Consider the following 57,671-nt stretch of genomic DNA (forward strand, 5'->3'; position numbering starts at 1 on the left):
GGGCACCAAATTCGTTCTTTCTGAACAAGCAAAAAGCCCACCTAGCGTGGGCTTTTTTGTGTCTGCGTTTCTGGAAAGTACCTTAAATAGCATCATTCTTGTCTACCTCCCCGTTGAATAATTATTGGATGGGCTAAGTGACTCATATCTCTCAAACTCGATTTGTGACCGCGTGGTGACCATGCTGTGACAACCTTCTAAGCATCTACAGTTGGGAGTAACAGAACATTTAAGAAATAGTCATCAGCACATTTTTAAAAAGAATGCTCTCGTTAATCTGAGTCTGGTGCGGTTTGAAGGGTCCAGCACTACGGTTAATGCAAAACTACTATAGAACTTAGGCTCAAGTTATCAACGTTAACTTTGTGCGGCCAGTGAAGTGGGTGTGCAACAAATTATAGTGTTCTTGTTAACGGGTGATGGCTGATGAGTTATTTCAAGGTGAACTAGGCGCCAGTTGTAGGTGAGGGTAGATTCAAGCAGAGTATAGAAATGTTCAAAAATGGGAAATAGAAAAGAGCCAAATAAACATGGGTTCATTTGGCTCTTTTTTGAGTAGCTCTCATTAATGCAATTGCTTCAAAGAAAAACTGATCCGTGATTGCATTGCAATCAACAGCCAACTGGCATCTCGATTATTTGGTTTGTCTTTACATAGATGTAGTGCTTTTAGTACACCGCGCGTGACTGAATCAATAAAGACATGTTCATGATGGAATTTATCTGGCCACAGTTCAGTACGTTGCTTGATAAGTTCGTAAATTTCATCGTATAGCCAATCAATATCTTGATGAGAGATTTTCTGAAAACGCTGAGCCTGAAGAATGTCACAGCACAAACTGGTGCAGTGAATAGCTAGAGGTGAATAAGCCATTTACTTTCCTCCATTTAAATTAGCATCTAATAACTTTTCAAAAGCACTGCCGTCTTGCCTGGTTAGGTTTGGTATATATCGGCTGTAAACTGTGAACAGCATTTTTGTAGTGGTATGGCCCATTTGGCGAGCTATCCACTCAGGTGCTTCTCCGGCTGCTAACCATAATGTTGCAGCCGTATGTCGAGTCTCATAAGGGCGGCGATATTCCATTCCCAAGTTTTTAAGTGTCGGCTTCCAGATTCGGTCTCTGACGTTACCTTTATCTAAAGGGTTTCCAGCTGCATTGCAGAACACATACTCCTTAGTACCAGTCACTTTGTATTGGGATTTTATAGCTTTAAGTACAACAGATGACATTTGAATGTCTCTTGTTGAACCCACCGTTTTCGTTGTGTCTGAACGGCCGTGTACAAACGTTTCTCGAACTGAAATTAAACCACGCTAAAAATCTACGTACTTCCATTTCAGACCATCGATCTCTGAGGTGCGCATTCCGGTGAAGAAACGAACGGTGAAGTAATCTTTAAAATCGGAACGTACCGATGATAAAAACAAGTTCACTTCGTTAAAATCAAACGGGTTTACATTAGTGCGTTCAACACGTAGTGGTTTGATGTTTTCAAACGTCGAACGAAAATCGTAGCGATCTCCGGCTTCGCTCAAAATCATGCGCAGTGGTGTCATGACATGATTAATGAACTCGGCAGATAATTTTTTGCCGTTGTTACGCGGTTTCACTAAAGAAGCACGGTACTTTAAGATGTCAGGTCGAGAGATCTTCGCGACGTCTAAATGCCCGAAGTGAGGTACAAGGTACGACCATAAGTAGATCTTCATACTGCCCTTATAGCTTTCTTTCCAACGCACTTCGTTTTCGTCGTACCACTCCTGTGCGAAGCTTTCGAACAAGACAGTTTCAATTCCTTGTAGCCCTTGTACTGCCGTTTTGTAATTACCAAGTAATTCCTGTTTGCGTTTTTGAGCTTGGATGTCTTGTTTCAAAAATGTTTGAGCTTTCTTAGACTCAGGGAAGTACTCACTATATACAAAACAACTCAGGCGAATGTCCGCTTCAATTTGATTTAGCAGTTTCTGTAGCTTGCGTTGGTTTACTTGAGTTGCAGGCAGTGCAGTTTGCTCACGGCAACGCATACCTTCATATCGGAAGTCGAGATAGAGCTTACCGCTACGTGAATTGATACTACCCATGACACACCCTCCCGCCAGCCATTGGAATATACTGAAGGTTACGTGATGCAGATTGGTATAATTCTGCCTCTACCTCTTCCCAAATGTAGAGAATTTTTCTACCATTGAATGGTCGAATGTAGTGTTTACCTTCGATGAAAATTGAATCTCGCAGAGTCGAATTGATATAGTTGGCGCTAAATTTGATACGACCTGCAAGCTCTTTTGCTGTAAGTAATAATTGGTCCATTTGACCTCCATTGTTTGTGTTTTATCAAGATACATTATTATATCTTTTAGGAATTGATGTGTGATTAGATATAACTTAAAGGAACTTATAGATAAAAAATCAGCGGAAGAGGGACGGAAGATCTCTGGAGCTCAAATTGCTGCCGAAATAGGTATTCAGCGTTCGGCCATGGCGAAAATGATCCGAGATGAAGGGTACACTACAACCACAAAAACTCTTGATGCCTTGTGTCAGTACTTTGATTGTGATGTGTCAGAGGTTATTTGGTATCAGAAAAGGAATATTAGCTAAAAACTTATCGAGTGAAATGTAGGGTGTTTTTAGTCGTCACTTTACAATAGGTGTAGGCTGCTGTTTTAAAGCATTCAGCAAGGAGCGTTTATTCATGGATCTTTACACCATAAATACAGTCAGCCCTAGTTTCGAGTAGACAGATAATGTTCCATCTAGAACATCACCAATCTTATCGGGTTGTCTCGAACGAACCTTGATTTATCTAGGTAGACTTTCGTCAAAGTGAGCAGTCAATTGATAGGCTTCTGGTTGTTCTTTTAGCAGCTTTTGGTCTTGTATGACGCCCATACGTCGCAAGTAATAACTGACTAAAGCTCCACGAGTTACTATTTCCATCTTCTTGTTTTTCATAGCGTAGTCGTCAGCAACAACAACTTGTTGTTGCTCAGACAAGTAAGGATTAGGTGTAATCGTTAACTTAACTTGATGGTTCCAGTTGTCATCATGTTCTCGCATTTTTGGTGACTTATCCATTAAGTCAGGTTCGTTCCTAAAGCGACTTAACACGAAATCTCGAAATTCATTTTTCTCTTCACAATATGCTCTTACATGCCACCTGATCCCATCATAGACTAAGCTGTGAGGCGCAATAATTCGACCTCGAACCTCGGGTGTAGAGAGTGATACATAGTCAATATCGACTCGAAGGTTAGCCCTTGCTGCCGCAATTAATCCTCGAACAATGCTTGGTGATATAGCCCTTTCAGGAACGTTCAATACGGTCGATTGAGCTTCCCCCCAATTAAAGAACTCGAAGGTCTCTTCTTGGTTATATTGCTGATGAAGCATAAGTAGATACTCATGAGCAGTGCCTTGAGTAAATAAAGGCTTAAAGTTGTCTGCTGGCCTATAGCCTTTAATTGTTCTATCCAGTATCAATTGACCTTGGTCAGTTAAGCTAATGTACTTGTTGATATCCCTAGAAGCTTGTTGTCTCCCTATGTGAAAAGCATCACATAGGTGATTTGTCGTCAGTCGACCCTCCCAAAGAGCAATGATCTCAATTAGTCGAAATCGTACTTGTTGGTCCCATTTGATATCTGCTTGACTCATGTTCGTGCTCATAAATGTTACATGTTGATGTATACAGTATATACATGTAGTGAAAAAGTACATATATTTATTGTGGATATTGGCAAGGGCAAGAAAAGTCAGGAATCTTTACTGTGAGAGAGTCGATGGTATTGAAAGCTGTAACCTGATTTAGTGGCCACAAATTCAAACTGGTTGATTTTCAGTCAAGAAAAACAACATAACTCGAGATAGATACGATGATGTATGCCGGATTGACCAAAGTTATCGCAATAAATTCTTATCAGAAAAACAAGATGTTTTCTGAGTATTCTTTTGACGCTCCCACTCAGATCACTGGCGGTAACGGAGAAGGCAAAACATCACTTTTAAGGCTCATTCCGTTCTTTTATGGAGCGACTGGCACGCAGATCGTCAGGAAATCGAATGTCAATAAGCCCTTTGCAGAATGGTATTTACCACACAACAACAGTTATATTGTTTTCGAGTACATTACTGCTCGTGGTCAAATTGCTCATGTCATTTGTTATCGAAACCTTAGTACTAAAGGTGGCATTGTTTACCTTTTCGTTAAAGGTCAGTTTGAGCAGTCAGTGATCATTAAACAAGACAGCGAAGATAAGCCTTACGCTATCGGCTGTACAAAGCTGGCCGCGGAGCTGAACGCTAACGGCTTAGAATACGAGTCGCGTATTACTAGCGTCAAAGAGTACCGCGAAATTATCCAAAATATTAATGCAGGGAATTTGAGCAATCAGTTCCTGAGCTACTCTTTGTGCTCTGGTCGTCATGATGTCCGTCACATTGAAAAAATCACAGCGGCGTTGATTCAAGGTGAATTCAATATGGCCGACACAAAGGCGCTTTTCCTGGATATCCTCGAGCAAGGAAATAGCACATTAGAGTTTGGTGTGGATGCAAACAGAATTGAACAATGGTGTGATGACTACAACGGCCTAACAGCGTTCCTAGCCAAAAAAGAAGCGTTCATTGAAGCTATTGCGAACAATAAGCAGATTGCCTATCTAACCACTCAGCTCGCCAATGCCTTAACAATCATTCGTGAAGCCTCTGAAAGCCTTGATGAATCTCTTAAGAAAACCGAAATCGAGCGCTCAGATTTTCTTGAAAACAGTGACAAGCAGATTGGCGAAATTAATCAAGATAAGCTTGATAAAGAGGTTCAAAAGAGCGCTCTTCAACGCTCTATCACAAGTATTAACTCTGAGATCGAAGTACATCACAGCAAGCTTATAACATACGAAAATAGTGGTTATCCAGAACTGTCCGTTAAGCTAAAGCAATTGCCAGAAATGGAAGACAGGGTGGCACAACAAAGACAAAGTTACGCCGATCTTGAAACTAAGGTAAATGATGCGAAAGCAAAGTATGAGAAAGACAAACAAAACCTTGTTAGTAAGTTCAATAAAGAAAAGTCTGACCTAACAGAGCAAAAACTTGATGCCGAGAAAGAGTGCAAGGTTAAAAAAGACAAGATAGACGATGTATATCAGCCACAGTTAAAGGAACTGACCCAAACCCATACGATTTTTACAGCGGATAAATCTCAGGCTCTTATGGAGCATAGGGCTGAACTCGCTACTCAAAAGCAGCGACTAAAGAACCCAGATATTGATGAGTTTCTCATTGAGCAGAGAGAGCAGTTGGAGTCTGAGAAGGACAGATTACAAGAACAAGTAGACACGTTAAAACACACGACAACTTTGAGTGAGAAGGAAGGAGTCAACTTACAAACTAAACGTGAAAAGCTACTCGAAAGATTAGAGGCCACTCGTCGAAATATGCGCGATGCCGAAACCAGGCTAAAAGTAGTCAGTAACCGATTAGACCCAGATTCAGGAACCTTGTTCTCGTTCCTGGAGGCTAATCGACAGGGGTGGCAAAGCTCTCCACATGGTCGTGTTCTCACCGATGAGCTTTTGATGGACACGACACTCACACCATCAATGACTGAAGATTCAGGTTCAATGTACGATTTATATATCGATACGAGCAACCTAGCAGATTGTAGTGTCACCAACAAAGCTGATGTGGAAGAGCAGGCTCACTTGATGGACCGTATCGTTGAGCTTGAAGACGCAGAGGCTGATTTCAATAAGCAAATTTTGAAAAATGATTTTGCTGTTAAGCAGTCAACGCTTGAGTTATCACGATTACGCAATGAACTGCGAAACGCTGAGGGTGACCTATCACAAACTAAGGTTAACCTTAAAAACAAGAAAATAGAGATTGCCCGTGCAAAAGAGGGCTTAGTCGAAAAAATTAATATAAACATCAAATCGATTGAGAAAGCTATAGCCCTGATTGATAGGGAAATCTCAGTAACGCTTGAACGTTTTGAAGAAGCAAAATTAGAGCTAAACAACGACAGGCTTACTCAAATTAGCAATGTTGAATCATCACTTGATCTCACGATCGGAGCTATAGATGAACTACTGGAAAAAAGTACTCTGACGTTGGGCGAGAACAAACAGCGCATCAAAACGGAGTATGAACAGCGGTTGAGTGATCAAGGTATTAGCGGTGAAATCTATCAACGCTACAAAGAAGAAATTGAATTGCTTGATAATGAGATCAAAAACTTAAAAGTGAAGTCTCATAAAATCAAAGAATACGAGATATGGCTTGCTGTTTATGAAGTGGATGATCCTAAGAGACGTGACGATCGAAATACTAAGGTCAAAGAACTTGAAACGGTGCATCAAGAGTTTGAATCTTTTGAAACTAAACTGAAAGAGTTGAGAGCCAAAGCTCATCGAACCAAAAAAGAGTTTGATGAGAAGCTCTCTATCTTGAGAAACCACAAACAGCGAGTTGACAGTGCAATCTCTCGCCTAACTAACTATGTGATGTTTGAGGGCGAAGAAGGCAGCCAAGAAGCGCTCGATTATAACGGCGATTTAAATTCACTCTTGAGCTATGTAGAGAGCAAACTCCCGGAGTTAGAGAGGCTTACTAAGCTACGTAAAAAAGATATACAACAGATGGAAACTATCACTCTCAACCTTGGTGACGGGGAGCTGTATCGTTTCTGGAATGAAAGCAGCCGAAACGCCATTACAGAGGATATTGTTGCTAGTGACTCTAAGCGAATAGATATTCTAGAAATCATCATGAATGACATTATTCCTCAGGTGACCAGCATAACAATTGAAAGCGCGGTCAACATGGGGCGTATGCTCGTTGACTTCAAGCATCGGCTACTCGGCTTCGACCGTGACATTAAGAAACTTGGTCGTAATATCTCTGAACAAGTAAAGCTCAATAACACGTTCTCTGTGGTTGGTTCTATTGACATTAACGTTGAAAGTTCACTTTCCAAACTACAAGGTTGGCAAGATATTATTAACTTCTCTGAGATTTACGAAGAGTGGGATAAAACGGGATCTGCTGAGCTACCAACCAAAGAGTTTTTCAACGCTTTAAGCACACTGACATACCATATTAGTGCCGAGAAAGTTAAAAAGCCTACTGAGCTGTTTGACATCAAATTTGAAGTCATCGAGAACAACCAGCGTAAAACGGCCAAAACAGATAAAGATATGCGTGATTTGGCCAGTAATGGTACGAACTTGCTCATTCAATCCATGTTGTATTTAGCACTTCTGACACAACAACGTGGAGCAAGTCGACTATCAATAACTTACCCAACCGATGAGATTGGTAAGCTGACGGCAGAAAACCAAGCCAAACTGCTCAAAATGATGGGGGCACACAACTTCAATGTTATCGCGGCTCAACCCGATGGCAATAATCGTACGGCCAACTTATTTAAGTATCTGTATCACTTAACGCCTTACAAGAACATTTTCAACAAACCTAAAGTAAGCAAACTTGCGTTAGCTAAAGCCGCTGAAACTAGCACAGGAGTAGAAGCATGAAGCCAGTATCACAAGTCTTAGAATCTCTACTTAGTGGTAGCTTTATCTGCCCGGCAACGGATCGTGAAGCTTACAAGACGCTTAAAGAGGATCGTACACGCCGAGAAATCAATCAAGCGTTGACTCTTATGGGGCGCGAGCTCCAATGTACGAGCAGAACCAGCGCCTATTATGTTACCTATAAAAGTATCGACGACCACAATCGTCGTCAGGTGACCGCGTTGATGAGTAATGTACACGGTATCATTCGACCTGTGGTTAAGTTCGTAGCGACAGTCAGTGAGGCTGCTCAAGTTGAAGCAGTGATGGTTGGTGGTGATGAGTTAAATGTGCCTATGCTGAGTGCGCAAATCCAATCGTCTCCTAGCTTGATGGAGAAACTCGATAGTATTTATCGACTTCCAAAAGTGAGTCGAAAAAAAGTGCGTGACAGTGCAGCGGATAAACTCAATGTAGTTGTCGAATTTCTGGTTAAAGAAGGGGTGGCTCATTTAGTAAACAAAGAGCGCCAACTCTATGTGATGACGGGAAAATTAGACTTTGTCTACGAGGTGCTCGATTTCATCGATACGCATGAAAAGATCGTTGAGACAGTTAACAAAGCAAACGAGAACCAAGGGGAGTTCGACTTTTGATGAGCCCTCAAAACAATGGGAAACATGGTGGTGTTAACCACATGCTTCGCTTAATCAGCCAAGCAAAGGACACACTAACGCATGTTTTTGAAAATGGCACGATACGTGAAACTCATGAAAACGCCAATGACCTACGTAAATTAAAAGAAGCCCGTGTTGTTATCGTGACAAGCCGCGGCTACCGCGTGCACCCTAAGATGGAAGCATTGATGAACTACTTCCTTGAAACGGAAGCGAGTTCATTTCTTGGGACTCAACATGCTGAGCGCATTCCAGAAATTCAGAGCTTAGCGCAAGAATACCTGGAAGCTAAATTAAATGGCAAAAGAGAACAAGAGGCGGATAGGTTTAATAGCCTTGAAGGTGTCGTTTATGAAATCACAATGGACTTGCAAGAGTCTTGTCGTCGTCTAAGAAACCGTATCAGTTATGACTTTGGCTATGGCCATACGCTCGCTCAAAAACAAAAAGAGAACCAAGTTGCTATAGAGCAAGGTGAAAAGCTTGTTAGTGGCATGAAAGCTTTCTCTTTTAAGTTGTTGAGTGAAATGGCTGGAGATAACTCCGAGCTCAACACCTTGTTTTGTGCTGAAATGCACAGTGCGATTCGTAGTTGCCAACAAGAGCTCGGGTCTATTCTAATTCAACTTCGAGCCTTGATGCTGAAGTATCGTAACCGCGAACGCGATAAGGACCTGATCAATGCCTTTGATCGGTTTATTGATCAAGAGCCACACTGGACACCAAGTGACGATTTAATTCTGCCTGATGAGGTAGCAAAGCACGACGGCATTCCGATGTTTTGGCTTTCAGAACCTATTCAATTTGCACATCACCCAAATCCTGATGATATGGACCAAGAACCGGAATTGGCTGATATTGTTGAAAAAATTACGGCACAGCCCGCCGAACAAGAAGAGCTTCCGGTTGTTGAAGAAGCTGAGCGCCGAGAGTTGACTCTTGATGTTGAAATACAAGAGCTGATTGAAGCGGACATTGATTCTCATTGCGATACCTTTTTTGCTGAAGCCTTTATTGGTAAGGGAAAAACCAGCATTTCCGCTTTGGAGTATTACGAGCAAATCAATAGTGACTTACCGGAAGACCTTGATCAGCTCACTTGCGCTAAAGACGTGTGGCTATTTAGCGTGCTTAATTTCCATAGTTCAATGCTTCCCGAAGATAGCAAAGGCTTTACCGTTGAGCCTATCGGGTCTTATACCTATTTAGCAAAAGGTAGCAATATAGGTTACGGCAACCTTCACTTAGAAGATGTGTCTATAGCGAGGAAACTGTGAGTAAAATCATTGATGATATAACGGGTAGTGATTTAAATCGGCTAAAGCAACTCTTCTCTCCTGCGAAGGTTAATGCAGGCGCCAGTGTAGCGCTGAGTGGCGTGTTTGATACTTTTCATCGCGACTTTAGTGTTGGGAGCGCCAGAGGAGAACATTTGCAGCTGACGCCTAGAGATATACGTCAAATTAGGAAGGTGATTAAAGAGCAATCTGGTTTTGATCTTTTAACTGATCCCATCCCTAATTCTCGAACGGATATGGCTCAGTTCTTTCCTAACGAGAAGTTAAGCTCAAGTCCTGTCAAAGACAAGGTCATTAAAGTTTATGGGATTTTGTCCACGAACATAAATGGTAAATCATATGACTTACAAGAGGGCATGAACATTGAGGTAGCTCTAAGTCATTTGACGAGCATTGAGCACAGCCAAGTTGTGATTGTTGAAAACTATGAAGCATTTTCTAAGTTTAGATTAGTACAAACCGACATAGGGCCTAACCCTCTTATCGTTTACCGGGGGGATAAGGACACGGGAGTAATCTCAAAAGAAATTGCGTTGGCTTTTCCAGACGTAGAGCTTATAGCTTGGTTTGATACCGATCCTAAAGGTATTTCTTTAGCTTTATCATCGGGAGCGACTTATATGCTGCTACCTAATTTATCAACAGATACTCTCAAAGAACATGGTCGCTCAGACTTGTTTGCAGACCAATACCAAAACTGGGATCGTGTCTCAAAACTTATCCCCCCTAAGTTAGAGTCCATAATGTCTGAACTGGAAAAAGGGATAACCCAAGAGTCAATCATGGCAAATCAAATAGCCGTAAGGTTACACCAAATTTAGTCACCTTTACCTTGGGGTAATCAATCAAATGCTTTGAAGCTAACGCAGAATGCCTACAAGACAGTTAGGTACTACTAATCTAGCCACTGAATTGTTTATAAAGATGAAACGAATTTTGTGGCTTTTTTTAAAATGCTCGATCATTTGGATATTTCCTTACCTTAAGGCACGTAAAAAGCGCCTAAAATCGGAGCTTTATCAATTCAACTCATTCAATTTTATATATAATCGCCCTCAATAGTCTGCGCTTGAAAGCAGAGTCCTACATTATTCGAGTAATTAACAACATGGCAAAAGCACCCGCTAACAAGAAACCCGCCTCAAAAGCTAAGCCCGTATCAAAAGCTAAGAAAGCGACCAAAGGCTTTGAAGAGACCCTTTGGGATACAGCTAACCAACTGCGTGGCAGTGTTGAGTCATCTGAATACAAACACGTGGTGTTAAGCCTTGTGTTCTTAAAGTTCATCAGCGACAAGTTTGAAGCACGCCGTCAGAAGATGATAGACGACGGGCAAGACGCTTTTGTTGAGATGAAAGAGTTCTACCAACAAGACAACATCTTCTTTTTACCAGAAGATGCGCGTTGGTCATTTGTTAAAGCGCGCGCTAAGCAAGATGATATCGCTATCATCATCGATACCGCTTTATCGACTATCGAAAAAAACAACCCTAGCTTAAAAGACGCCCTGCCAGACAACTACTTCTCGCGCCAAGGTTTGGAAGTGAAAAAGCTGGCGTCACTTATCGACAGCATTGAAAACATCGACACGCTGGCGAACGAATGCGACATGAGCGAAGAAGATTTAGTCGGTCGTGTTTATGAATACTTCCTAGGCAAGTTTGCAGCAACCGAAGGCAAAGGTGGTGGCGAGTTCTATACGCCTAAGTCAGTGGTAACACTGTTAGCTGAAATGCTAGAACCTTTCCAAGGTAAGATCTACGACCCGGCTTGTGGCTCCGGCGGTATGTTTGTTCAGTCTTTAAAGTTCATTAAAGAGCATGAAGGACGCACCAAAGACATCGCTATTTATGGTCAAGAGCTGACCTCGACCACTTATAAACTGGCGAAGATGAACTTAGCCATTCGCGGCTTATCAGGCAATTTGGGTGAGCGTGCAGCCGATACCTTTTTTGCTGACCAGCATAAAGACTTAAAAGCCGATTACATCATGGCCAACCCACCGTTTAACCTTAAAGGTTGGCGTAATGAAGCAGAGCTAACCGATGATGCGCGCTTTGCTGGCTATCGTACACCACCAACAGGCAACGCCAACTACGGTTGGATTTTGCACATGCTCTCTAAGCTAAGCGAAACAGGCACCGCAGGCTTTGTATTGGCGAATGGCTCAATGAGTTCAAATACTTCCGGTGAAGGTGAGATCCGCCAGCAGCTTATCGAGAACGATCGCGTTGAATGTATGATTGCTCTGCCGGGGCAGCTGTTCTTTACTACGCAAATTCCTGTGTGTATCTGGTTTATTACAAAAGACAAAACCGAGAACACCACCAAAGGTTTCCGTAACCGCCAAAACGAGACTTTGTTTATTGATGCTCGTGAAATGGGCACGATGATTAGCCGCACCAATAAAGAGCTGACTAAAGGCGACATCGCTCTAATTGCCGACACTTACCACGCTTGGCGCTGTGATGACGCAGAACTCAAAGCGCGTATTGAGCGAGGTGATGGCAAAGTAGATAAGTACCAAGACCAAGCAGGCTTTAGCAAATCAGCGACGATTGCTGATATCAAGGCTAATGATTTTGTACTGACGCCGGGGCGCTATGTTGGCGCAGCTGACGTGGAAGATGATGGCATTCCGTTTGAAGCCAAGATGAGTGAACTTTCACAAACTCTATATAGCCAAATGAATCAATCCAAAGAGTTAGACAAAACCATTCGCCGTAATTTGGAGGCGTTGGGTTATGGGGAGTAACTGGAAGAATATTCCTTTAGGAAATCTAATTACTCTTCAAAGAGGGCACGACCTACCATCACAAGACCGAACTGAAGGTTGTGTACCTATAATGGGTTCATCTGGGCTTACCGGGTGGCATAATGAGGTTAAGATGACTGGTCCGGGTGTGGTTGTTGGCAGAAGCGGCAACTCTATGGGAGTAGTTAGCTATAGCGATAGCGATTTTTGGCCTTTAAATACGTGTTTGTATGTGACTGATTTTAAAGGTAATGATGTTAGGTATATATATTACCTTTTACAGCAAATTGACTTTGATCAGTTTAATTCTGGAAGTGCTCAAAAATCTTTAAATCGGAATGCGGTTTACCCATTTGAAGTATATTCTACTGAGGATAAAGACGAGCAGCGCGCGATAGCTAAGTTACTCTCTGATTTTGAAGAGAAGGTAGCTCTCAACAACCAAATCAACCAAACCCTAGAGCAAATGGCACAAGCAATCTTCAAGTCATGGTTTGTCGACTTCGACCCTGTAAAGGCCAAAATGAATGGTGAACAACCAAAAGGGATGGATGCGCCTTTTCTTTCAAAAACAGTTGCCTCGCTTTTCCCAGAAAAGCTCGTTGAGTCTGAGCTGGGGTTGATTCCTGATGGATGGGAAGCAGGTACTGTGGGAAGTGTGACTACAGCAAAAGGTGGTTACGCTTTTAAAAGTAAGCAATTTGTTGATGAAGGTAATCCAGTAATCAAAATCAAAAACATTTCGTCTTCAGGAACAGTTAATACACTGGACTGTCAGTGCATCGATGATGATATCGCAAGTACAGCTTCACGTTTTAAACTATCGAATGGTGACTTGTTGATGGCGATGACAGGTGCAACTGTGGGTAAGAGTGGTGTCTATGTGTCAGATGGTAGAGATGGCTATTTAAATCAACGTGTTGCAAGGTTTGAATCTAAAGTTGATAGCTCAAAGCCGTGTTGGTTTACATACAATTTAGTGACAAAAGACAGCATATTTGAACAGATTGTTGGTGCAGCTCAAGGTAGTGCTCAGCCTAATATTAGCTCTAAAGGGATTGAGCAAGTAAAAGCAGTTATTCCAACACATGATCTTATTGGTAAATACCAAGAGCTGGTCGCTCCGTTATACGCAAAGTGGATCTCAAATTTTCAAGAGAGTAGTCAATTAGCTGAGCTTCGCGACACCTTACTTCCTAAATTGCTTTCCGGCGAAATCGACTTAGAAAACGTGCAAGTAGAACAAGCTAAAGCACTAGCAGAGTAACCTTTCGTCATTCCAGAAAGTGAGGGACGAACTTATCAGGAATCTCGTTTTTGACGGTGGTGAAAAGCGAGATCTCAGATACCTCGCGCCTCGGTTCTGAGATAACGAAGGTGGGAATTAGATGAATCCGAAATAGAACAAAGCAAAGCGTAGGTGGAACCATAATATAATGAACGCAACTAATACTCGTGAAATCGACATTTCTGAATTGACGACACTGTGTGAAACAAGCACTTTGCAAAAAGGCATCTTGCTTTCACGCAGTGGTGCAGTACGCAAGCTTAACCTTGTTGGCAACACCGCGACCGCACAGGTCAAAGGCAGCCTCAATTATCAAGTGAGCCTCGATTTCACTGGCGATCTGGTTGGCACTTGTACTTGCCCTGCGGCGCAATATCAAATGTTGTGCAAGCACGGCGTGGCGGTTGCCCTTTGCCTACAAGACCAAGAACAAGCTTTAAACCAAAGTAGTGAACGAGATACCATAAAAAATCACCTGCAAAGCCTTGGTGAAGAGGCCATGGTAGAGATGCTACTCGAATACCTAGAAGAAGATGAGTACACATGGAATGCACTGCTGACAAAAATTGAAATACGCGAAAAGCCAGCCGTATATGGCGAGCTGAAAAAGTTGGTTACCCAAGCCTTACCGCGAGAACAGCTCTGGGATTGGCGAGAAAGCCATGATTATTTCAACTCAGCAGAAATTCAATTGAACATGATCATTGAATCAATGCAAAGCCTTAACGCCGATCATCAATGGAAATTAATAAACTACCTTGTTGAACGGTTGAATAAGGTGCTAGAGCAAATTGATGACTCCAATGGCGATCGTTATGGCATTGAAAGCATGATTAACGAACACATGCCAAAGACGCTGGCAAAGCTTAATTGGAGTGAGCAAGAGAAAGCGCAGTGGATGTTTGAGCGTTTGACCCATTACGAATTTGACGTATTTCCTTCGATTGAAGAGAGTTTTGGAGCGATTTGGCAATCTAACACCCACTTTCTAACCTTATGCCGCCAAGCGATAGATCAAGCATCGCAAGATGAGAGTAGCTGGAACTTACGCTCATGGGCAGTTCCGTTAATGAAACACAGCTCCGATTGGCGTGAAGTGGCGGAAATTAAACAAAAAATAGCACGAACGTGTCGAGATTATCTTGAAGTTGTTGATATGTTCATTGATGAGCAAGAGCCGTTAGAAGCTGAGTTTTGGTTAGCTAAGGCGAAAAAAATGGCGAGTGATTATGAACTTCGTGCGTGCGAACAAGCTCAATTCCGTCTTTATGTTGAACTAGGTGAAATCCATTCTGCATGGGTATTAGCTAACCGTTTGTTAGAACAATCACCAAGCTTTCAATATTATCAACAGTTAGCGAAGTTTAAAGCCAATTACCAAATTGATGATGTTGAATTTTTCTCCCGCACTGAACTGCTACTTGCCAATGCCTATCAACAACCAGACCGCTATAATCAAGCTTCTGATCGTACGGATGCCTTGGTTCTGTTCTATATCGATAACCAGCAATTAGACAAAGCGTGCGAATGGGTTGCCGAACATAAAATATCAATACAAGGACTTATTTCGCTTGCCGATCAAATTGTGGATGATAAACCTGAAAATACGCTGGATTATTATCTGCGAGCAGTCTCATCTTATATCGAACAGACCAATAATACGGCTTACGATCAAGCTTTAGAGTTACTTCGACGTTTAGAGAATATGCTGAAATCGCATCCTACTCAATTGGCGACATTTTATAGTCAGGTGGCGCAACTCGCTACCACGTACAAGCGTAAGCGTAATATGTTCGCTTTAATTCAGAAATATTATTCAAAATATATCTGATTCTGCGGAGGTGACAAGATCTGCGGTGTTGAGAAAATGGAACAAAGCCCGAAACCGAGTTACTACAAAACAAATTTAAATAACTCAATTTAGAAAACAACAAACAACGTCAAACAGCAGTAGGAAAAGGCGATGAGCTTAAAATTTACTGAAGCCAAACTCGAACAGGCCATTATCGAGCTATTGGGTGAGCAAGGCTACCCACACGCAGTGGGTGAACAAATAGCGCGTGAAGACAAAGAACAAGTACTCATTGTCGATGACTTACGACGCTACCTTGCCAAGCAGTACCGAGGCGATGCTATAACCGAGAGCGAAATTGACACCATTGTTCGTATGATCTCAACGTTGCCTGCCAGTGATTTATACCATAGCAATAAAACCTTCTGCCAATGGCTAACCAATGGCTTTCTGTTTAAGCGTGAAGATCGCTCAAAGAAAGACCTCTATATTGAGTTAATCGACACAAGACATTTGGCACAAGCCTTACGCTTGATGTTTGTCCCGTTGCTAGAGAATAAATCTAAATCAGATAATACTGATAGAGAAGTTGCAGAGGGTAATGTTAGTTACTTAGAAACATATCGCCTAGACCCGACTGATACCAATATCTATAAAATCGTTAACCAGCTAGAGATTGAAGGTGTCGATGAACAAGTTCGAATCCCTGATGGCATCCTTTATGTGAACGGCTTACCGCTGGTGGTGTTTGAATTCAAAAGTGCCGTGCGAGAGAAAGACGCGACCATCTTTGATGCATGGAAGCAAATTTGCGTTCGTTATCGCCGTGATATTCCCAAGCTGTTCGTCTACAACGCGATGTGCATCATCAGCGATGGCGTGAACAACAAAATGGGCAACCTGTTTGCGCCGTATGAGTTTTTTTACGCGTGGCGCAAAGTAACGGGCAACGAGTCTACCGAAAAAGAGGGTATTAATTCCCTCTACACCATGATTGCCGGGTTGTTTAACCAAACTCGATTACTTGATGTAGTGAAGAACTTTGTCTTCTTCCCTGATACCTCTAAGAAAGAGATAAAAGTCTGTTGTCGTTACCCGCAGTACTACGCAGCGCGTAAGCTTTACTACAACATCGACAAAGAACGTAAGCCATACGGTAGTGGTAAAGGCGGTACTTACTTTGGTGCAACAGGGTGTGGTAAGAGCTTTACCATGCAGTTTCTATCTCGCCTATTGATGAAAAGCATCGATTTTGAAAGCCCGACCATTGTACTTATTACCGACCGCAACGATCTCGATGACCAGCTTTCTAAACAGTTCTGTAATGCCTCTGATTACATTGGTGATGAGATGGTGGTGCCAGTTAAAAGCCGTCAAGATTTAAGAGATAAGCTACAAGGCATCAAGAGTGGTGGTGTGTTCCTGACTACCATTCATAAGTTCACCGAAGACATCGAATTGCTTTCAGAGCGTACAAACATCATCTGTATTTCTGATGAAGCGCACCGTTCACAGGTCAACCTCGATAAGAAAGTGGTGATCAAATATCAAGATGGTGTAGCCGTCGATGTGAAAGAGACATACGGCTTTGCTAAGTATCTACACGACTCTCTGCCAAGCGCGACTTACGTTGGCTTCACCGGAACGCCGATCGATGCCACCCTTGATGTATTCGGTGATGCAGTAGACAGCTACACCATGACAGAATCTGTTAATGATGAAATTACGGTTCGTATTGTTTATGAAGGCCGAGCCGCTAAAGTCATTCTTGATAACAGCAAGCTTGAAGAGGTAGAGAAATACTACCAAGCGTGCGCAGAGGCGGGCACCAATGAACATCAGATAGAAGAGAGCAAGAAAGCTTCTGCCAATATGAACGCGATCCTTGGCGACCCTGACCGTATTGAAGCTTTGGCGAAAGACTTTGTTGAACATTATGAAGGGCGAGTTAAAGAAGGTTCCACGATAAAGGGCAAGGCGATGTTTGTCTGTGCGAGTCGTGAAATCGCGTTTGATTTTTATAAGCAAGTCAAAATCTTAAGGCCAGAATGGTTCGAGGAAAAGCTATCAATTGATGGTGTCGAGCTGACTGATAAAGAGAAAGAAGAGTTAAAGCCACTTGCGATGGTGCAAATGGTGATGACGCGCGGCAAAGACGATGATCCAGATCAGTACAGCCTACTAGGGACAAAGGAATATCGAAAATCACTCGACCAGCAGTTTAAGAGTCCTAAGTCGAATTTCAAAATAGCCATTGTAGTCGACATGTGGCTAACAGGTTTTGACGTTCCTGAATTGGATACTATCTACATCGATAAGCCGTTGCAGAAACACAACCTGATTCAAACTATCTCACGTGTTAACCGTAAGTTTGAAGGCAAGGCGAAAGGGCTCGTTGTCGATTACATTGGTATCAAGTCACGTATGAATCAAGCCTTAGCGATGTATTCAAAGGCTGATGAGACTAACTTTGAAGATATTCGCTTTTCCGTTATTGAGGTGAAGAACCATCTCGATCTGTTAAGGCAGATGTTCCACAAGTTCGATACGTCAGGTTATTACACAGGAGAGCCGTGTAAGCAGCTAGAGTGCCTTAATCAGTCGGCAGAATACATCCTTCAAACCAAGAAAGGTGAAACCCGATTCATGGCTTTAGTCGGCCGTATGAAGGCGGCTTATGATGTTTGCTGTGGTAGTGAATTGTTATCTCAGCAAGAGCGCGACCAAATTCACTTTTATATCGCAGTGCGCTCTATCATCTTTAAGCTAACCAAAGGTGATGCACCAGATACGGCACAAATGAATAAGCGCGTTCGCGAGTTAGTGGCAGAAGCACTTCGTGCCGATGGAGTAGAAGAGATCTTTACCATTGGTGATGAGCACGCCGAAGCGATCGATATTTTTGACGAAGATTACCTAGCTCGCATCAACAAGATTAAGCTGCCTAACACCAAAATTCAGCTACTTCAGAAGCTACTAGAGAAGGCGATAAGCGATTTCAAGAAGGTCAACCAGCTACAAGGGATGAATTTCTCTAAGCGCTTCCAATCGCTGGTGGAGCAATACAACGAACGTCGTGAAAATGATGTGTTGAATGGTGAGGAGTTCGATACCTTCTCTCAAGAAATGACCGACATTATCTTTGATATCGTGAAAGAAATGGGCTCGTTTGAAGACCTAGGCATCGACCTAGAAGAGAAAGCGTTCCTCGATATCTTGAACCACATGCGCAAGAAGTACGATTTCACTTACGACGATGACAAGATGCTCGAACTGGCGAAGGAGATGAAAACCACAGTAGACAATGTCGCTCAATACCCAGACTGGGCAGGCCGCGATGACATCAAAGCCAAGTTGAAAGTGGATTTAATCTTACTGCTACACAAATACGGCTTCCCACCAGTTGCCAATGATGATGTTTACAAAGGCGTGCTAGAGCAGGCTGAGAATTATAAGAAGAATGTGTAGTCGCTTTAAATTTGATGACATTTGATTTTATCAATGAGTATTTCAGCTAAAACAATCACTTTAGCTGAAATACTCGAATAGAGATCTAACCTCGAATGATCATTTGCTCGCGCTCTGGACCTACCGATACCATCACGATTGGCACACCCATCAGCTCTTCGATACGAGTAACGTAATCTTGCGCTGCTTGAGGAAGGCTCTCAAACGTGCGGCAACCCGTGATGTCTTCATCCCAGCCAGCCATATCTTCATATACGGGCTTTAGCTCAGCCGTTTGTGGCCAAATCGGGTTCTCAGTATGTTCACCTGAGTAAGCGGTACAGATTTTAAGTTCAGACAAACCAGACAGGCAATCGATCTTAGTCAGTGCTATTTCCGTTGCAGCTTGTAGGTCAACGCCGTTGCGAGTTGCCACTGCATCAAAGTAACCCATGTCACGTGGGCGGCCTGTTGTTGCGCCGTATTCGTTAGAGCTTTCGCGGAAGCTATCTTGTTCTTCCATTGCAGTTACTAGCGTGCCAGTACCAACAGACGAGCTGAATGATTTAGCAACAGCGATAACACGTTCAGGACGAAGTGCAGGTAAACCGCTACCAATGCCAGCATAAGCTGCGGTTACATTCGAAGATGTTGTCCAAGGGTATTCACCGTAGACAAGGTCGCGACCTGCGCCTAACTGAGCTTCAAACAGTAGGTTTGCGTCTTGTGATTGCAGCGCTTTAAGCGGCTCAGTTACGTTGCAGATGAACGGGCGCCACGCTTTAGTTACTTCAAGTAGCCATTCTGTCATTTCAGAAGCAGTCTGGGAGAAGTCACATTGAGGGTAGAGCGCTTTAAGCTGAGGCATCTTCCAATCAAGTAGGAATTGAATACGCTGCTCTAAAATTTCAGGTTGATTCAGCCAACCGACAAGAATGCCTTTCTTCATTACACGATCGCCGTACGCTGGTGCAATGCCTTGACGTGTAGAGCCGTAAGCGCCATCGCCCAAACGCTCTTCTTCAAGCGTATCTTCAAGAGCATGTAAAGGGAGACACAGTGTCGCACGATCTGAGATCGCCATTTTCACTTTGATGCCAGCCTCTTGAACTTCTGCAATCTCTTCAGTTAGCGCAGCAGGGCTGATCACCATGCCAGGGCCAAGAACCGCCGTACAATTAGGATTAAAAATACCACTAGGTAGTTGGTGCAGTTTGAATGTACCGAAGTCATTTACCACAGTATGACCTGCATTGTTTCCGCCTTGGAAACGAATGCTAGCAGAAGCTTGGTCTGCTAAAAAATCGACGATGCGGCCTTTGCCTTCATCACCCCAGTTTGCGCCCACAACAACGATAGATGGCATAATTTTTCTCCTAACTGATTGAGGAATCATGTTAGGCCTACAAGGTGGATAAGAGAAATTAATTATCTTTATTATCTTGATAAGGATTTCATATATCCTTAAAGTCTTAAGCTACAAACGAGATTCCCTATCACGTTCGTTCCTCACTGTAGGGAATGACGATGGGGCATTCTTTACTTTTAGGGAATGATATTAGTGACACGAGAGAGAGGACATGATGCTCGATATTAATTTGTTGAAGACGTTTGTGACGCTTGCGGAGTACAAGCATTTTGGGAAAGCGGCCAATGCACTGCACATGACACAACCCAATGTGAGTTTGCACCTAAAACAACTGGAACAACAAACACGCATAAAGTTGATAGAGAGAAGCCCTTTTCAATTGACTCAAGCGGGTGAACGGCTATTGGAAACAAGCCAAAGAACGCTACTCGAACTGCAGATTTGTCAGGCCGATCTCAATGCCATTAACGACCTTAAAATAGGGACGTTAACCATTGCCGTAAGTGACATCATTTCTCGATTTTTGCTAATTCGTCCGTTCCAGAAGTTCAAAGCGCAGTATCCCGGTATTGACCTTACGCTCTTAAATACCACGTCATCTCAGGCATCGAATTTAGTTAAAAATGCTCAAGCGGATATTGGTTTTGTTATCGCCAAAGAGCAGCACAACGAGTCTTTGTATTTCACTAAGCTGCAAGAGCTTTCTTGGTGTGCGCTTGGCGATGGGGTTGATATCCGAGACTCTGATGCAGAGCTCACTTTGATTCTACTAGGTCATGATACGAGAACGCGTGACTTTATTGATGAAGGTTTACCAAGCCTTAATCTACCTAATTATAGGGTGATGGAAGTAGGGAGTGTCGATGCTCAAATCGACTGGGCAGAAGCGGGATTTGGTGTGGCTATTGTCCCGGAGTTTGCGGTATCAACCAAGCAGCACCTGCATTCGAAAGTGACACCATTGACCAACTTCTCGAGCACCAGTCTTGGTTATATTGTTCGGCAGAACCAAGTCTTGTCGAAAGCAACCAAGCAGCTGTTAGGTTGGGTGAATGATGAGATTATTTCATTGCAAAACAAATAAATACAATCATTGAGTTTGACTCAATCAGCCCACCTCGAGTGGGCTTTTTTGTCCCTGGAAAGCCTCGTTTTTACTGAATCAATAATCTTTGGAACAAACTAGCGCTCACCATCAACTATTCGTCCCGCAAATCAGAGTTTCAAAATTCATCGTTGACAAAGTTTGATAATCAAACTAAATTTCAAATTATTACCTTGATTGTCAAATTACTTGTCAATCAAAGGGCTTTTATTTGCAACGATCATCTAACCACAAACACAAGCTAAGGACGCCATTTTGAGTTTTCCAACATGTCACCAACACAACTTTTCTTCACATAACAGTCAAGGTGAGAAACGCACGTTCTATGTCCTGTTATTGACCGTCGTTACCATGGTTGTCGAAATTGTTGCAGGTACTATTTACGGCTCGATGGCATTGCTTGCCGATGGTTGGCACATGGGGACGCACGCCGCAGCGTTTGGTATCACCTTATTTGCATACCGTTATGCGAAGAAACATGCCGAGAGCGAACGTTTCTCTTTCGGTACTGGCAAAGTCAGCGTGTTAGGGGGCTACACCAGCGCGATTGCATTGGGGATTGTGGCATTGTTGATGCTGGTGGAATCAGTACATCGTTTGTTTAACCCACAAGCGATTCAGTTCAATGAAGCGATCATCGTTGCTTGTATTGGTTTAACTGTGAATGTGGTGAGTATGTTTTTACTTGGCGATCACCATCATGATCACGGACACGAGCATGGCCACAATCATAGTAAGAATCACGGTCATTCACATAGCCATGAGCACGACAGCGACCATGGTCATAAACATGGCGAGCATCACGGACACCATCATGATCACAACCTACGCGCAGCCTACATGCATGTGTTGGCGGATACTCTAACTTCGCTGCTTGCGATTGTTGCGCTGCTATTTGGTAAGTTTTACGGTTGGAACTGGTTAGATGCAACAATGGGAATGGTTGGCGCATTCGTGATTGCTAAGTGGACGATGAACCTTATGAAACAAACCAGCCCAATCCTGCTGGATGAGAATATCGACCAAGATTATCGTGACTCAGTGACCAAAACCTTAACGCCTTATGCGTCGGTCACCGATTTCCATATGTGGAAGGTGAGTGGGCATCACTATTCAGCAGCGATTACTCTTGAATCAAACAGTGATAAAACCGTCTCTGAATATAAACAAATGCTCGCCAAGTTTGATAAGATTAATCATCTTACTCTTGAAGTGCATTCAAACGACCATGCGAAATATAGAACAGCTTAACCAAATACTGACTGAGTTCTACGATAAAATGTCTTCGTGGGAGCAGTCTGTTGTCAAAGAGACGGGTTATTCCCTGGCTCAAGTACACACCATTGAAGTACTTGGTATGCATGGTGCGTTAAGAATGAAAGAGCTCGCTGAAAAGTTGGGTATTACCACGGGTACACTTACTGTTCAAATAGAAAAGTTGGTTAAAGCTGAATTGATTGAGCGCCATGAACACCCAACAGATCGTCGTGCGATTGTGGTTGCCTTGACGGATGAAGGGCAGAAGATACACGTTCACCACAATCAGCTTCACTTGAATTTGGTTAATGAGCTGACGCAAGATATCGAAGAAGACGAGAAAGCGGTGTTATTGAAGTGCCTAACCAAGATGGTAAAAGCGTTTTAGCCAGCCTTGAATTCGCACCTAACTCTTTAGCTGCAAAGCGATTGACTAGAAAATCAAAAGATGGACCTGACTCGAATTGAGTAGGTCCATTTTTTTCGCCGTTTACGCTCTACTGTACAATCATTAATAGACGGATTCACTGTTTAAAAACCAAGTCAAAACCTCCAATATTGCGCTTCGATCGTGCTCTTCTGGAGAGCCAAAAAAATGTCATCATAAATAATGCATCCAAATGTGCGTCAAAGTCTTTTAATTCAATGCCTTGTATACCATGACATTCAAGCCATTTATGTTCCGTCAAATAGCTGTCTCTCACTTTTATCATTCAACTAATGTACATGTATTCAATTTGTGTTATTGATACTTTTATCTTTAGTGAAAAGATTCATTCTCTGTTTGAATACCATTGAGAATGTCACTGCTGGTGGGCTGAACAGTCGCTAGATTTAGTGCTCATTACTGATACAAAAACCATAACCATAACAATAATCAGGTCGCGCAAGTTGGATATCCATTCTTTGATGCGATTTATTTGGATACTCATAGTTAATTTAGTAAAGACGAGCCACGTATATGAACATAAAGAAAAAGCTCTATTCGTTGGGGATGTTCTCCATCTTCGGCATGATTTCACTGCTGTTTACCACATCGCAATTTGCAGACACCACCGCTCAAATGAGTGAAGCCAAACAAATTACCAAAGAGCTTGAAGTGCGTTTGCTCAACCTTCGCCGTAACGAGAAAGATTTTTTACTGCGTAGCGATATGAAATACCTCGACAAGTTCGACGTAAACTACAAAAAATTCTTAGCGTCTGAATCTGAGCTAGATACAGTGCTCAGTGATTTAGGTTTAGCCAACAGCACACACCTACGTGAAGACATCGAAACTTACCACACCAGCTTTGTTAACTTAGTTAAAGCGAGCGAAGTCTATGGGCTATCACGTGACAAAGGTATGCTAGGCGAGTTTCATGTTTTGCTCGATAACATCAGCGCGACAGCCAGTGCGGAACAAAAAATCGAGCTTTACCTGTTCAATGACTTAATTGAGAAGGGGGAGTTTGACCCGAGTGTTCTTTCTATAACTTCAAATATGAGTAGCTCAGCGGCTTTGATAGACGCTGCTCGCCAAGTGGTTGAGCAAAAGCGCGTGATCGGTTTGAAGCATAACGAAGGCCTGCTAGGCGAAGCGCGTTCTGGTTCGCACGTTATCGAGACTCAGTTTAAAGAATTCTCGGCGGTGCTAGACCAACAAACGCAGCAAGAGATGGACAAACTATCGCTGATCAACAACATCCTTTGCGTCACACTACTTGTGTCGATCATTCTGTTCAGCTGGTTAATCGTCCGTTCTATCATTGGCAAAATTGAGTCACTGCTTTCGGTTATCCGTAATATCGTTAACTCAAACGACGTGTCTATTCGCTCTCACCTAGATGGTAAAGACGAACTCAGCACGCTAGGCCAATACTTCAACCAACTGTTGGATCAACTGGAAGGGCTTATCGCTGCCTCTCAATCTAAGTCACTGCAACTGACACAAAGCACATCGAACATGCATGATGAGCTAGAGTCAGTAATCAAACAGTTTGAAGTTCAAGCAAATCACACATCTACAATGACAACGTCAGTTCAAGAGATGGTACTCACCATTGGCGAGATCTCTGAAAGCACATCGGTTGCCGCTGAAGGTGTACATCAAGCGAAAGTGAATGCCGATAAAGGCCGTGAAGTGGTGGTTGAAACCATCAGCAACATCACCCAGTTGTCTGAACGTCTTTCAAGCAGCCAAGATTCGATCAGTTCACTGAACCATCATGTTGACCAGATCGGCGATGCAGTAAACATCATCCAAGGCATTGCAGAACAAACTAACCTATTGGCATTGAACGCAGCAATTGAAGCAGCACGTGCGGGTGAACAAGGTCGTGGCTTTGCGGTAGTTGCCGATGAAGTACGCGCACTAGCAAGCAGAACGCATCAATCGACCACAGAGATAACTTCAGTGGTGAGTGCAATTCAAAGCCAGATGCAGGCGTCGATGGCAGAGATTGGCGAGTGTAATCAACAAGGTCAACTAACGCTGAAAGATTCGGAAGAGCTGGATGCGAGCTTGCAACTTATCTTGAGCGATATGGAAAGCATCCAAGGTAATTCAGAACGTATTGCTTCAGCGATTGAAGAGCAGGGCGCAGTAATGGCGCAAGTGAGTGACTCAATTACTGAGCTGAACACTATCTCGAACGACAATAACGCTTCGGCGCAGCATTGCTTAGTTGAAGTGGACAAGGTAGCAGAGCAAGCGAACGATATGGACCAAGCGGTCGCGCAGTTCAAGACTTCATAAACGACATAGAACTTACTAAAACAAAAGGCGTGGATCATCTACGCCTTTTTTGTGCCTGAAATTCAAATAGATAAATGACGAGAATAAAAAAACGGCCCGATCTGGGGGAAGATCTGGGCCGTTATATTACGTATTAAAGGGGGGACTACTTATTTCGGCCTTCCAGCACATCCAGTGCCAGTTCAACCGCTTTATCAATATTGTCGCATCCCGCTAACTTACCTGAGCTGATAGGACCAAGCACATTAGCGTATAACGAGAGCTGCTTGTTAAATGGCAGGCTCAACTGCTCATATAAACGCTGGCGAATCTCGGCATGTTGCTCAGGAGCGTGAGCAGCAAGGCTTTTCAAAGTGTCATAAACAAGAGTGGTGGTAGTGTTCATTCGTCTCTTTATCATTAAGTGGGAGGCGCTTATTTTATAATCTTTTCGTATTCTTTTACTGTGACATAAGTCATACAATATTATTAATGTGTTTATCTTTTCAATCTAATGAGAATAAGGCATTCCAAAATAGACTTAAGTATCTGTGAAATATAACTAAAATAATGACAGACTATCGAACACACAAACGAATTGGCGCGTTTCTGGCAAACGGTTGAATCTATAGGAAGAGGAACAACATGCACTACGACGTATTCAACGGAGACGCAGATGGCATAATCGCGTTGTTACAGCTGCGATTAAGTGAGCCAAGAGAGAGCGTGCTCATTACTGGTGTTAAGCGTGATATTAAGTTGGTCTCTCAAGTTGTTACTCAAACTATGGAGCCGGGTAAGCAAGGTGATGTTTCTTCCGTTACCGTTTTAGATGTATCGATGGAGAAAAACCTGCCTGCACTGCACTCACTGCTAGACGCAAACATCAATGTATTTTATTGCGATCACCACCGAACAGGGGATGTCCCAACTTCTAGTCATTTAGATACTCTGATTGATACCGCGCCAGAGAGCTGCACGAGCTTGCTGATTAACCAGAAGCTGAATGGTGCGCATGTGGCTTGGGCAATCGCAGCTGCCTTTGGCGACAATCTAAAAACGGTGGCGGCGCGGCTAGCGGATGAAAATGGATTCGCTCAATCTCAAAAAGAGTTTCTAGAAGAGCTAGGTACCTTGGTTAACTACAACGGTTACGGTTCGTCACTGAGTGATTTGCATTTCACGCCAGCTGAGCTCTACAAAACCCTTTATCAATACCCGAATCCGTTTGATCTTTTGGATGATAAAGACTCTGTGTTTTATCGACTACGAGATGCTTATCAAAATGATCGCCAGCAGTTATCAAACCTTGCTCCTGTTTATGAAAGTGAAGTCGCACGTGTGTTTGAACTGCCAGGTGAGACGTGGGCAAGGCGCATCAGTGGCGTATTTGGTAATGAAATCGTTAATCAAGATCCAAACCGAGCGCAAGCAGTATTAACGAAAAACCAAGACGGCGAGTCTTACACGGTGAGCTTACGTGCGCCATTATCAAATAGAACGGGTGCAGACGAAATTTGCTCAAGTTTTGCGACTGGCGGAGGAAGAAAAGCAGCGGCTGGAATTAATCAACTTAATGAACTTGATAAGGTGAATTTTATTTCACTATTGGATGCATATTATTCATCTGGCACTGACGGTTAACTGAATAACTCCCGACGTATACATTCAAAACCCTACAAATTCTTGCTCCTATATTCCGTTATACGTGCGTATTGCTAGCACATGTATGATGGCTATATCCAGGCTGTTTTAGTGATATCACTCGCAATGGTATCTGGTCTTAGGTCAGTAATTACGGCTTATTTGGGATGATTTTTGCCGATTTAAAGTTTATTTTTTCCTATCGGTGATTTTTTATATTTTTGGTTAATTATCTTAGTGAATTAAGGTTGATTAAATATTTATATGGTCAATGCATTTAGCCGAAAATAACAGTTTTTAGCATTTCAATTTGAATGAAAAGTCAAAATCATATTGATTCTGATATTCAATCTGTGACTTAAAATCACAAGTTAAATCAAAGGTCATCTTTTCCTATAAATTCCATTACTTCTCTATAAATATTCATGATTACAATGAATTGGTTCGGTTGTGATTGGCACAGCTGTTAAGTAAGGAAGTGGGACTAATGTTGAAACGTAAAGCTCTACAATTAGCAGTATCGCTCGGCATGGCGGCAATGTCTGGCGCTGTTTATGCGAATGGTTCAGATATGACGAATCCAGACTCTGGCGTGGTGGTTGGCTATTGGCATAACTGGTGTGACGGTGGCGGCTACCAAGGTGGTAATGCGCCATGTGTGACGCTGGATGAAGTGAACCCAATGTACAACATCGTGAATGTGTCATTCATGAAGGTCTACGATGTGGCTGATGGTCGAATCCCAACTTTTAAACTGGACCCAACCATTGGGCTTTCAGAACAACAATTTATTGACCAAATCTCGGAACTCAACAAGCAAGGTCGCTCTGTGCTGTTGGCTTTAGGTGGTGCGGATGCACACGTAGAGCTAGAAACCGGTGATGAAAGAGCCTTTGCTGATGAGATAATCCGCCTTACTGAGCGTTACGGTTTCGATGGCCTAGATATCGACCTTGAACAAGCAGCCGTAACCGCAGCAAACAATCAAACCGTGATTCCTGATGCTCTTAAGTTGGTAAAAGACCACTACCGCACTGAAGGTAAAAACTTCCTTATTACTATGGCGCCTGAGTTCCCGTATCTCACGACAGGCGGTAAGTACGTTCCTTATATCGATAATCTAGAAGGCTATTACGACTGGATTAACCCACAATTCTACAACCAAGGTGGCGATGGTATCTGGGTTGAAGGCGTGGGTTGGATTGCTCAAAACAACGATGCGTTAAAAGAAGAGTTCATCTACTACATTTCTGATTCTCTTATCAACGGAACGCGTGGCTTCCACAAAATTCCACATGACAAGCTCGTGTTTGGTATTCCTTCAAGTATCGATGCTGCAGCGACAGGTTTTGTGCAAGAGCCACAAGATTTATACGACGCATTTGATAGCCTGACGTCGCAAGGTCAACCGCTACGTGGTGTGATGACTTGGTCTATCAACTGGGATATGGGCGCTAACAAAAACGGTCAACAATACAACGAGCAGTTTATTAAAGACTACGGCCCGTTTGTCCACGGTCAAGTGACGCCACCACCAGTCGAGGGTGAGCCAGTTCTAAAAGGTGTCGAAAATACGCGTGTTCTCCACGGAACAACATTTGATCCTATGGATGGTGTAACGGCAACAGACAAAGAAGACGGCGATCTAACGTCATCAATCGATGTTGAAGGTTACGTTGAAACCAGTGTTATTGGTACTTACGTTCTAACTTACCGAGTGAAAGACAGCGATGACAACGAAACCACTAAAGCAAGAACGGTAGAGGTTTACAGCCAGAAGCCAGTATTTAATGGCGTATCTGACACAACCGTTGTGTTGGGAACTGCGTTTGATGCTATGGCAGGCGTGACGGCGAATGATGCTGAAGATGGCGATCTAACAAGCACCATCACACACACTGGCAGTGTCGATGTAAATGAAATCGGCAACTACACGCTTGTGTATAGTGTAACAGATAGCGCGAACCAAACTGTAACCGCTGACCGTAAAGTGTCTGTGACTGATGGTTCTAACTGTGCTGCGGCATGGGATGCAGACACCGTTTATGTTGAAGGTGATCAAGTATCTCATGACGGTTCAACGTGGGGAGCAGGGTGGTACACTCGCGGTGAAGAACCTGGAACGACAGGTGAATGGGGCGTTTGGAGAAAAGTTTCAGACTCTTCATGTGGTGGTAACCCAGATCCGGGCGATGACTTAGAGCTTGCAGTTTCAGGACTTCAATCAGAATATGCGCCAGATAACGGTAATGTTCGTTTAGATCTGACACTGACATCAAATGAAGCATTGGATGTTACCGCTATGGTGATCAACAGTGCAGGTACTGTGGTTGAGCAAACTAAGGTTAATGTAACGGACAGCCGCGCTATTACCATCGACTTATACGATGTAGCGGAAGGGCAATATGCACTTGAAGTGGTCGGTAAAGCATCTGACGGTGAAATGGTGATGGTAAACGATTCGTTCGCTGTTAAAGACGGTGGCGGAACAACACCTCCTCCAGGTGATTACCCTCCATATGAAGCGGGCACCAACTACGCAGCGGGTGACATTGTGGTCGGCAGCGATAATGGCTTGTACGAATGTAAGCCTTGGCCATACACGGCATGGTGTGCAAGCGCGTCTTACGCTCCAGCAGATAGCCAATACTGGCAAGATGCTTGGACAAAGCTGTAGTCTGATAGCTCAACGCTAGCAATATAAAGTAGACGATCAAAGAGAGGCCATTGTGCCTCTCTTTTTTATGTTTAAACAGTTCTGACTTAGAGCTTTAAAACCCACTTAACCTTAAACTCTGCTCTGCATATTGCTCTAGATCAAAATAGGAGTGATTATCAATTGTATTACATGTTAAGAAATAGCACTATGCGCACATTGAATTTTATATATTGTTAATATTTGCATAATGAATCTTGCTCAAGTCGACCTCAATCTACTCGTTATTCTTAAACACCTTCTTGAAGAGAAGCACGTTTCCAACACGGCATTGGCGCTGGATATGAGCCAACCTACGGTGAGCCGATCTCTGCAAAAACTGCGTACCGTTTTCAATGATGATCTATTGGTGCGAGCGGCTTATGGCTATGAGTTAACGCCAAAAGCAGAAGCCATTAAGCAAGATCTCAATTCGGTACTGACACGTTTAGAGAAGCTGGTACATGGCGATGTATTCGAACCGCAAAGCAGTGACAGTACGGTTCGCTTCTTTGGTTTAGTGCCTAATGTCGCGCACTTGCTGCCCAAGGTAGTTGCGGAGATACGTCAACAAGCGCCAAACATGACTGTTGATATCGACTCGATTCCTAAACGACACTTTGAGCCTCTGTTATCCGGTGATGCGCACTTTGTGTTGTCGACCCACGAGCCGTTAAGTTCAGAGCAAAATTTGTATCGAATGTTCGTGATTAGCCGCGATTACCGTTTGCTGATGAGTAAAAAACATCCTTTGGTGGACAAAGAGATCACGGTTGATGACTTGTTGAATAGCCAACTTGGTCAAATCTCACTGCAAGGGGATAAGAAGCTCTCGATCGAAAGTCGATTTAAAGATCTTGGCTTGATTGATAAGCAGCGCCAGCTGTCCATTCCAATTCAGCTTTCCAATTTTAACGTCGCGCCGGATATGGCAGAAGCAACCGACATCATCTTTCATTTACCGACACCTTTTGCTCAACAAGCCGCTACGCAAAGAGATCTTGTTTGTAAACGCGTGCCTAAAGCGTTGCGCCACCCATCAGAAGACGTCTACTTATACTGGCATAAGCGCTTTCATAACGACCCGATGTGTCGCTGGGTTCGCAATATATTCAAAGAGCTTTATACATAATCCATCTGCAGGGTGAATAAAAATTACGAATACCTATCGAGTTGGATATAGATCTCTTTTATTATTTGAATGGTGAATAACGAGAATCGATTTTTGGTATGAAACTTTCGTTGATAAGCGTGGTAGTTGGTTGTTTAATGCAAACCATTATCATTACCAATCACATATAAGAATGAATATCATGTCTGAGAGATCTCTTTTGATTCGCAAACCTCTTTTGGTTCGTAAACCCCTTTCGATCGCAGTCGCTGTTATTTGTACCTCACTTTCAGCTAACGTGTTGGCGCAAGAAGAAGCGCAAGCAACAGATGAGCAAATGGTTGTTACGGCAACTCGTACCGAGATGGCACTAAAACAAGCGCCAGCTTCAATGTCGGTTATCACCGCGCAAGACATTGAAGAAAGCCCTGGTATTACCTTGGCAGACATCGTTGCCGAATCAACGAGTGTTGAGTCTGATTTTGATAGCACACGTGCTGGCCGTCAGATGATCTCTATTCGTGGTATGGATTCAGATTACACTCTTATCATGGTGAACGGTCGTCGTTTAAGCTCTGCAAGTGCCATCATCCGTGGTAACGACTTTGACCTATCAACGATTCCTGCTGATTCGATCGAACGTGTTGAAATAATCCGTGGCCCAATGTCTGCACTTTACGGTTCAGATGGTATGGGCGGTACAATCAACATCATCACTAAGGCTCCAGAAAACGATTGGAGCTCTACACTGAGCATGGACACTTCATCTCCACTTGATGGTGATGGAGGGGAAGAGTATTCGATGGGCTTCACGACATCTGGTGCGTTGATTGAAGACGAGTTGTTTGCTCGCCTATCTGTTAACCAAACTAGCCGTGATGCTTGGCAACCCTATTCTGGTACGCATAGCTCTGGTTACGATCGTTCAGACATTACTGCGTTAGAAGAAAGAGAGACATTAAGCTTACTCGCGAGCCTGACATGGAATGCAACAGACAACCAAACCATTGATTTCGATTTTGGTTACAGTGACGACGAACGTGAGTCATCTGCGGAAAACGTATCATCTGTGATTGAGTCTGACACACGTGTTGTACGTCAGAGCCAAGCGATCACACATAGTGGTTTTTGGAGCTGGGGTGACACGCAAGTACGTTATTCACGTGAAAATGTGACAGATAATGATGCTGCGGACTCAGATACTAACTATAGCAGTGACATCGAAGAGCTGACTCAAATTGTTGAAGCTTCGGCGACCACTTATCTTGGTGATAGTCACACCGTAACGTTTGGTATGGACTACCAGTTGAGTGAATTAACCAACAAAGAAAACTTAGTCAATGGTACATCTGAAGCTTATCAAGGTGCGTTATTTGTTCAAGACCAATGGTTAATGACGGATCAACTAACGGCAACCATTGGTGGTCGTTTAGATAAGCATGAACTGTACGGTGAAGAGTTCAGCCCACGTGTGTACTTGGTTCATCAAACAACGAATGACCTGATCATCAAGGGTGGTGTGGGTAAAGCATTTAAAGCACCAACATTGACTCAAAATCAGACAGACTACACAGTTAATAGCTGTAAAGGCGTATGTGATTTACATGGTAATGAAGATCTTAAGCCCGAAACCAGCTTGAACTATGAGATCGCTGCGATTTATAGCCAACCTCGTTGGAATGTTGAAGGTGCCTTATTCCGAAATGAAATCAACGACCTAATTGATCGTGATGAAACCTATTGTGAGAACGGCGGAGTGTTTGAATCGGGTAAAGGTTGCGCTGATAGTTCAAGCTCAACTGGCTATGTGAATGGTAAGCGTACTTATACAAACGTATCAGAGGCTGTAGTTCAAGGTGCTGAGCTTACAGGCCAATTCCAAATTACTGATGAATGGGGTGTGTCTGGTAATTACACATTCTTAGACACTGAAGATAAGTCTACTGGTGACGAATTACTTGATCGTTACAAGCATTCGGGTTTAGTTAAACTGAACTGGAGCCCAACTTACGATCTAAGTACCTTCGTGAGTGCGCGTTACCGTGGTGAACGTCAGATCGAAAGCGATCTAACTCAAGACGCTTACACAACGCTGAACCTAGGTGCTATCTACAACGTGAATGCTTCAGTACGACTACGTGCAGGTATCACGAACTTAACTGACGAAGCTGTATCACAAGAGCTAGAGAGCATGGGCTATGTTGAAGAGCCACGTACTTACTACGTAGGTATGACAGCGGACTTCTAATTTAGAGTTCAGTAACTGATAGCTTGATACAAAAGAACCCACACTGGCTGATGCTCTAAAAGGAGAATGGCGAGTGTGGGTTCTTTTTTGATCTATAGATTTGGTTTAATTTGCCGTTTATCTATTAATCTAGATTTTGACACATGTGATCAGCGCATTACCGGACTGAGTATCCCAAGGAATCAGCTTGTCGTAATCGTGCTCGAAGATATTAACCTCGAAGTAGGGCTTCAATATCTCGATTAACTCTTTAAACGAGAATGCCACCATTGGGTGTTCATCATTCCACACTTGAGTTTCACCAGCAGTCGTCTTTTCGATGCTAAGCTTTAGCGCTTGCTTATCACCCTGACCAGAGTAATACCAACCAGAACGGAACGTGAAATCGTCTTTGTCTTGGTTTTTTGTGTGTCTAACAAACAGGTCGTTGCTGATCTTGTCTTTATCAACCACGTTAAAACAGAAAATACCTTCTGGCTTTAACGCACGATGCACACTTTCAATACACTCTTTAAGTTTCTCAAGGCCATCGTTGTAATGGATGGAATACAGGAAGCAAGTGATAAGATCGAGTGGTTCCGTGACCTCAAAGTTACTCATGTTTTGTACTGAGAACTTGGCTTCCGGGCAGCGAACTTCTGCGATATCTAACATCGGCTTGTTAAGATCTAGGCCACCGCTTTGGTAACCGAAATCAATAAAATGACGAACGTGTGGGCCAGTGCCACAAGCTAAGTCGAGGTGTGTTTTTCCTTCATTTCCAAAGATTTGATGGAGTCTACGTACGCAGTTACTTTGCGCTTGGTAGTCAATATCTACACACATTAAATCATAGTAACCGGATAGGTCGGTATAGAGTGCGTTGGCGGACATATTTGCCTGCAGCATAAGCTGAAAAATTAGGGTGGCGCATCATATACCGAAATTGGAAAATCGCAATCAAATATTCGATCAATGAAAGCGTTTTATTTTCTAACTTATGGTCGTTTTAAATGAGACCGTTTAAAGGGATGTTTAAGCTGCCAACAACATCAGTACGCGTGTCATCGCTATTCACTTTGCCCTGACTACTTATTCGTTAACTAAAACAGGTGTTGCTCCCTCAATGCAGCGACCATACGGGCTTTGCGGAACGCTTTTATCACGAGACGAGATAGGAAAAATATGGTATCTAGGTAAACCCAGTGTGACATTTATAATTTTATGATTAATCAGTAATTTTACTGATTCAAACCGAGTTCTTGAAAAGGAAACAATTCAGGAAAGTGGGCTGTTGATAAAAACCAAATCACTCAAGCTAAATAAGCGAACTAAACAAGGAGAGTTGAAACAATGACATCAGCAATAAATGCACAGGGTTCAATGGAAAATAGAACAGCATTGGAAAGCAGTGCTTCAATAGAAATTAAGGTGGATGACTTGTCGGGTGGGGAAGTCATTGAATTACTTGAAGAGCACCTCGCTGATATGTACGCCACTTCGCCAGCCGAAAGCGTTCATGCACTGGATCTAGATGGGCTCAAGTCACCAGAGATTACTTTTTTCAGTGCTTGGAAAGACAGCCAACTACTTGGGTGTGTTGCCATTAAAGAGCTAAATACCCAACACGCTGAACTCAAATCGATGAGAACCTCACAGTTTGCTCGAAAGTCAGGTGTTGCCAGCCAACTTTTACAACACGTATTAGATACAGCGGCCATTCGCCAGTATCAAACAATCAGCTTAGAGACTGGCTCAGAAGACTACTTTAAGGCCGCACGTAACCTGTATGAAAAGTTTGGCTTTGGATACTGTGAACCCTTTGCTGATTATGTGTTAGACCCGCACAGCCAGTTTATGAGTATTGAGTTGCGTTAAGAGACTAGCCTTAGATGTCGACTTACTTTGCAGGTTTCTCCCTTGGCCTTTCGCTGACTCTTGCGATTGGCTCTCAAAATGCGTTTGTTTTAAAGCAAGGGCTTAAGAACCAACACGTATTGGCAGTTTGTGCTGTATGTGCCATTTCTGACGCCTTACTGATTAGCTTTGGCGTGACGGGCTTTGGCGCAATCGTTAAGCAGTTCCCACAAATTGAGCAGTTCGCCCGTTATGGTGGCGCTATCTTTTTGGGTGTCTATTCATTCTTAAGCTTCCGATCAGCATTTACCGAAAACCACGCCTTAGAAGCCACGGCAGAAACTAAAGACTCATTAACCAAAGCGATTGCGATGTGTTTGGCGTTCACTTGGCTTAACCCGCATGTGTATTTGGATACTGTGGTATTGCTGGGGTCTATCTCAACTCAATATCAACCGGATCAAATGTTGTTTGGCGCTGGGGCGGTATCGGCGTCATTCGTGTTCTTCTTTTCACTTGGATATGGCGCTCGCTTCTTGGCTCCAATGTTTAAGAACCCGAGAGCGTGGAAGGTGTTGGAATTTGTCGTTGGCGTGATCATGGCATCTATTGCAATATCTTTGATTGTCTAGCTGCGCGTAATTAGGCTTCCATTTTGGTATAGGTGTTGAATACACGCCAGTAGAAAGCCTAACCTTACGTTTAATCTCACAAGCAGATGCAGTAAATATCGAATTCTTCGGCCCGAATGGTAATAGACTGGCAAGCCGTGATGTAGCGTTTAGCACAGTAACTCTGGGCGCTTCGTACAATTTTTGACGACCTCTGTGAAATAGCTTTAAGCTAAAGCTATGGACACCTAAAACCGCTCTAACGTTGAGCGGTTTTTTTATGTCAAAAATAACGATTGGTCACGCTATGGGCGGAGTTGGTCCAAAGCCTGAAATTAGTTGGTTTTCACAAGCTTATAAAAGGGAATTATCTCGACTATTTTGGTAGATTAAAGGTATTACCGACTTCCAGTGAGCAGCAATGAAGATTCTTCACACGTCCGATTGGCACCTTGGCCAAAACTTCTACAATAAAAGCCGTAAGAATGAACATGAACGGTTTTTACAATGGTTACTTGAGCAAGTTACAGAGCACGACATCGACGCGATCATTGTTGCTGGCGACATTTTCGATACCAGTACACCGCCGAGTTACGCTCGTGAGATGTATAACAAGTTTGTGGTCGATTCGAACAAGATCGGTTGCCAATTGGTGTTATTAGGTGGTAACCATGACTCGGTGTCTGTGTTGAAGGAGACACAGCAATTACTGAAGTACATGGGCGCAGACGTAATTCCGAACACCAATGAAGATCATGCGACTCAGGTTGTCGAACTAAAAGGTAAGAACGGCGATGTAGAAGCGCTGGTTTGTGCCATTCCTTTTATTCGCCCTCGCGATGTGTTGATGAGCCAGGCGGGTGTCACTGGCGTTGAGCGTCAGAAGCAACTCGGCGATGCAATCAAACAGCATTATCAAAGTGTTTATGATGCGGCGGTTGCTAAGCGCGCGACGTTTGTAAACAGCGAGCACATGCCGATTATCGCTACCGGTCATTTAACGGCGATGGGTGTCCAACAATCGGATTCTGTGCGTGATATCTATGTCGGCAACCTTGATGGTTTCGCCGCTGATGGCTTCCCAGACGCAGACTATATCGCACTTGGTCATATTCATCGCCCACAAGTGGTGGCAAAGCGTGAATACATTCGTTATTCAGGCTCTCCAATCCCACTAAGTTTTGATGAACTTAAGTCTCAGAAACAAGTGTGTGTTGTTGAGTTTGTTGAAGGTGAGCGCACCATTTCTCAATTGCCTGTTCCCACATTCCAACCTCTAGCTGAAATCAAAGGCGACTTGAGCGAGATCGAATCTCAGCTGAACCAATACATAGGTTTAGATAGCGAACAAAGCGTGTGGTTATCGATCGAAGTGCAAGCGCAAGATTACCTTTCAGATCTCCAAGAACGTATGCGTGCATTGACCGAAGGCTTGAACGTTGAAGTACTTCAACTGCGCCGTGCAAGAGAGCGTCGTAATCAAGCATTAGAGCAAGAGTCGGCAGAAACCTTATCTGAACTGAGCCCGATGGACGTGTTTAGCAAGCGTATTGCCTTAGAAGAGTTTGAAACGGATTCTGAAAAAGCGCGTTTAGAGCGCATGACGGTGAAGTTTAAACAAGTGATGGTTGAAGTGTCTGAGAGCGCTCAAGCGCCAAACAAAGTAGAAGAGTAACCAGTATGAAGATTTTAAGCCTAGAATTTGAAAACCTGAACTCTTTGAAAGGGCGCTGGAAGCTCGATTTTACCCAATCGCCGTTTGCAGAAAACGGTCTGTTCGCAATTACTGGTCCAACTGGGGCGGGTAAAACCACCATTCTTGATGCGATTTGCTTGGCACTTTTCCATCGCACACCGCGTTTGAAAAGCATTGCTAAAGGTAATAATGAATTAATGACTCGTGGTACGGGCGAGTGTTTTGCTGAACTGGAATTTGACGTTCAAGGTAAAACGTACCGATCTAATTTCCACCAAAAGCGAGCGCGTGGAAAACACGATGGCGCATTGCAAACGCCAACGTGCGAGTTTGCCGATGCGGACACCGACAAAGTCTTAGAGACCATGCTCACTAAGAAGATCAAGTTGGTGGAGCAGGTCACGGGTCTCGATTTCTCACGCTTCACTAAATCCATCATGTTGTCTCAGGGTGAGTTTGCGGCGTTCTTAAATGCCAATGCTAACGACCGTGCTGAGCTACTTGAAGAGCTGACGGGAACCGAAGTTTATAGCCTGATTTCAGAGCGTATCTACGATCATTTTAAGTCGAGTGAAGAGTCGCTTAATCACCTTAAAGCGAAAGCCGAAGGTGTGAGCTTACTGTCTGAAGAGCAAATCCAAGAGCTGACCGCAGAGCGTGAAACGCTAGAAGTAGAGCAGAAGCGTTTTGCCGAACAGTTAAAAGAGTGGCAAGCGCATCTAAGCTGGTGGAAAGACGTGACCAAAGCTGAGCAAACTATTGCGACCAGTGAGCTCGATCTGAAAACAGCTCAAGATGACCTAGACCGTAATCAACATTCATTAGAGCGTTTGGCAAACAGTGAGCCGGCTGAAAAGCTGCGTCCAATGCACAAAGATCTAAAGCGTTGCGAACAAGAGGTGAACACTACTCAAGCTCACCTAGATAACAGTACCAAGTTACTTGCCGTTCGTGATGCAGAAAAGCAAGACGCGCAAACTAAACTGACGCAAAGCAGTGCGATTGTCCAACAGGCGAAAAACGAGCAACAAGAACAAGAGAAGATCATCGACCTCGTGCGTCCGCTCGACAACCAAATTGCCGTACTCAAAGATAAACAAACTGCGGCCGTTAATGCAGCGAATACGCTAAATGAGCAACATACGCAGCAGCGTAATCAACAGGTTGTTTTAGTCCAAAAAACAGATGCACTGAAGCAACAAGACCAACTCAGCACTGAGTATTTAAATACGCATCAAGCTGACCAACACCTGGAAAAATACCTAGGTCAATGGCAAGCAAAGGTCGAGCAAGTTCGTACTCTAGAGCGTCAGCATTCAGAACAGTTGAACTTAGCGAAGCAAGCTTTGTCTGCGGTTGATGTTCAGCAAACGATCATCAAATCTGCGCAAGACGCTAAAGCAACGCAAGATAAGGCCTTAGCTGAATTGGTTGTGCTAGAGAGTAGCGCAAAGCAACAGTGGGAAGCATTGCAAGGCAACATCAGTGAGCAGGTGCTGAATGCGCAAAAAGATCTGTTGGAGTTTTGGAACCGCAATACGCACTCATTACTTGAGATCAACCGTGGTTTTCTAAATGCCCAACAACAGCTGCACGTGAAAACACAGGCACATCAAACCAACACCCAGTTGGTCGACAAGCTTTCGAAAGAGCGTGAAGTGTTGGTGGAGCGATATAAAGAGAAAGAGACTTCGCTTGAGCGATTAACGCGATTGATTGATCAAGAAGGTGAATTAGCAAAATATCGTGCAGCTCTAGAATCTGGGTCTGAATGCCCACTGTGTGGTTCAACAGACCATGCGATTGAACAGTCTCAAGATATTGCAAATTTGGTTGCTCAAAAAGATAGAGAAAACCTAGAGCTAACGGCTATCAAAAAAGAAGGCCAAGAGCATCGTCAGCAGTTAGATTCTCTTGCCCCTATGATTGCAGCGTTGAACGATGATATTCAACGTGCGCAAGCGGATATTCAGCAGGCTCAATTGAATTGGCAAGGCGTTGTCGGCAAGCTTCAACAGAATTTATCGGATTTTGTTGGCACGGCTCCTGAACTGGCGCTGCTAGCGATTAACGATTTAGGAAATGAAGCTACGGTTACGACCTTTGCTCAGCAGTGTGAACTTCAACTAAGTCAGATCTCACAGCAACTCAAAGCGTTGAGTGATGCTAAAGCGCATTATGCCGAAGCTGAGAAACAACGTCTGTCTGTAAGTGTTATGGCTGACAAGGCACAATCGAATCTCGAGTTGGCCGAGCAACGCTTAGCGGATCTGAATAAGCAAAACCAAGTCGCAAACGAACAAGTGACTCAGATAACTCAAGCGAAAGAGCAGCAATGGAACGCTTTGAAAGAGAGCATTGTTCAAACTTCTATCGAAGCGCCTGAACTTGAACATATCGATGATTGGTTTACTGCGAAATCGCAAGCATCAAGCACATGGCAGAAAACCAAACAGCAACAGGCCGATATTGAGAAGCAACTGATTACTCAAAATGCCGAATTGAAAACGTTAGACGACAAGCTAAGCAGTGTTGAGAAAGAGCTCGCGACACTGACGCAAGAGAGTGAGTCTTTAGTGTCAGAACTCACTCGTGTAACGGCTGAAAGAACAGAGTTGTTTGGTGACAAAGACATTCAAGCCACCAGCAATGCGATGAAGCAAAGAGTCACTGAAGCAGTAAATGCATTTGATGCCGCGCAGTTAGTGCTTAACCGCAGCGAACTTGAACATCGAACCGAGCAAACCAAACACACTGGTTTCTCGGACGAGTTAGTCAGTAAGCAATCGAGCTATACACAAGCGTCGAATGCTTGGTTAGAAGCGCTGAAAACTAGCCCGTTCGAAGATGAGGCTAATTTTGAAGCAGCGTTGTTAGATGAAGAGGTTAGAACTCAACTTCAAAGCCTGAAGAAGTCTTTAGACGAAGCGATTGTCAGTGCGCAAGCTAGGTTGAACGCCGCCAAAGCGACACAAGTGGATCTACTAAATCACGAAAATGCGAAAGCATGGCAAGAGCAAGACCAACAGCAAGTTGAAGAAGCGACGACTGAGTGTCAAAACGCACAGCAAAGCCATGCGACCAAGATCGGTGCAATTTCTGCCAATCTTGAAACGGATAGCCAGAACCGCAGTAATCAACAAGATCTGTTTAAGCAAATTGATGAGCAACAAGTCGAGTTTGATGATATCTCTCGTTTGAACTCACTTATTGGCTCTAAGAACGGCGACAAGTTCCGTAAGTTTGCCCAAGGTTTAACATTGGAAAACTTGGTGTACCTTGCGAACAAGCAGCTACAACGTTTGCATGGTCGTTACGAGCTTAAACGTAAAGCCGACGATGGTTTAGAACTGCAAGTGCTCGACACATGGCAGGGCGATGTGATGCGTGATACAAAGACTTTATCAGGTGGCGAAAGCTTCTTGGTGAGCTTGGCGTTGGCATTAGCGCTTTCTGATCTTGTGAGCTACAAAACCAGTATTGATTCTCTGTTCTTAGATGAAGGTTTCGGCACGCTCGATAGTGACACATTGGACATTGCTCTAAACGCTCTCGATAACTTGAATGCATCAGGCAAGATGATTGGCGTCATTAGTCACGTTGAAGCACTGAAAGAGCGAGTACCCGTTCAGCTTAAAGTGACAAAACACTCAGGCTTAGGTGTGAGTGAGATGGATAAACAGTACAAGGTTGTTGCTTAGGTTGTTACTTTGGTTCTTGCTAAATTTATCTGCGCAGAAATAGAAACAGAGCTAGATGAAGCAGATCCCCGACTCAGTCGTTCCTCCTTCTCGAGGATGACGGAGTCGGGAGTAGTCACAAATCACTACGCAGTCACTCCTTAAAGTCAGGAACGAACGTCATAGAGAACTAGGCTTTGTTCGTATTGCCTTCGTCATTCTCTAAAGCGAGGTACGAGCGTAATAGGGAATCTCTAGTAAACGCAGGAAGTGGATGCTTCAAGAAGGGAACGGCCATGCACAAGAAACCCCATTTACCGACTAAGATATGTCCTGTTTGCCAAAAGCCTTTCGCATGGCGTAAAAAATGGCAGCGCTGTTGGGATGACGTGATCTACTGTTCTGAACGTTGTCGTCGTAATAAGTCTTAGTCCCATAATCTGAATAGATCAGGTCAATCCTCATGATCTAAACCCGTTAACTCCAATATTTCCTTCCTTTGTCGTAATTTTGATGATCCTTTAATCGTTTCGTCATTCATTTCTCAAGTTAATATTTCTATCTGTAAGATAAGTGATGTATAAAGGCGGCATGAAGATACCTAAAAGAATACAGCCTTTAGTTGACGACGGTTTAGTCGACGAGGTGACAAGCCAACTCATGAGTGGCAAAGAAGCATCGGTGTACATTGTGCGCTGCGGCGATACGATCCGTTGTGCCAAGGTATATAAGGAAATTAGCCAACGCAGCTTTAAAAAAGCGACCGCGTATCGTGAAGGCCGAAAAGTCCGGAATAGCCGCCGTGCACGAGCGATGGAAAAAGGCTCTGGCTTTGGTCGTGAACAACAAGAAAAGGTTTGGCAAAGTGCTGAAGTGGATGCCTTATATAAACTGGCAGAAGCGGGTGTTCGTGTGCCTGTCCCTTATGGTTGCTTTGATGGCGTACTGCTTATGGAGCTGGTCACTGACGATGAGGGTTACGTTGCACCACGTTTGAACGATGTGGTGATGTCAGCAGAGCAAGCGATCGAAGACCACGCCGTGATGATGACTTACGTAGTTAAAATGCTGTGTGTTGGTTTGATCCATGGTGACTTGTCTGAGTTCAACGTATTGGTGGATGAGTACGGTCCAGTAATTATCGACCTACCACAAGCGGTTGACGCTTCGGCTAACAACAACGCTGAGTGGATGCTGGCTCGTGACATCAATAACATCCGTGACTATTACGCTCAGTTTGCTCCTGAACTGGCAAAAACCGAGTATGCCAAGGAAATGTGGGCGCTGTACGAGAAAGGCGACTTGAAGCCAGACAGCAAACTGACGGGTGAGTTTACGGAAACCGACGACTTGGCTGATATCGAAGCCATCATGCAAGAGATAGACGCTGCGCGAATTGAAGAACAACACCGACGCGAGCGTGTTAAAGAAGAAAAAGAAGGTGTAGACGACAGCAAGTTCAATTGGGCTGAGTAGTCGTGATCATCGTTTTTGATCTTTAGCTAGATATCAACCAAACGCCTTTTAAAACAGAGGCGTTCTTTCTAAATAAAAACCCAATGGAGTTTCAACTCTGTTGGGTTTTCTTTTTTAGCACTAATGAAAGACGGACACTCGTATCAACTACCAATTTAACTGTTCACCATCGTAAGCGTAGAAGTGCCCACTGTTATCCGGTGTGGCAATGCGAATAATATCGACCAACTGATGGGCGACATAGCTTGACTCAAACAACTTACCTTCAGGGACATTGGTCTGAAAAGGCTTCGACAGAGCTGTGTCTGTCGTGCCCGGGTGCAGAGCCAACACGGTGCCTTTCTTAATGGTGCGTTGCCATTCGATCGACATGGTTTTGATGAACATATTTAGGGCTGCTTTCGATGAGCGGTAGCTATACCAACCGCCTAATCTGTTGTCTGAAATACTGCCAACCTTTGCGGATACCACAGCAAACTTTGGATTGTCGCTCGCTTTAAGTATCGGCGTGAAGTGTTTTGCTAATAACAAGCTGGGCAGGGTATTCACAGAGATGTTTTTGAGGAAAAACTCAGGGTCGATGGACGACAAGTTCTTTTCCGGTCCAAGATCTGGAGTGTGGAGCATACCCACGCAGTTGATCAGCCAATCAAGTTGTTCAAACTCAGAACTCAAGCGCTTAATATCAGCTTCGTCGGTGGCGTCGACTTTGTGCCAGCTCAAGCGATTGTTTTCTAGTTCCGGCTGTTGAGAGTGGTAAGTCGCGTCTACATGTACATCAAGAAAATCAAACCGAGAGAGCTCAGATAATAGGTGTTTAACCACAGCGAAACCAATACCGCCGCTCCCACCGACCACCAATATGTGTAATCTGAGTTGCTCCACCATTATAAGTTCTCCAAGTTTGTGATTCGTTGTTCAGCAGTATCGAGAATCGCTTGTTGTGATTGCTCATCCATGTTGTCCCAAGAGCGATATAACATGCCCATACGTGGGTTGCGGTTTAACGCATCGCGGTGCTGGTCCATAAAGCGCCAATACAAGCTATTGAAAGGGCAAGATTGCTCGCCGCTGCGTTCTTTTATCTTGTAGTGACAGCCTTTGCAGTAGTCACTCATGCGGTTGATATAGGAACCGCTGGCAGAGTATGGTTTGGTTCCGACGATCCCGCCATCCGCAAACAGTGCCATACCTCGCGTATTTGGCATTTCAACCCACTCAATCGCGTCGACGTAAATACCGAGGTACCAACTGTCTACTTGGTCAGGGTCTATGCCTGTGATTAAACAGAAGTTGCCAGTGATCATTAACCTTTGGATATGGTGCGCGTAAGCAAACTCAAGAGACTGGTCGATCGCATGCTTCATGCAGTTCATCTTGGTTTGTCCGTCCCAAAAGTAATGGGGCAGTTTGTTGTTTGCTGAGTAATGATTTTTGTTGGCGTAAGCAGGCATATTCGCCCAATAGACGGCGCGTATGTACTCTCGCCACCCCAATATTTGGCGTACAAACCCTTCGACCTGTGCAATGTCGATGCTCGGTTTATTTGAAGAGCTGTCTCGAATACTGGATGCTTGGTAGGCCGACAGTACTGCATCAATCACTTCATTAGGACTCAGCAGTTTACTGTTCAAAGAAAACGAAATACGGCTATGATACAAGCTCCATTTAGAGTCGTGTTCTGTCGTCATCGCATCTTGAAACTGCCCAAATAACGGCAAGCAGACTTGGCAGAAATGAGCGAGTAGAGACAAGCTTTGTGCGCGGTTCACCGGCCATAGTAACTGGTTACCGACTTGACCAATGGTTTGTACTTGGTGACGTTCGATACGTTGCAAAATGTCGGTTATATCATTGGTAAACATCAGCGGCTGAGGTAGGTTTTCGATGTCTTGTTTCTTGAGCTTATTTCGATTGTTCGCGTCGTAATTCCATTTTCCGCCAACGGGCTTTCCGTCTTCTAGCAAAATGTCGAAACGTTTTCTCATTCGGCGATAGAAGTGTTCCATCATGATGTGTTTGTCTTTCGGAAACTGTTGTTCTATCTCCTCGAATGGAAAGAGGAAGTGTTCTGTATCACAACAACCTTTGGTCGCATTGGTGAGCTTGAGCTTGTTCATCTGCTCTAAGAGGCGATATTCATCTGGCCTTTGATATTCGAATTTCTCTGCGCCGAATTCGTGTACATAGTGCTTTAAAAGTGTGTCTAGGTTTTCAAATTGCGTTGTGTCGTCAAGAGTAAGGTGTAGTACTTGATTACCTTGTTCTTTGAGTTCGTTAGCGAAGTAACCCATCGCACAGAAAAACGCGGCCACTTTTTGAACGTGAGAGGCAACATAATCTGTTTCTTGTTTTAGCTCAGCAATGATGTAAATAACGTCATCGTTAACCTGTCTAAACCATGAATGCTCAATGTTGAGTTGGTCACCTAATACAAGTCGTACCGTTTTAAATTTCATAATGCGTCCTGGTTTGTGAGGCTTGTTGTGACTGCGTTACCGCCTGTCCATTGATTGATGAAGGCATGGTCTGGGTCGTACATTTCAGTACGTTGATTCAAATCGAAATGACGTGATTTGTTAATTATTAGACGCTTACGAGTTGATAGGCTGACAAGATCACAAATGATTACTCTAAGTGGGAAATAGGAGATTTCGGTCAGGATGAGTGTGTTGAAGAGGATATCAAGCCAACCAATAATACCGATAGAGGTTGGCAAAGCCGGTTATTTTTGAGTGTCGAACTGGAGCTTCTATTCCATTGGAACAACGAGAATATCGATAGGGGAAGTATCGATGATCTGTTTAGAATGGGAGATGAGCTTATGCCAAAAATCATGGTGATGGCCGCACAGCAATAGGTCAACGCCGTTTGCTTCGATGGCATTTTTGAGCTTATCGTTCAAATCACCCGTTCCCACGAAAATGTGCTTGATTGGGTGTTTGGCGTAGGCTTCAAACTCTTTCAAATGCTTAACGGCATCTTCATTGATGGGTAAATCACCGTCATTTCCCTGAATATCAACGAGCTCTGGATAAATTTCTCCATGCGTACCATCGATATAAACAAATGAAATGCCAGCCTCCAGTTTATCAGCGAAGAAGGTCGCTCTATCAATGAGAATCTTGGTGTCGTCAGACAGTTCAAGTGCGACCAGAATATGTCGGTAATCCATAATTAAAGCCTCTTGTTGTGAGTTATGTAACAAGCATAGTTTCTGTTGACGCAAATGATATCGAAGAGATCTCATATTCCGTAAAATCATCATTCAATGTTCTTCTAAGCACTATCGTATTTATATCGCTTTGATTGGTAAGAAATTTACAAAAGGTTGATATAGTGGTTGAAGCGCTAGCTTATGCTGTTAGATAGGCTTGATAGTTCAATGCGCCAATAACGAAGAGGCATCAATGACAGCACTACTAACCATTCCCACTCGAACATTAGGTTTCGACTACGATATTGAGATCCGAGACTGGTCTCAAAAGCTCGTCGGCTTTCATGTGTTTGAAGATGGTAGACGACCGCTTGATGGAGGCATTGGGCTGAGCCTCAACCTTGTTGAACAGTTTGACGTGAATGGTCGTTGGCTAAATTCATTACCTGCGCGTTATCGTGAAATCACCGACGACTTTCCAGAATACCAATACCAGATGTTGTGGCTTGCTGCGAATACTTATGAAGCCGCGCAATTGCTTGAATTAAGGCCTGTTATTTTGGCTTTGATCTGCATGAAATACAGTGTCGACAACAAGAAAGCACTGGTACTAAGTCGCTTAGGGCAGAAGAAGATCCTTACCAAGTTGGGCTTAGACGGCAGCAAGGCGACACTCAAATTCATCGACAAGCTAGAGCTTCATTACAATGTTGGTGATGAACTCGACCACATTGTTCGTATTCTCGAACCGCTGCAAAGACGAGTCCTTAAGTTTAAGCATTACTCAAAAGTTGGATACACAGCCCTGCGTTTGGACCAAGTTCATCCATTTCTAACTGGTAGCAGGCTAGGGATTGCAATGGTGGAAGAGGGCAGACTTAACGCACCGTCGAAGATGGCGATGTTCCAAGATGCGATATTGCTAGGGCAAGATTTGGAGATGGATGATCCACTGCGCGCGATTACCAGTCAGAACTCTTTTGCGATGTTTGAACAACTCCATGACCGCTGGACGGAGCAACGCCAATTACGACGCTTGGAGGGTAACTGCCCAATGGATAAAGACATCCCTTATCCCGTTCCTTTACTTGGCAATGACAACATTCATCCGCTCACGGATTATTACGACCTTGAACACGAAGGCATCGAGCAGAAGCACTGTATTGGCGTGTATCACAACCGAATCATGAGCGATCGTTATGTGGTGTTCCGCATGCTCAAGCCTCAGCGTTTAACCATAGGTTTACGCCGCGTCCCGAGCAAAGCATTTCCTTTTGAAATAGACCAAATCTGCGGAAAACGAAATGCACCTCCGTCGGAATCCGCTCGCCAAGTGATTCACGACTGGCTAGAAGCGAGTAAGCAAAAATATCCTAAGCAATAGCCATTAAGTAGAAGGAATACAGGATGTTTCAACAAGGCGATCTTTGCCCTCATTGTGGTTTGATTATTGTGATGCCTACGGATCTGCAAGGCGAATGCCTAGGATGCGGCGAAGAAATTAATCAAGACCCAGCAGACGATTACGACGAAGAAGAGTAGCTTTACTTACACTTAGATTAAACAAGGCTAGGATAGCCGAATTACTCTCTTTAAAAGGACGGAAAAATGCAGAAAGTAATCTTTAGAAATTGCGATGAAAACTCACCTTATTGGCATGAGTTAGAGGGCTTATTTCAAAGTGAATGGTCTGATTTCAAGTTTAAAGATACATATAAAGAAAACGTACAACTCCCTCCAGTAATAACAGTACTTCGCGATAATGTGGTCATTGGTGGCTTGGCGTATTCCTATTTTCAAGAACCTCACCAAGTTCGTGATGTAGTGTGGATCAACGCTGTGTTTGTCGACCCTCAATGGCGCGGTCAAGGCATTGCCAGTGAACTGATTAATCGTGGTGTCAGACAGGTTTCTTCTGCAGTGCAAACTCAACTCTACGCGTACACCAATATCATGGGTCTCTACCAAGGGCTAGGTTGGTCAATCGTAAATATCGAATCAGAACCGAACCATAAAGTGATGAGTATTGAGCTTAATCGATAAGCTCGGAATAAAAGCCTGATATTAGTTTATCTGCCGTTCGAGTAATGAATTTCTCCCTTTCATCCATAATGCATAAACCTGTTAAATTTTCGTTGAAACTCATGCCGATATCGCCTTTAAATCAAACAACTAGCTGTTGATTAAAACGATCAAGACGATTTATTGCAGCAGTTGTTGAGCACAAAGCCTATATTGACTAGAATGACGCACTTTTTTTATTTACGTACATACAGGTAATGAACATGAGCGATACTAATTCAAGACCAGCTTTACCAGATCATCTTGCAGGCAACCCACGCAGCCCACACCACGTTGCTGAGTGTTTCGAATACCCAATCGGCATTCGTCTAAATGGTAAAGAGCGTACTGATGTTGAAGAATACTGCATCAGCGAAGGTTGGGTTAAGATCCCTTCTCCAAAAGCGCTAGATCGTTTTGGTCAGCCAATGCTTATTACTCTAAAAGGCACTGTAGAAGCTTTTTACATCGACGCATAATCACGTCGTGTGGCTAGCTAATACTTCGAGTAATTAGCTAATGTTTGCTTAATTAGCCAACATCAAGCCACCAAGCGTTATTACCTAAAAGGGTCTAGAGAAATCTAGACCCTTTTTGTTTGCATTGATTTTAGCGAACTTCTTTAACCAATAGCCCAAACCACCTTCATAACTCCACAGATTCAACCAAAATTGTTGTTATTCACTATGCATTCGCAGTAATAACAAAGTTGTTGTTGGTTGATTTATGTTCGCTCGCTCTTTTTGGATTTATTCGTACTCGAAAGTTCTGATGTTTAATTAAACAGATACAAACAAAAATATGAAGCGCAGTCTAATTAAATGAAACTAATATGCTGTATTTAAAGTTATTTTTTGTTAATAACTACCTCTATCACAGAAATTAATCCTGAAGCACATACAATTCCCTTGATTTCGAATGAGCGCTAGATTTTTTCGTTCGAGCATTTAAATTCTTCCTTCGCCCAATAATTATGAGGTTCCTATGTTTGGAATATTCAAACCTATGGCGCATATCGATCGCTTGTCATCAGATAAGATCGATAGCACCTACACACGACTACGATGGCAGCTGTTTCTTGGCATCTTCGTTGGCTATGCGGGGTACTACTTAGTCCGTAAAAACTTTAGTTTGGCGATGCCTTATCTCATTGAACAAGGTTTTAGCCGTGGAGAACTAGGGGTTGCATTAGCGGCGGTATCTATCGCTTACGGCTTATCTAAGTTCTTAATGGGCAGTGTTTCTGACCGTTCTAATCCTCGATACTTCCTCAGCGGTGGCTTGTTAATGTCGGCACTGGTGATGTTCTGCTTTGGCTTTATGCCTTGGGCAACAGGCAGCATCACTGCGATGTTTATCCTGCTGTTCTTGAATGGTTGGTTCCAAGGTATGGGTTGGCCAGCTTGTGGACGAACCATGGTTCACTGGTGGTCACGAAAAGAACGTGGTGAGATAGTGTCAGTATGGAACGTTGCTCACAACGTGGGTGGCGGTTTGATTGGCCCAATGTTCTTGTTGGGGCTGTGGGCTTTTAACGACGATTGGCGAACCGCTTTTTATGTTCCTGCATTTTTTGCCACTCTCGTTGCTGTCTTTGTTTGGTTTACTGTAAGAGATACACCTCAATCTTGCGGCTTACCACCGATTGAAGAACACAAAGACGATTACCCAGACGACTACGATACGTCTCATGAGAAAGAAATGACGGCGAAAGAGATCTTCTTTAAGTACGTTTTCTCTAACAAGCTGTTGTGGTCAATCGCTATTGCCAATGCGTTTGTTTACCTTATCCGCTATGGCGTACTCGATTGGGCTCCAGTTTACTTAAAAGAAGCAAAAGACTTCTCTGTAGATAAATCATCTTGGGCTTACTTCTTGTATGAGTGGGCAGGTATCCCTGGCACCTTATTGTGTGGTTGGATTTCAGATAAGTTATTCAAAGGCCGACGTGCACCTGCAGGTATCTTGTTCATGGTTCTAGTGACAGTCGCTGTGTTGGTATATTGGCTGAATCCAGCTGGTAACCCAACGGTTGATATGCTGGCACTGGTTGCGATTGGTTTCCTTATCTATGGTCCTGTAATGCTGATCGGTTTGTATGCACTGGAACTTGCGCCTAAGAAAGCAGCGGGTACAGCGGCTGGTCTAACGGGTTTGTTTGGTTACTTAGGTGGCGCGGTTGCTGCGAACGCAATACTCGGCTTTATGGTTGACCATTACGGCTGGGATGGCGGCTTCATTATTTTGGTCGGCGCTTGTGTGGCTTCAATCATCTGTCTGCTTTACGCCTTCTTAGGTGAGCGTGCGCACCATAAACAAAAAGATCTCGAACGAGAGAGAGAAGCGCTAGCTCAGTAGTGTATTTACTGAATCACATCTATAAATAACAACAGAGGCAGGTATATCCTGCTTCTGTTTTATCAAGGGAAACAATAATGAAAACAACGTCACTGTCTCTGACCTTATTAGCACTAAGCTTATCTGCAAATGCATTAGCAGATCCTTTAGTGATTGCGCATCGCGGTGCTTCTGGTTATTTACCTGAACACACATTACCCGCTAAAGCGCTCGCTTATGCAATGAAACCCGACTACATCGAACAAGATGTCGTGATGACCAAAGACGACCAATTGGTGGTTTTGCATGATCATTATCTAGACCGAGTCACCGATGTCGCGGATCGCTTTCCAACACGTGCTCGTTCAGATGGCCGTTACTACGCGATTGATTTTACGCTCGCTGAGATTAAATCCCTGAAAGTGACCGAAGGCTTTAACCTCGATGACCAAGGTAAAAGAGTGGCAGGGTACCCAACGCGCTTCCCAATGTGGCAGTCTGATTTTCGTGTCGCTACCTTTGCAGAAGAAATCGAGCTGATCCAAGGCCTAAATAAGACCTTAGGTTATGACGTGGGCATCTATCCTGAAATTAAAGCACCTTGGTTCCATCGTCACGAAGGCAAAGATATCTCAAAAGCTGTGCTTGCAACCTTGCATCAATATGGTTACCTATCAAAAGACGACAAAGTGTATTTGCAGTGTTTTGACGCCAATGAACTTCAACGCATTAACGATGAGCTCATGCCAGCGATGGAAATGGATCTTAAGCTCGTTCAGTTGATGGCTTATACAGATTGGAATGAAACCATGACGTACCAAGGTGACAAAGCAACGCCGTACAGTTATGACTGGATGTTTGAAGCTGGTGGCATTGAAAAAGTGGCGAGTTATGCTGAAGGAATTGGTCCTTGGAAGCCAATGTTGGTGGACGATGCATCGACCAAAGATAACATCATTATTAAACCGTTAATGAAGTCAGCAAAAGACGCGGGCTTAGATGTTCACCCGTACACGTTCCGTGCTGACCCAGGAAGAATCCCAGCTTATGCTGATAACTTTGATGGCATGTTGGATGTCTTCTACAACCAAGTCAAAGTTGATGGTGTGTTTACCGACTTCCCAGACAAAGCGGTCGACTTCTTGAACCGTTAATACCCCGTCAGTTACGAGCTATTAGTAACGAGATACTAAGAGCCAAAAGCACCGACTAAAGGTGCTTTTGGCTCTTCTTTCACTTTTTGGATCTCCTTGTACTGGCCTCGAAATCCTACCTATATTCTTCTTTCTCAGCCCGCATTTTGATATTCACTCGGTTTACAGCTATAACCTGACTTGATAGGTTACTCCCAATGCAGCCAGATGCTTAATCTATAAGTGTTTATCGGCTCAACCTGATATTGAATTTGGAAAGATCATGGAAGAAAGAAGCAAAGCTTATCTTGATAGCTACCTCAACACATTACCAGCAGACGTTGCCTCGCAATACACCTCTTTTAGTGCCGACTATTACTGTGCTGATGAATACAACGCCAACCTCTGCGCCCAGTTAATTCTCAAGGGTGAAAAACAAGCGTCTTGCAGCCTTGAATATTGGTACAGCCATGAAGGCGAGACGAGACCAGTAGTTGGTCACTTGCAAGTCGTCACTGACTGGGATGGCAAGCCAGTTTGCATTGTAGAGATCACTTCAGTCTCACAGTGCAAATATAACGAAGTGACGGCGGAGTTTGCTGCTGCCGAAGGCGAGGGTGACAAAACACTCGAATGGTGGAAAGAAGCTCACTGGAACTTCTTCTCTCGTGAATGTGAAGAGCTCAAGATCTCACCAAGTGAAGACATGTTACTTATGTTGGAGCGTTTCAAAGTGGTTTATCAATAAAGGGTATTTTGTGTTTAGAAGATCGTGCTCCATAAACAGTAACAAGGTTGTCCATAATGAGCCTAACCGTCCGAGAAGTTTTTATAGGCTCGCTTAAACATTAGATAATTCATCGTATGCAGGAGGCAAGATGACAAAGCTAATCGAATTAACAGAAATAGTCTTATTCGACTGGGGCAATACGCTGATGGTCGATTTCCCAGACGCACAAGGGAAGATGTGTGACTGGGAAACCGTACAAGAAGTGAGTGGTGCTCGTGCATTACTGGGGGAGTTGTCGAAAACTCATCTAGTTTATGTTGCTACCAATGCTGGTGATTCCAGTAAAGACGACATCATTCGAGCCTTTGAGCGTGTTGGCCTGTCTCAATATATCTTGGGTTACTTTTGTAAGGCGAGCATTGGCTTTTCTAAGTTCGAGTCGGGGTTCTATCCTGCCATTATTTCTAAGCTCGGTGTTTCACCACAAGAGATCACCATGGTAGGCGACACTCTAGAGAAAGACATTTATCCAGCACTTGAAGCGGGTTTGCAAGCGGTGTGGTTGAACACGGAAGGTGCTGAGCTTAAGTCACAGCATCCAGGTATCGTACAAGTTCAATCCCTAAGCGAACTGTTGGAGTAGCGCGATTAACTCTCTGATATTAAGTTCAGATAAAGCGCTTGTCCGTTTTGACGTAAACCTCTCATCTCTTTGCTGTTTAATCCTCTAAGCTAACTCTAGTTTCTACTATGAGGGCTAGGTTATGAGTATCGAACGTCATGGAATATCGGTTGGAATTGAACGTGTTAGCGGTGAAACCATCGTTGTGTTCAAAGCGAAAGGCAAACTCACACACGATGACTATCAGGCAATGATGCCAATTCTAAATACCACGCTAGAAGAACTCGATTCATCTAAACTCAAGATGCTGGTCGATATCTCAACCTTAACAGGATGGGAGTTACGTGCAGCTTGGGATGATTTTAAACTGGGATTAGAGCTCAATTCTAAGATAGACAAGATTGCTATTTTCGGCGATAAAAGCTGGCAAGAATTCGCTTCAAAAGTAGGGAGCTGGTTTGTGTCCGGTGAGATTAAGTCATTCGAAGACCATGACTCTGCGCTTAAGTGGCTAGTCGATTGATACTATTCGCGGGCAGCTAGAGAGCAGTTCGTAAACATCGCCAATGACAGTTGACGAGAATTGTCTCGAACGCTGTCATTTTTCGTTTTGGTTATGATATTTCCTATTCGATTCAATAGAGTATATTCCTTCCAGCGTGTAACATACCCAGGCTTTGTTTGGTCGCGACTAATGGTGTGGCTTGATTCAGTAAGAACGAGAACTAAAACAGAAATAAGGTCTAACGACATGCATAAGGTAATTGATAAGCTGGCTTGGATATTCATCAAAGACAGCAAGTTGTTGATGGTGAGATCAAAAGGCAAAGAACTGTTCTACCTACCGGGTGGTAAGCGCGAAGCTGGCGAAAGTGACGAGCAAGCACTGGTTCGCGAAATCAAAGAAGAGATCTCAGTAGATTTAGTGCCTGATTCAATCAAATACGTTGAAACGTTTACAGGCCAAGCTGATGGCAAAGCGGAAGGCGTATCAGTGCAATTGACTTGTTACCTTGCTGATTATACTGGTGAACTGTCTCCAGATGCCGAAATCGAAGAGCTTAAGTTTGTTGATGGCAACGACAGAGCGGTATGCTCATTGGCGGCACTGGTTGCGCTTGATTGGTTAGAAGCGAACCAGTATTTGTCTTAAGGTTTTAGCGGCTACTAGCTAATACTGAAGATTGATCTTCAAAAGATCATCGCTTACGAATAGCTTGAAGGGCGGCTGTCTTTCATCAACAGGTCGAGTTTCCTTTGAGCTTTCTTCGTGTCTTGTAAATCCACCACCTCAATCATTTCACACTCATCTCGTACCATCTCATTAATCAAGCTTGGATAGTGTCTGCAATCTTCTGGTCGGTCTAAGTAAATACTGCATGTGTACTTGGCTTGAGCCTTGGTGTCTTTCGTCGGAACTAGCTCTAGAAAAGGGCAGCGAGTTAAACGTTCGCCTGATTCAGGGTCAAACCAAATCTCGCTTCCTCGAACATATTCAAAGATGTCTGGGTTGAACAGCTCCCACAAATCAATCTCTTCTTGCGTTGCGGCAAGGTCACCATCTCCGTATTTGATACAGCATTTCCCGCATTGATTACAATTTTTCATTAGTGACTTCATTGGTTGGTGAGCTTTTATCATTTTACCACTGATAAGCGTGGCACGTTGACTTTGTTGTTCATGGTTAAACTGTTTCGGGAAGGGAGCCTAAAATAGAAGTACTTAATATTACTTTAACTACCTAACACCACTCCAAACAAGGCTGTAAACAATGATACAATTTGCGCCTAGCAAGTTATTAAAACAAGGCATAAAAATGAGAACCGTATACACCACCGAAGGCGACATCAACGCAAAGAAACAGAAAGACGCATACCCAAAGTTGGCGCTATGTGATAACTGCGTTCGAGACTATGTGGTGATTGCTCAAGGCGAACGTACTTATAAGCCATGCGCAAAATGTGGTGCCGACGATTAATGCGCCTTGATAAATATCTATGTAAAAGCACTGACCTAACCAAGCCTGAAGCGATTGAACGCATCCATAATGGCGAGGTGAACGTAAACAGTGAAACAGTCTCCGATGAATCAGCTCAGGTTCATGAAAGCAACACCATCTTATTAAATGGCATGCCGCTTAAGTTGCGTGAATTTCGATACCTTTTAATGCACAAGCCTGCGGGTACTATCTGCTCCAATATCGATGAAGTTTATCCTTCATTGTTCAACTACATCGAGATAGACAAAGCTTCAGAACTGCACATCGCAGGCCGCTTAGATGCCGACACCACAGGCTTAGTTTTGATTACCGATGATGGGCGCTGGTCATTCAACATCACGCTGCCAACCAAGTCGTGTAAGAAGGTGTATCGCGTGACATTGTCACGAGATATCAGAGACGATGTCGCTGACAAGTTCAAAGCGGGCATGCAATTGCAGGGCGAGCAAAAACTGACGCGTCCGGCAGAGCTTGAAGTGATTAACAGTAAAGAAGTGCTGTTGACCATTACAGAAGGTAAGTTTCATCAAGTAAAACGAATGTTTGCTGCGGTAGGGAATCGAGTTGTTGGCCTACACCGTGAACAGATTGGTGATGTTCGTTTAGATGTTGAAGCAGGCCAGTGGCGTTATCTAACTAAAGCCGAAGTCGACTCATTTCAGCAAGACTCTGAATAAGAGCTCTGAATAAACGCTGTAACCACTAAAAGCGTTAAGCGGGTCAGGAGCAGAATATCAACACTATAAGGATGTAGGATGGAAAACCTCAAAGTCTCAGAAACTAAGTCTTTTGTACCCGCGAAAGACTTCGATTTATCCAAGCGTTTTTACCAGTCAATCGGCTTTGAAGTGAAGTCTGAATTTCACGATATCGCCTATCTACGACACGGCAGTTGTGCGTTCCTTCTGCAAAACTTTTATGAACCTGCGCACTGTCACAATTACATGATGCACTTGCTGGTTGAAGACGTAAAAAGTTGGTATCAACACATCCAAAACTCTAATGTAGTGTCGGATTTTGAAGTTACCGTTTCCGATTGAGCTTGAATTTGTAACAGACTCGCGCGCATCTTCCCAATATCAAAACAATCCTTGGAGTATTTAGAAATGTTGTTTTCTAGTCTGTCTAAACCATAGGTTCATGGCTCCGAGTTATGTTCTGAACTGCTCAATTTCTTAACCGAGCATAAACGTGAATTCGAAGAAAAATTAATTCCTGATCTGTCATACATCGATGATATGGCACATGTGGTGAACGGTATCAAAATCAAAGGCGTTCTCCACATCAATGCGAATCAATACCGACTTCAATATTCGTTTGATTGGGAGCTGTTTCTAGGCTGTTCAGATAGAAACGAAACCGGTGTAGAGAATGGAAGTGTTCTATTCACTCTTGAGGACGATAACGTTCTTAATATCAACTTCCCAAACTACGGTTCTCGAGACACTAGCGATGAGCTCTAGTCGGTTTTTCGTGCGTGTTATACAGAAGGAACAACAATGATAACTATCGAAAGGCTTGAAGATTCACATGTGGCGTTAGTTCAGGCCATCCAACTCGCCGATGAACAGGTTAAGTTCGCTGGTACAGCTGCAGAGTTTTTATTAGACGGCAGTGAAACGACGCACTTGCACGTGATTAAGTCTGATAACGAAGTTGTGGGTTTCTTTAAGCTGGATATCGCTTACGCAGAGCACTACGAATTCTGCCCTGAAGGAAGCATTGGCTTGAGAGCTTTTGTGCTTGATAAAAACCAGCAAGGTAAAGGTTTAGGAACAGGCACGGTGAAGGCTTTGTTTCCGTATTTAAAAGCGAATTACTCAGCGTATGAGTCGATTTACTTAACTGTGAATTGCAAAAATCCGGCAGCATTCAACTGTTATAAGAAAGGCGGCTTCGAAGATATCAATCAACAGTATTTAGGTGGCGCAGCAGGCCCGCAATTTATCATGCGCGGTCGAATTGCTTAGTAATAAATTATTGATGAGAAACACCTGCACAGCTGTATGCAGGTTGAGAGTCTTAAAGAACACGAGAAGGAAATTTGATGAAGGTTCAATATCTTGAAGTGGTTACCCCAGAGGTCGATGTCGTTTGTGCAACATACGCTCAGCTCTACAATGTGAAATTCAGTGGTGCAGATGTGAACCTTGGTGGGGCGCGCACTGCAAAGCTATCTAATGGCGGGGTAATTGGCATTCGAGCACCGCTTCGTGAAACTGAAGAACCAACTGTTCGTCATTACACGTTGGTTGAGGATATTCAGTCTGCAGTAAATGCCGCCGAGAAACTAGGCGCCGAAGTTGCGGTGCCGCCAATGGAGTTACCACGTCACGGGATGTGTGCCATTGTCATTCAAGGTGGCGTCGAGCTCGGATTCTGGCAGTTATAAATGATGTATACCTTTTAGATTGTGACGGACGAGATACTACGATTTATGATGCGACACCTAGTGTCTTTACCTGCTTCATGGCATCATTCCACGCAGCTAAAACCCCAACAAGGTATGTTATGAAACAGAATATTGTCCACATTGCACTCGTGGTAAAAGACTACGATGAAGCGCTTGATTTCTATGTAAACAAGCTTAAGTTTGATCTCATCGAAGACACGTATCTGCCAGAAGAAGATAAGCGCTGGGTTGTTGTTGCTCCACCAAATTCAACCGGTGTGAGCCTGTTACTTGCTACAGCTTCCAAGCCAGAGCAACTCGATTTCATCGGCAACCAAGCTGGTGGACGCGTATTCCTATTCTTAAACACCGATGACTTCTGGCGTGATTACGAACGTATGACGTCTTTGGGCATTAACTTTGTCCGAGAGCCTAAAGAGCAAGGCTACGGCACCGTTGCTGTGTTTGAAGATCTTTACGGTAACTTGTGGGATCTGCTTCAGTTAAATCCTGAACACCCTATGGCTAACAGGTAGATAAGCTTAGCCCACAACCATCGGGTGTTGCGTATTACAAAATGTCGGTTCATTGGGAGTAACGCTTCTTTGTCGCTAGGTTAACCCTCCGCACCGCTCAATCATCAACTTAAGTTAAGGAAGCTTATCGTGGAAGAAATCAAAGGCATTCTGCAATTCATGGTCGAAATTGAACAATTAAAGGATGTTCATCGACAGACAAAACCGGTTGGATTGGATCGATATGAAAACTCCGCTGAGCACAGTTGGCACGTCTGTTTGAGCGCACTCATGTTGAAAGACTATGCCAATGAAGAAATCGATATTACGCGAGTAATGAAGATGCTGCTGATTCATGATCTTGGGGAAATCGATGCCGGAGACACCATCATTTATGCCAGTGAAACCGAAGAAAACAAGCTCAAAGAGAGAAACTGCGTTGAGCGCTTGCTGAAATCATTACCGAGCCATTCAAGAAGCGAGTATTTGGATTTATGGCTTG

General features: G+C 43.6%; 52 protein-coding genes and 2 pseudogenes (1 of these 54 running past the window's edge). 42 read left to right on the plus strand and 12 right to left on the minus strand.

All coding sequences use genetic code 11. The features are described 5' to 3' along the window. Window positions 1-565 precede the first annotated feature (565 nt). From AB4138_RS06115 to AB4138_RS06130, 4 genes are read right to left on the minus strand one after another with little or no spacing between them, the layout of a single operon-like run. Window positions 566-874 (minus strand): hypothetical protein, encoded by a 309-nt coding sequence (locus AB4138_RS06115; protein WP_102321029.1) that lies wholly within the window; start codon window positions 872-874, stop codon window positions 566-568. Next, entirely contained in the window at window positions 875-1,258 is a 384-nt protein-coding gene (locus AB4138_RS06120) for a tyrosine-type recombinase/integrase (protein WP_372305301.1), read from the minus strand. It abuts the gene before it with no gap. A 60-nt stretch (window positions 1,259-1,318) separates the two neighbouring features. After that, window positions 1,319-2,086 carry an Arm DNA-binding domain-containing protein gene (locus AB4138_RS06125; protein WP_372305305.1) on the minus strand — a complete coding sequence of 256 codons (768 nt, stop codon included), beginning with the start codon at window positions 2,084-2,086 and terminating at the stop codon, window positions 1,319-1,321. Then, window positions 2,079-2,315, minus strand: coding sequence for a hypothetical protein (locus tag AB4138_RS06130; protein WP_102321027.1), 237 nt, complete (start codon window positions 2,313-2,315; stop codon window positions 2,079-2,081). The genes AB4138_RS06125 and AB4138_RS06130 overlap by 8 nt, the downstream gene beginning before the upstream one ends. A 60-nt stretch (window positions 2,316-2,375) precedes the next feature. Between AB4138_RS06130 and AB4138_RS06135 the strand changes: the two genes are divergently transcribed. Further along, window positions 2,376-2,606 (plus strand): helix-turn-helix transcriptional regulator, encoded by a 231-nt coding sequence (locus AB4138_RS06135; protein ID WP_102393890.1) that lies wholly within the window; start codon window positions 2,376-2,378, stop codon window positions 2,604-2,606. Window positions 2,607-2,807: 201 nt separating this feature from the next. Here AB4138_RS06135 and AB4138_RS06140 read toward each other — a convergent pair whose 3' ends face one another. Next, window positions 2,808-3,662: a WYL domain-containing protein gene (locus tag AB4138_RS06140; RefSeq protein WP_372305308.1), complete on the minus strand. Its 855-nt coding sequence runs from the start codon at window positions 3,660-3,662 to the stop codon at window positions 2,808-2,810. Between the two features lie 221 nt (window positions 3,663-3,883). On the opposite strand from AB4138_RS06140, the gene AB4138_RS06145 reads away from it, so the two are divergent. From AB4138_RS06145 to AB4138_RS06180, 8 genes are all read left to right on the plus strand, one after another. Next, the gene (locus AB4138_RS06145; protein WP_372305368.1) at window positions 3,884-7,543 is read left to right on the plus strand and encodes an ATP-binding protein; all 3,660 of its coding nucleotides are present in this window, start codon (window positions 3,884-3,886) and stop codon (window positions 7,541-7,543) included. Beyond that, window positions 7,540-8,178: a hypothetical protein gene (locus AB4138_RS06150; protein ID WP_136974917.1), complete on the plus strand. Its 639-nt coding sequence runs from the start codon at window positions 7,540-7,542 to the stop codon at window positions 8,176-8,178. Before AB4138_RS06145 ends, AB4138_RS06150 begins: the two co-directional genes overlap by 4 nt. Continuing rightward, the gene (locus AB4138_RS06155) at window positions 8,178-9,476 is read left to right on the plus strand and encodes a hypothetical protein (RefSeq protein WP_372305311.1); all 1,299 of its coding nucleotides are present in this window, start codon (window positions 8,178-8,180) and stop codon (window positions 9,474-9,476) included. The genes AB4138_RS06150 and AB4138_RS06155 overlap by 1 nt, the downstream gene beginning before the upstream one ends. Further along, window positions 9,473-10,318 carry a hypothetical protein gene (locus AB4138_RS06160; protein WP_372305314.1) on the plus strand — a complete coding sequence of 282 codons (846 nt, stop codon included), beginning with the start codon at window positions 9,473-9,475 and terminating at the stop codon, window positions 10,316-10,318. Before AB4138_RS06155 ends, AB4138_RS06160 begins: the two co-directional genes overlap by 4 nt. Before the next feature lie 287 nt (window positions 10,319-10,605). Continuing rightward, a complete protein-coding gene (locus AB4138_RS06165) occupies window positions 10,606-12,252 on the plus strand; it encodes an N-6 DNA methylase (protein WP_372305317.1) in 1,647 nt (548 codons plus the stop codon). Beyond that, window positions 12,242-13,519, plus strand: coding sequence for a restriction endonuclease subunit S (locus AB4138_RS06170; protein ID WP_372305320.1), 1,278 nt, complete (start codon window positions 12,242-12,244; stop codon window positions 13,517-13,519). The genes AB4138_RS06165 and AB4138_RS06170 overlap by 11 nt, the downstream gene beginning before the upstream one ends. Before the next feature lie 169 nt (window positions 13,520-13,688). After that, entirely contained in the window at window positions 13,689-15,371 is a 1,683-nt protein-coding gene (locus AB4138_RS06175) for an SWIM zinc finger domain-containing protein (protein ID WP_102427826.1), read from the plus strand. A gap of 132 nt (window positions 15,372-15,503) precedes the next feature. After that, complete coding sequence (locus AB4138_RS06180) at window positions 15,504-18,800, plus strand: type I restriction endonuclease subunit R (RefSeq protein ID WP_372305321.1); 3,297 nt, start codon at window positions 15,504-15,506, stop codon at window positions 18,798-18,800. Window positions 18,801-18,885: 85 nt separating this feature from the next. Here the strand turns inward: AB4138_RS06180 and AB4138_RS06185 are convergent, their stop codons facing one another. Continuing rightward, window positions 18,886-20,145, minus strand: coding sequence for an adenylosuccinate synthase (locus AB4138_RS06185; protein WP_102547907.1), 1,260 nt, complete (start codon window positions 20,143-20,145; stop codon window positions 18,886-18,888). A gap of 214 nt (window positions 20,146-20,359) precedes the next feature. Between AB4138_RS06185 and AB4138_RS06190 the strand changes: the two genes are divergently transcribed. From AB4138_RS06190 to AB4138_RS06205, 4 genes are all read left to right on the plus strand, one after another. Further along, a complete protein-coding gene (locus tag AB4138_RS06190) occupies window positions 20,360-21,232 on the plus strand; it encodes a LysR family transcriptional regulator (RefSeq protein ID WP_017068305.1) in 873 nt (290 codons plus the stop codon). A gap of 276 nt (window positions 21,233-21,508) precedes the next feature. Beyond that, complete coding sequence (dmeF, locus tag AB4138_RS06195) at window positions 21,509-22,504, plus strand: CDF family Co(II)/Ni(II) efflux transporter DmeF (protein ID WP_372305323.1); 996 nt, start codon at window positions 21,509-21,511, stop codon at window positions 22,502-22,504. Then, a complete protein-coding gene (locus tag AB4138_RS06200; RefSeq protein WP_017059185.1) occupies window positions 22,482-22,898 on the plus strand; it encodes a MarR family winged helix-turn-helix transcriptional regulator in 417 nt (138 codons plus the stop codon). The genes dmeF and AB4138_RS06200 overlap by 23 nt, the downstream gene beginning before the upstream one ends. A 624-nt stretch (window positions 22,899-23,522) precedes the next feature. Then, window positions 23,523-25,247, plus strand: a complete 1,725-nt coding sequence (locus AB4138_RS06205; RefSeq protein WP_029236381.1) for a methyl-accepting chemotaxis protein — start codon at window positions 23,523-23,525, stop codon at window positions 25,245-25,247. A 145-nt stretch (window positions 25,248-25,392) separates the two neighbouring features. Here AB4138_RS06205 and AB4138_RS06210 read toward each other — a convergent pair whose 3' ends face one another. Next, window positions 25,393-25,632, minus strand: a complete 240-nt coding sequence (locus tag AB4138_RS06210; RefSeq protein ID WP_004733935.1) for a PAS factor family protein — start codon at window positions 25,630-25,632, stop codon at window positions 25,393-25,395. A 239-nt stretch (window positions 25,633-25,871) separates the two neighbouring features. On the opposite strand from AB4138_RS06210, the gene AB4138_RS06215 reads away from it, so the two are divergent. From AB4138_RS06215 to AB4138_RS06230, 4 genes are all read left to right on the plus strand, one after another. Next, the gene (locus AB4138_RS06215) at window positions 25,872-26,870 is read left to right on the plus strand and encodes an acetyltransferase (RefSeq protein WP_102321015.1); all 999 of its coding nucleotides are present in this window, start codon (window positions 25,872-25,874) and stop codon (window positions 26,868-26,870) included. A gap of 487 nt (window positions 26,871-27,357) precedes the next feature. Then, on the plus strand, window positions 27,358-29,547 hold the full coding sequence (locus tag AB4138_RS06220) for an immunoglobulin-like domain-containing protein (RefSeq protein WP_372305326.1): 2,190 nt from the start codon (window positions 27,358-27,360) through the stop codon (window positions 29,545-29,547). A 229-nt stretch (window positions 29,548-29,776) separates the two neighbouring features. Beyond that, window positions 29,777-30,697 (plus strand): LysR family transcriptional regulator, encoded by a 921-nt coding sequence (locus AB4138_RS06225; protein ID WP_372305328.1) that lies wholly within the window; start codon window positions 29,777-29,779, stop codon window positions 30,695-30,697. Between the two features lie 181 nt (window positions 30,698-30,878). After that, a complete protein-coding gene (locus AB4138_RS06230) occupies window positions 30,879-32,924 on the plus strand; it encodes a TonB-dependent receptor domain-containing protein (protein ID WP_372305329.1) in 2,046 nt (681 codons plus the stop codon). A 129-nt stretch (window positions 32,925-33,053) separates the two neighbouring features. Here AB4138_RS06230 and AB4138_RS06235 read toward each other — a convergent pair whose 3' ends face one another. Further along, the gene (locus tag AB4138_RS06235) at window positions 33,054-33,797 is read right to left on the minus strand and encodes a class I SAM-dependent methyltransferase (RefSeq protein WP_102321012.1); all 744 of its coding nucleotides are present in this window, start codon (window positions 33,795-33,797) and stop codon (window positions 33,054-33,056) included. A gap of 459 nt (window positions 33,798-34,256) precedes the next feature. On the opposite strand from AB4138_RS06235, the gene AB4138_RS06240 reads away from it, so the two are divergent. The 7 genes and pseudogenes from AB4138_RS06240 to AB4138_RS06270 all read left to right on the plus strand — a co-directional run bounded on the left by AB4138_RS06240 (window position 34,257) and on the right by AB4138_RS06270 (window position 42,223). Further along, entirely contained in the window at window positions 34,257-34,781 is a 525-nt protein-coding gene (locus AB4138_RS06240; RefSeq protein ID WP_065583626.1) for a GNAT family N-acetyltransferase, read from the plus strand. A 14-nt stretch (window positions 34,782-34,795) separates the two neighbouring features. Then, window positions 34,796-35,392 carry a LysE/ArgO family amino acid transporter gene (locus AB4138_RS06245; protein ID WP_372305331.1) on the plus strand — a complete coding sequence of 199 codons (597 nt, stop codon included), beginning with the start codon at window positions 34,796-34,798 and terminating at the stop codon, window positions 35,390-35,392. A gap of 13 nt (window positions 35,393-35,405) precedes the next feature. Next, window positions 35,406-35,579: pseudogene (locus AB4138_RS06250) on the plus strand (porin family protein); the annotation flags it as partial. 213 nt (window positions 35,580-35,792) lie between these two features. Beyond that, complete coding sequence (gene sbcD, locus AB4138_RS06255; protein ID WP_017067000.1) at window positions 35,793-37,046, plus strand: exonuclease subunit SbcD; 1,254 nt, start codon at window positions 35,793-35,795, stop codon at window positions 37,044-37,046. Window positions 37,047-37,051: 5 nt separating this feature from the next. Then, window positions 37,052-40,768, plus strand: coding sequence for an AAA family ATPase (locus AB4138_RS06260; protein ID WP_372305334.1), 3,717 nt, complete (start codon window positions 37,052-37,054; stop codon window positions 40,766-40,768). Between the two features lie 275 nt (window positions 40,769-41,043). Beyond that, a complete protein-coding gene (locus AB4138_RS06265; RefSeq protein ID WP_081324519.1) occupies window positions 41,044-41,178 on the plus strand; it encodes a DUF2256 domain-containing protein in 135 nt (44 codons plus the stop codon). Between the two features lie 160 nt (window positions 41,179-41,338). Continuing rightward, on the plus strand, window positions 41,339-42,223 hold the full coding sequence (locus AB4138_RS06270) for a PA4780 family RIO1-like protein kinase (RefSeq protein ID WP_372305337.1): 885 nt from the start codon (window positions 41,339-41,341) through the stop codon (window positions 42,221-42,223). 147 nt (window positions 42,224-42,370) lie between these two features. Here AB4138_RS06270 and AB4138_RS06275 read toward each other — a convergent pair whose 3' ends face one another. The 3 genes from AB4138_RS06275 to AB4138_RS06285 form a co-directional block, all read right to left on the minus strand. Next, window positions 42,371-43,111: an SDR family oxidoreductase gene (locus AB4138_RS06275; RefSeq protein WP_372305340.1), complete on the minus strand. Its 741-nt coding sequence runs from the start codon at window positions 43,109-43,111 to the stop codon at window positions 42,371-42,373. Beyond that, a complete protein-coding gene (locus AB4138_RS06280; protein ID WP_372305343.1) occupies window positions 43,111-44,682 on the minus strand; it encodes a cryptochrome/photolyase family protein in 1,572 nt (523 codons plus the stop codon). The genes AB4138_RS06275 and AB4138_RS06280 overlap by 1 nt, the downstream gene beginning before the upstream one ends. A gap of 293 nt (window positions 44,683-44,975) precedes the next feature. Beyond that, entirely contained in the window at window positions 44,976-45,398 is a 423-nt protein-coding gene (locus AB4138_RS06285; protein WP_017063967.1) for a universal stress protein, read from the minus strand. Between the two features lie 235 nt (window positions 45,399-45,633). Between AB4138_RS06285 and AB4138_RS06290 the strand changes: the two genes are divergently transcribed. The 10 genes from AB4138_RS06290 (at window position 45,634) to AB4138_RS06335 (ending at window position 53,416) form a co-directional block, all read left to right on the plus strand. Then, on the plus strand, window positions 45,634-46,764 hold the full coding sequence (locus AB4138_RS06290) for a PcfJ domain-containing protein (protein WP_372124880.1): 1,131 nt from the start codon (window positions 45,634-45,636) through the stop codon (window positions 46,762-46,764). 23 nt (window positions 46,765-46,787) lie between these two features. Further along, a complete protein-coding gene (locus AB4138_RS06295; RefSeq protein WP_017059202.1) occupies window positions 46,788-46,922 on the plus strand; it encodes a hypothetical protein in 135 nt (44 codons plus the stop codon). A gap of 66 nt (window positions 46,923-46,988) precedes the next feature. Then, complete coding sequence (locus AB4138_RS06300) at window positions 46,989-47,423, plus strand: GNAT family N-acetyltransferase (RefSeq protein WP_017059203.1); 435 nt, start codon at window positions 46,989-46,991, stop codon at window positions 47,421-47,423. Window positions 47,424-47,665: 242 nt separating this feature from the next. Next, a complete protein-coding gene (locus AB4138_RS06305) occupies window positions 47,666-47,920 on the plus strand; it encodes a DUF3297 family protein (RefSeq protein WP_017059204.1) in 255 nt (84 codons plus the stop codon). A gap of 505 nt (window positions 47,921-48,425) precedes the next feature. After that, window positions 48,426-49,799: a glycerol-3-phosphate transporter gene (glpT, locus tag AB4138_RS06310; RefSeq protein WP_029235174.1), complete on the plus strand. Its 1,374-nt coding sequence runs from the start codon at window positions 48,426-48,428 to the stop codon at window positions 49,797-49,799. Between the two features lie 77 nt (window positions 49,800-49,876). Beyond that, entirely contained in the window at window positions 49,877-50,932 is a 1,056-nt protein-coding gene (gene glpQ, locus AB4138_RS06315) for a glycerophosphodiester phosphodiesterase (protein WP_372305346.1), read from the plus strand. 262 nt (window positions 50,933-51,194) lie between these two features. Then, window positions 51,195-51,659, plus strand: a complete 465-nt coding sequence (locus AB4138_RS06320; RefSeq protein ID WP_017059207.1) for an ASCH domain-containing protein — start codon at window positions 51,195-51,197, stop codon at window positions 51,657-51,659. Window positions 51,660-51,789: 130 nt separating this feature from the next. Beyond that, window positions 51,790-52,284: an HAD family hydrolase gene (locus AB4138_RS06325; protein WP_136982728.1), complete on the plus strand. Its 495-nt coding sequence runs from the start codon at window positions 51,790-51,792 to the stop codon at window positions 52,282-52,284. Window positions 52,285-52,405: 121 nt separating this feature from the next. Further along, entirely contained in the window at window positions 52,406-52,786 is a 381-nt protein-coding gene (locus AB4138_RS06330; protein WP_372124885.1) for an STAS/SEC14 domain-containing protein, read from the plus strand. Between the two features lie 228 nt (window positions 52,787-53,014). After that, window positions 53,015-53,416: an NUDIX domain-containing protein gene (locus tag AB4138_RS06335; protein ID WP_372124887.1), complete on the plus strand. Its 402-nt coding sequence runs from the start codon at window positions 53,015-53,017 to the stop codon at window positions 53,414-53,416. 53 nt (window positions 53,417-53,469) lie between these two features. On the opposite strand, the gene AB4138_RS06340 is transcribed toward AB4138_RS06335, so the two are convergent. After that, on the minus strand, window positions 53,470-53,871 hold the full coding sequence (locus AB4138_RS06340; RefSeq protein WP_004733901.1) for a YkgJ family cysteine cluster protein: 402 nt from the start codon (window positions 53,869-53,871) through the stop codon (window positions 53,470-53,472). Between the two features lie 208 nt (window positions 53,872-54,079). Here AB4138_RS06340 and AB4138_RS06345 point away from each other — a divergent pair, with 208 nt between their 5' ends. The 8 genes and pseudogenes from AB4138_RS06345 to AB4138_RS06380 all read left to right on the plus strand — a co-directional run. Then, window positions 54,080-54,241 carry a hypothetical protein gene (locus AB4138_RS06345; protein ID WP_012604036.1) on the plus strand — a complete coding sequence of 54 codons (162 nt, stop codon included), beginning with the start codon at window positions 54,080-54,082 and terminating at the stop codon, window positions 54,239-54,241. Continuing rightward, window positions 54,214-54,939: a pseudouridine synthase gene (locus tag AB4138_RS06350; RefSeq protein ID WP_372124889.1), complete on the plus strand. Its 726-nt coding sequence runs from the start codon at window positions 54,214-54,216 to the stop codon at window positions 54,937-54,939. Before AB4138_RS06345 ends, AB4138_RS06350 begins: the two co-directional genes overlap by 28 nt. A gap of 78 nt (window positions 54,940-55,017) precedes the next feature. Further along, window positions 55,018-55,299 (plus strand): annotated as a pseudogene (locus tag AB4138_RS06355) (glyoxalase); the annotation flags it as partial. A gap of 126 nt (window positions 55,300-55,425) precedes the next feature. Next, window positions 55,426-55,725, plus strand: a complete 300-nt coding sequence (locus tag AB4138_RS06360) for a hypothetical protein (RefSeq protein ID WP_372124914.1) — start codon at window positions 55,426-55,428, stop codon at window positions 55,723-55,725. A gap of 36 nt (window positions 55,726-55,761) precedes the next feature. Beyond that, on the plus strand, window positions 55,762-56,232 hold the full coding sequence (locus tag AB4138_RS06365; protein WP_017070703.1) for a GNAT family N-acetyltransferase: 471 nt from the start codon (window positions 55,762-55,764) through the stop codon (window positions 56,230-56,232). A 77-nt stretch (window positions 56,233-56,309) separates the two neighbouring features. Beyond that, window positions 56,310-56,654 (plus strand): VOC family protein, encoded by a 345-nt coding sequence (locus AB4138_RS06370; RefSeq protein ID WP_050649969.1) that lies wholly within the window; start codon window positions 56,310-56,312, stop codon window positions 56,652-56,654. Between the two features lie 119 nt (window positions 56,655-56,773). Further along, on the plus strand, window positions 56,774-57,190 hold the full coding sequence (locus tag AB4138_RS06375; protein WP_372305351.1) for a VOC family protein: 417 nt from the start codon (window positions 56,774-56,776) through the stop codon (window positions 57,188-57,190). 129 nt (window positions 57,191-57,319) lie between these two features. Further along, window positions 57,320-57,671, plus strand: the 5' portion of a protein-coding gene (locus AB4138_RS06380) for an HD domain-containing protein (protein ID WP_017070700.1). 230 nt of this gene lie beyond the right edge of the window; 352 of the gene's 582 nt are visible here — the first part of the coding sequence; it begins with the start codon at window positions 57,320-57,322; its stop codon lies off the right edge, out of view.

This window comes from Vibrio sp. 10N.286.52.C3 (assembly GCF_041468865.1).
GTDB lineage: Bacteria > Pseudomonadota > Gammaproteobacteria > Enterobacterales > Vibrionaceae > Vibrio > Vibrio crassostreae_C.

What these genes read in the sequence shown, in the direction of transcription:
- AB4138_RS06190 (WP_017068305.1), top strand. Translation starts at nt 20,360, where the DNA reads ATGATGCTCGATATTAATTTGTTGAAGACGTTTGTGACGCTTGCGGAG.
- AB4138_RS06240 (WP_065583626.1), top strand. Translation starts at nt 34,257, where the DNA reads ATGACATCAGCAATAAATGCACAGGGTTCAATGGAAAATAGAACAGCA.
- AB4138_RS06270 (WP_372305337.1), top strand. Translation starts at nt 41,339, where the DNA reads ATGAAGATACCTAAAAGAATACAGCCTTTAGTTGACGACGGTTTAGTC.
- AB4138_RS06185 (WP_102547907.1), bottom strand. Translation starts at nt 20,145, where the DNA reads ATGCCATCTATCGTTGTTGTGGGCGCAAACTGGGGTGATGAAGGCAAA.
- AB4138_RS06375 (WP_372305351.1), top strand. Translation starts at nt 56,774, where the DNA reads ATGAAACAGAATATTGTCCACATTGCACTCGTGGTAAAAGACTACGAT.
- AB4138_RS06210 (WP_004733935.1), bottom strand. Translation starts at nt 25,632, where the DNA reads ATGAACACTACCACCACTCTTGTTTATGACACTTTGAAAAGCCTTGCT.
- AB4138_RS06290 (WP_372124880.1), top strand. Translation starts at nt 45,634, where the DNA reads ATGACAGCACTACTAACCATTCCCACTCGAACATTAGGTTTCGACTAC.
- AB4138_RS06225 (WP_372305328.1), top strand. Translation starts at nt 29,777, where the DNA reads ATGAATCTTGCTCAAGTCGACCTCAATCTACTCGTTATTCTTAAACAC.
- AB4138_RS06370 (WP_050649969.1), top strand. Translation starts at nt 56,310, where the DNA reads ATGAAGGTTCAATATCTTGAAGTGGTTACCCCAGAGGTCGATGTCGTT.
- AB4138_RS06230 (WP_372305329.1), top strand. Translation starts at nt 30,879, where the DNA reads ATGTCTGAGAGATCTCTTTTGATTCGCAAACCTCTTTTGGTTCGTAAA.
- AB4138_RS06125 (WP_372305305.1), bottom strand. Translation starts at nt 2,086, where the DNA reads ATGGGTAGTATCAATTCACGTAGCGGTAAGCTCTATCTCGACTTCCGA.
- AB4138_RS06180 (WP_372305321.1), top strand. Translation starts at nt 15,504, where the DNA reads ATGAGCTTAAAATTTACTGAAGCCAAACTCGAACAGGCCATTATCGAG.
- sbcD (WP_017067000.1), top strand. Translation starts at nt 35,793, where the DNA reads ATGAAGATTCTTCACACGTCCGATTGGCACCTTGGCCAAAACTTCTAC.
- AB4138_RS06295 (WP_017059202.1), top strand. Translation starts at nt 46,788, where the DNA reads ATGTTTCAACAAGGCGATCTTTGCCCTCATTGTGGTTTGATTATTGTG.
- AB4138_RS06345 (WP_012604036.1), top strand. Translation starts at nt 54,080, where the DNA reads ATGAGAACCGTATACACCACCGAAGGCGACATCAACGCAAAGAAACAG.
- AB4138_RS06215 (WP_102321015.1), top strand. Translation starts at nt 25,872, where the DNA reads ATGCACTACGACGTATTCAACGGAGACGCAGATGGCATAATCGCGTTG.
- AB4138_RS06200 (WP_017059185.1), top strand. Translation starts at nt 22,482, where the DNA reads ATGCGAAATATAGAACAGCTTAACCAAATACTGACTGAGTTCTACGAT.
- AB4138_RS06115 (WP_102321029.1), bottom strand. Translation starts at nt 874, where the DNA reads ATGGCTTATTCACCTCTAGCTATTCACTGCACCAGTTTGTGCTGTGAC.
- AB4138_RS06325 (WP_136982728.1), top strand. Translation starts at nt 51,790, where the DNA reads ATGACAAAGCTAATCGAATTAACAGAAATAGTCTTATTCGACTGGGGC.
- AB4138_RS06220 (WP_372305326.1), top strand. Translation starts at nt 27,358, where the DNA reads ATGTTGAAACGTAAAGCTCTACAATTAGCAGTATCGCTCGGCATGGCG.
- AB4138_RS06235 (WP_102321012.1), bottom strand. Translation starts at nt 33,797, where the DNA reads ATGTCCGCCAACGCACTCTATACCGACCTATCCGGTTACTATGATTTA.
- AB4138_RS06145 (WP_372305368.1), top strand. Translation starts at nt 3,884, where the DNA reads ATGTATGCCGGATTGACCAAAGTTATCGCAATAAATTCTTATCAGAAA.
- AB4138_RS06330 (WP_372124885.1), top strand. Translation starts at nt 52,406, where the DNA reads ATGAGTATCGAACGTCATGGAATATCGGTTGGAATTGAACGTGTTAGC.
- AB4138_RS06285 (WP_017063967.1), bottom strand. Translation starts at nt 45,398, where the DNA reads ATGGATTACCGACATATTCTGGTCGCACTTGAACTGTCTGACGACACC.
- AB4138_RS06140 (WP_372305308.1), bottom strand. Translation starts at nt 3,662, where the DNA reads ATGAGTCAAGCAGATATCAAATGGGACCAACAAGTACGATTTCGACTA.
- AB4138_RS06165 (WP_372305317.1), top strand. Translation starts at nt 10,606, where the DNA reads ATGGCAAAAGCACCCGCTAACAAGAAACCCGCCTCAAAAGCTAAGCCC.
- AB4138_RS06320 (WP_017059207.1), top strand. Translation starts at nt 51,195, where the DNA reads ATGGAAGAAAGAAGCAAAGCTTATCTTGATAGCTACCTCAACACATTA.
- AB4138_RS06350 (WP_372124889.1), top strand. Translation starts at nt 54,214, where the DNA reads ATGCGCAAAATGTGGTGCCGACGATTAATGCGCCTTGATAAATATCTA.
- AB4138_RS06150 (WP_136974917.1), top strand. Translation starts at nt 7,540, where the DNA reads ATGAAGCCAGTATCACAAGTCTTAGAATCTCTACTTAGTGGTAGCTTT.
- AB4138_RS06265 (WP_081324519.1), top strand. Translation starts at nt 41,044, where the DNA reads ATGCACAAGAAACCCCATTTACCGACTAAGATATGTCCTGTTTGCCAA.
- AB4138_RS06245 (WP_372305331.1), top strand. Translation starts at nt 34,796, where the DNA reads ATGTCGACTTACTTTGCAGGTTTCTCCCTTGGCCTTTCGCTGACTCTT.
- AB4138_RS06300 (WP_017059203.1), top strand. Translation starts at nt 46,989, where the DNA reads ATGCAGAAAGTAATCTTTAGAAATTGCGATGAAAACTCACCTTATTGG.
- glpQ (WP_372305346.1), top strand. Translation starts at nt 49,877, where the DNA reads ATGAAAACAACGTCACTGTCTCTGACCTTATTAGCACTAAGCTTATCT.
- glpT (WP_029235174.1), top strand. Translation starts at nt 48,426, where the DNA reads ATGTTTGGAATATTCAAACCTATGGCGCATATCGATCGCTTGTCATCA.
- AB4138_RS06305 (WP_017059204.1), top strand. Translation starts at nt 47,666, where the DNA reads ATGAGCGATACTAATTCAAGACCAGCTTTACCAGATCATCTTGCAGGC.
- AB4138_RS06130 (WP_102321027.1), bottom strand. Translation starts at nt 2,315, where the DNA reads ATGGACCAATTATTACTTACAGCAAAAGAGCTTGCAGGTCGTATCAAA.
- AB4138_RS06365 (WP_017070703.1), top strand. Translation starts at nt 55,762, where the DNA reads ATGATAACTATCGAAAGGCTTGAAGATTCACATGTGGCGTTAGTTCAG.
- AB4138_RS06275 (WP_372305340.1), bottom strand. Translation starts at nt 43,111, where the DNA reads ATGGTGGAGCAACTCAGATTACACATATTGGTGGTCGGTGGGAGCGGC.
- AB4138_RS06155 (WP_372305311.1), top strand. Translation starts at nt 8,178, where the DNA reads ATGAGCCCTCAAAACAATGGGAAACATGGTGGTGTTAACCACATGCTT.
- AB4138_RS06175 (WP_102427826.1), top strand. Translation starts at nt 13,689, where the DNA reads ATGAACGCAACTAATACTCGTGAAATCGACATTTCTGAATTGACGACA.
- AB4138_RS06280 (WP_372305343.1), bottom strand. Translation starts at nt 44,682, where the DNA reads ATGAAATTTAAAACGGTACGACTTGTATTAGGTGACCAACTCAACATT.
- AB4138_RS06340 (WP_004733901.1), bottom strand. Translation starts at nt 53,871, where the DNA reads ATGAAAAATTGTAATCAATGCGGGAAATGCTGTATCAAATACGGAGAT.
- AB4138_RS06170 (WP_372305320.1), top strand. Translation starts at nt 12,242, where the DNA reads ATGGGGAGTAACTGGAAGAATATTCCTTTAGGAAATCTAATTACTCTT.
- AB4138_RS06335 (WP_372124887.1), top strand. Translation starts at nt 53,015, where the DNA reads ATGCATAAGGTAATTGATAAGCTGGCTTGGATATTCATCAAAGACAGC.
- AB4138_RS06205 (WP_029236381.1), top strand. Translation starts at nt 23,523, where the DNA reads ATGATTTCACTGCTGTTTACCACATCGCAATTTGCAGACACCACCGCT.
- AB4138_RS06260 (WP_372305334.1), top strand. Translation starts at nt 37,052, where the DNA reads ATGAAGATTTTAAGCCTAGAATTTGAAAACCTGAACTCTTTGAAAGGG.